The sequence below is a fragment of the Enterococcus sp. AZ128 genome, assembly GCF_051714485.1.
In the GTDB taxonomy this organism is placed as follows: Bacteria; Bacillota; Bacilli; order Lactobacillales; family Enterococcaceae; genus Enterococcus_A.
The window spans coordinates 1,741,838-1,799,508 of sequence record NZ_JBIORZ010000001.1 but is presented as its reverse complement, the minus strand read 5'-3'; the positions used below and the strand labels follow the sequence as shown (position 1 = coordinate 1,799,508).

At 39.9% G+C, this 57,671-nt stretch carries 49 protein-coding genes, 3 rRNA genes and 1 riboswitch (1 of these 53 cut by a window edge); of the genes, 32 read left to right on the top strand and 20 right to left on the bottom strand.

Translation table 11 applies throughout. The annotated features are described in order from the left end of the window. The first annotated feature begins 366 nt into the window (after positions 1 to 366). Complete coding sequence (locus tag IGI38_RS08830; RefSeq protein ID WP_016181535.1) at positions 367 to 609, top strand: GlsB/YeaQ/YmgE family stress response membrane protein; 243 nt, start codon at positions 367 to 369, stop codon at positions 607 to 609. 38 nt (positions 610 to 647) lie between these two features. On the opposite strand, the gene IGI38_RS08825 is transcribed toward IGI38_RS08830, so the two are convergent. Then, positions 648 to 1,589, bottom strand: a complete 942-nt coding sequence (locus tag IGI38_RS08825) for a 2-dehydropantoate 2-reductase (RefSeq protein WP_438728922.1) — start codon at positions 1,587 to 1,589, stop codon at positions 648 to 650. A gap of 219 nt (positions 1,590 to 1,808) precedes the next feature. On the opposite strand from IGI38_RS08825, the gene IGI38_RS08820 reads away from it, so the two are divergent. The 4 genes from IGI38_RS08820 (at position 1,809) to IGI38_RS08805 (ending at position 6,163) form a co-directional block, all read left to right on the top strand. Further along, positions 1,809 to 2,861 carry a DUF871 domain-containing protein gene (locus IGI38_RS08820; protein ID WP_438728920.1) on the top strand — a complete coding sequence of 351 codons (1,053 nt, stop codon included), beginning with the start codon at positions 1,809 to 1,811 and terminating at the stop codon, positions 2,859 to 2,861. Next, positions 2,861 to 3,751, top strand: coding sequence for an N-acetylmuramic acid 6-phosphate etherase (gene murQ, locus IGI38_RS08815; protein ID WP_438728918.1), 891 nt, complete (start codon positions 2,861 to 2,863; stop codon positions 3,749 to 3,751). Before IGI38_RS08820 ends, murQ begins: the two co-directional genes overlap by 1 nt. Before the next feature lie 12 nt (positions 3,752 to 3,763). Then, the gene (locus tag IGI38_RS08810) at positions 3,764 to 5,716 is read left to right on the top strand and encodes a glucose PTS transporter subunit IIA (RefSeq protein WP_438728916.1); all 1,953 of its coding nucleotides are present in this window, start codon (positions 3,764 to 3,766) and stop codon (positions 5,714 to 5,716) included. 129 nt (positions 5,717 to 5,845) lie between these two features. Beyond that, a complete protein-coding gene (locus IGI38_RS08805; protein ID WP_438728913.1) occupies positions 5,846 to 6,163 on the top strand; it encodes a DUF1905 domain-containing protein in 318 nt (105 codons plus the stop codon). 42 nt (positions 6,164 to 6,205) lie between these two features. On the opposite strand, the gene IGI38_RS08800 is transcribed toward IGI38_RS08805, so the two are convergent. Next, a complete protein-coding gene (locus IGI38_RS08800) occupies positions 6,206 to 7,057 on the bottom strand; it encodes a MurR/RpiR family transcriptional regulator (protein WP_438728911.1) in 852 nt (283 codons plus the stop codon). A gap of 142 nt (positions 7,058 to 7,199) precedes the next feature. Here IGI38_RS08800 and IGI38_RS08795 point away from each other — a divergent pair, with 142 nt between their 5' ends. Further along, positions 7,200 to 7,835, top strand: coding sequence for a VTT domain-containing protein (locus tag IGI38_RS08795; RefSeq protein WP_438728909.1), 636 nt, complete (start codon positions 7,200 to 7,202; stop codon positions 7,833 to 7,835). Between the two features lie 44 nt (positions 7,836 to 7,879). Here IGI38_RS08795 and IGI38_RS08790 read toward each other — a convergent pair whose 3' ends face one another. The 4 genes from IGI38_RS08790 to IGI38_RS08775 all read right to left on the bottom strand — a co-directional run bounded on the left by IGI38_RS08790 (position 7,880) and on the right by IGI38_RS08775 (position 12,733). Beyond that, a complete protein-coding gene (locus tag IGI38_RS08790; protein WP_438728907.1) occupies positions 7,880 to 8,674 on the bottom strand; it encodes a metallophosphoesterase in 795 nt (264 codons plus the stop codon). Between the two features lie 85 nt (positions 8,675 to 8,759). Further along, entirely contained in the window at positions 8,760 to 9,767 is a 1,008-nt protein-coding gene (locus tag IGI38_RS08785; RefSeq protein WP_438728905.1) for a LacI family DNA-binding transcriptional regulator, read from the bottom strand. A gap of 28 nt (positions 9,768 to 9,795) precedes the next feature. Next, positions 9,796 to 10,455 carry a beta-phosphoglucomutase gene (gene pgmB, locus IGI38_RS08780; RefSeq protein ID WP_438728903.1) on the bottom strand — a complete coding sequence of 220 codons (660 nt, stop codon included), beginning with the start codon at positions 10,453 to 10,455 and terminating at the stop codon, positions 9,796 to 9,798. Further along, on the bottom strand, positions 10,448 to 12,733 hold the full coding sequence (locus IGI38_RS08775) for a glycoside hydrolase family 65 protein (protein WP_438728901.1): 2,286 nt from the start codon (positions 12,731 to 12,733) through the stop codon (positions 10,448 to 10,450). Before IGI38_RS08775 ends, pgmB begins: the two co-directional genes overlap by 8 nt. Before the next feature lie 299 nt (positions 12,734 to 13,032). Between IGI38_RS08775 and IGI38_RS08770 the strand changes: the two genes are divergently transcribed. The 6 genes from IGI38_RS08770 to IGI38_RS08745 all read left to right on the top strand — a co-directional run bounded on the left by IGI38_RS08770 (position 13,033) and on the right by IGI38_RS08745 (position 22,394). Further along, the gene (locus IGI38_RS08770; RefSeq protein ID WP_438730382.1) at positions 13,033 to 15,207 is read left to right on the top strand and encodes a PTS transporter subunit IIBC; all 2,175 of its coding nucleotides are present in this window, start codon (positions 13,033 to 13,035) and stop codon (positions 15,205 to 15,207) included. Positions 15,208 to 15,255: 48 nt separating this feature from the next. Beyond that, a complete protein-coding gene (locus tag IGI38_RS08765) occupies positions 15,256 to 16,047 on the top strand; it encodes an endonuclease/exonuclease/phosphatase family protein (protein WP_438728899.1) in 792 nt (263 codons plus the stop codon). A gap of 424 nt (positions 16,048 to 16,471) precedes the next feature. Next, positions 16,472 to 18,030 (top strand): 16S ribosomal RNA (locus tag IGI38_RS08760). A 221-nt stretch (positions 18,031 to 18,251) separates the two neighbouring features. Next, positions 18,252 to 21,164: ribosomal RNA gene (locus IGI38_RS08755) — 23S ribosomal RNA — on the top strand. Positions 21,165 to 21,238: 74 nt separating this feature from the next. Then, positions 21,239 to 21,354: ribosomal RNA gene (gene rrf / locus IGI38_RS08750) — 5S ribosomal RNA — on the top strand. The 16S, 23S and 5S rRNA genes sit together here, the layout of an rRNA operon. 479 nt (positions 21,355 to 21,833) lie before the next feature. Then, complete coding sequence (locus tag IGI38_RS08745) at positions 21,834 to 22,394, top strand: histidine phosphatase family protein (RefSeq protein WP_438728896.1); 561 nt, start codon at positions 21,834 to 21,836, stop codon at positions 22,392 to 22,394. Between the two features lie 32 nt (positions 22,395 to 22,426). Here IGI38_RS08745 and IGI38_RS08740 read toward each other — a convergent pair whose 3' ends face one another. Beyond that, positions 22,427 to 23,332, bottom strand: coding sequence for a lactate/malate family dehydrogenase (locus IGI38_RS08740; protein WP_438728894.1), 906 nt, complete (start codon positions 23,330 to 23,332; stop codon positions 22,427 to 22,429). An 86-nt stretch (positions 23,333 to 23,418) separates the two neighbouring features. Further along, positions 23,419 to 23,868 carry a class Ib ribonucleoside-diphosphate reductase assembly flavoprotein NrdI gene (nrdI, locus tag IGI38_RS08735; RefSeq protein ID WP_438728892.1) on the bottom strand — a complete coding sequence of 150 codons (450 nt, stop codon included), beginning with the start codon at positions 23,866 to 23,868 and terminating at the stop codon, positions 23,419 to 23,421. Between the two features lie 153 nt (positions 23,869 to 24,021). Here nrdI and IGI38_RS08730 point away from each other — a divergent pair, with 153 nt between their 5' ends. Beyond that, positions 24,022 to 24,195, top strand: a complete 174-nt coding sequence (locus tag IGI38_RS08730; protein WP_438728890.1) for a hypothetical protein — start codon at positions 24,022 to 24,024, stop codon at positions 24,193 to 24,195. A gap of 148 nt (positions 24,196 to 24,343) precedes the next feature. Here IGI38_RS08730 and IGI38_RS08725 read toward each other — a convergent pair whose 3' ends face one another. Next, positions 24,344 to 25,495, bottom strand: a complete 1,152-nt coding sequence (locus IGI38_RS08725) for a hydroxymethylglutaryl-CoA synthase (protein ID WP_438728888.1) — start codon at positions 25,493 to 25,495, stop codon at positions 24,344 to 24,346. 137 nt (positions 25,496 to 25,632) lie between these two features. On the opposite strand from IGI38_RS08725, the gene IGI38_RS08720 reads away from it, so the two are divergent. The 3 genes from IGI38_RS08720 (at position 25,633) to mgtA (ending at position 31,934) form a co-directional block, all read left to right on the top strand. Next, entirely contained in the window at positions 25,633 to 28,050 is a 2,418-nt protein-coding gene (locus IGI38_RS08720) for a hydroxymethylglutaryl-CoA reductase, degradative (protein ID WP_438728886.1), read from the top strand. A gap of 261 nt (positions 28,051 to 28,311) precedes the next feature. After that, positions 28,312 to 28,481, top strand: a riboswitch (M-box (ykoK) riboswitch). A gap of 134 nt (positions 28,482 to 28,615) precedes the next feature. Continuing rightward, positions 28,616 to 29,089 carry a GNAT family N-acetyltransferase gene (locus tag IGI38_RS08715; RefSeq protein WP_438728884.1) on the top strand — a complete coding sequence of 158 codons (474 nt, stop codon included), beginning with the start codon at positions 28,616 to 28,618 and terminating at the stop codon, positions 29,087 to 29,089. 199 nt (positions 29,090 to 29,288) lie between these two features. Further along, a complete protein-coding gene (mgtA, locus tag IGI38_RS08710) occupies positions 29,289 to 31,934 on the top strand; it encodes a magnesium-translocating P-type ATPase (protein ID WP_438730379.1) in 2,646 nt (881 codons plus the stop codon). A gap of 47 nt (positions 31,935 to 31,981) precedes the next feature. On the opposite strand, the gene IGI38_RS08705 is transcribed toward mgtA, so the two are convergent. From IGI38_RS08705 to IGI38_RS08695, 3 genes are all read right to left on the bottom strand, one after another. Further along, a complete protein-coding gene (locus IGI38_RS08705) occupies positions 31,982 to 32,431 on the bottom strand; it encodes a GNAT family N-acetyltransferase (protein WP_438728882.1) in 450 nt (149 codons plus the stop codon). Next, positions 32,421 to 32,888: a GNAT family N-acetyltransferase gene (locus IGI38_RS08700; RefSeq protein WP_438728880.1), complete on the bottom strand. Its 468-nt coding sequence runs from the start codon at positions 32,886 to 32,888 to the stop codon at positions 32,421 to 32,423. The genes IGI38_RS08705 and IGI38_RS08700 overlap by 11 nt, the downstream gene beginning before the upstream one ends. A 306-nt stretch (positions 32,889 to 33,194) precedes the next feature. Continuing rightward, positions 33,195 to 34,265, bottom strand: coding sequence for a hydrolase (locus IGI38_RS08695; RefSeq protein ID WP_438728878.1), 1,071 nt, complete (start codon positions 34,263 to 34,265; stop codon positions 33,195 to 33,197). Between the two features lie 237 nt (positions 34,266 to 34,502). On the opposite strand from IGI38_RS08695, the gene IGI38_RS08690 reads away from it, so the two are divergent. Next, positions 34,503 to 35,084, top strand: a complete 582-nt coding sequence (locus IGI38_RS08690; RefSeq protein ID WP_438728876.1) for a GNAT family N-acetyltransferase — start codon at positions 34,503 to 34,505, stop codon at positions 35,082 to 35,084. Between the two features lie 126 nt (positions 35,085 to 35,210). Here IGI38_RS08690 and IGI38_RS08685 read toward each other — a convergent pair whose 3' ends face one another. Continuing rightward, entirely contained in the window at positions 35,211 to 35,732 is a 522-nt protein-coding gene (locus tag IGI38_RS08685; RefSeq protein ID WP_438728874.1) for an LURP-one-related/scramblase family protein, read from the bottom strand. A gap of 24 nt (positions 35,733 to 35,756) precedes the next feature. After that, positions 35,757 to 36,620, bottom strand: coding sequence for a Cof-type HAD-IIB family hydrolase (locus IGI38_RS08680; RefSeq protein ID WP_438728872.1), 864 nt, complete (start codon positions 36,618 to 36,620; stop codon positions 35,757 to 35,759). Positions 36,621 to 36,790: 170 nt separating this feature from the next. On the opposite strand from IGI38_RS08680, the gene IGI38_RS08675 reads away from it, so the two are divergent. The 4 genes from IGI38_RS08675 to IGI38_RS08660 all read left to right on the top strand — a co-directional run bounded on the left by IGI38_RS08675 (position 36,791) and on the right by IGI38_RS08660 (position 39,713). Further along, on the top strand, positions 36,791 to 37,471 hold the full coding sequence (locus tag IGI38_RS08675; RefSeq protein ID WP_438728870.1) for a uracil-DNA glycosylase: 681 nt from the start codon (positions 36,791 to 36,793) through the stop codon (positions 37,469 to 37,471). Positions 37,472 to 37,629: 158 nt separating this feature from the next. After that, positions 37,630 to 38,610 (top strand): phosphate acetyltransferase, encoded by a 981-nt coding sequence (gene pta, locus IGI38_RS08670; RefSeq protein WP_438728868.1) that lies wholly within the window; start codon positions 37,630 to 37,632, stop codon positions 38,608 to 38,610. 118 nt (positions 38,611 to 38,728) lie between these two features. Then, positions 38,729 to 39,199, top strand: a complete 471-nt coding sequence (gene tsaE / locus IGI38_RS08665; protein WP_438728866.1) for a tRNA (adenosine(37)-N6)-threonylcarbamoyltransferase complex ATPase subunit type 1 TsaE — start codon at positions 38,729 to 38,731, stop codon at positions 39,197 to 39,199. Beyond that, entirely contained in the window at positions 39,192 to 39,713 is a 522-nt protein-coding gene (locus IGI38_RS08660) for a GNAT family N-acetyltransferase (RefSeq protein ID WP_438728864.1), read from the top strand. The genes tsaE and IGI38_RS08660 overlap by 8 nt, the downstream gene beginning before the upstream one ends. Positions 39,714 to 39,737: 24 nt before the next feature. Here IGI38_RS08660 and IGI38_RS08655 read toward each other — a convergent pair whose 3' ends face one another. Beyond that, a complete protein-coding gene (locus tag IGI38_RS08655; protein ID WP_438728862.1) occupies positions 39,738 to 40,271 on the bottom strand; it encodes a 3'-5' exonuclease in 534 nt (177 codons plus the stop codon). A gap of 76 nt (positions 40,272 to 40,347) precedes the next feature. Then, complete coding sequence (locus IGI38_RS08650; protein ID WP_438728860.1) at positions 40,348 to 41,103, bottom strand: exodeoxyribonuclease III; 756 nt, start codon at positions 41,101 to 41,103, stop codon at positions 40,348 to 40,350. Positions 41,104 to 41,300: 197 nt separating this feature from the next. On the opposite strand from IGI38_RS08650, the gene IGI38_RS08645 reads away from it, so the two are divergent. Together IGI38_RS08645 and murB are read left to right on the top strand one after the other, a co-directional pair. Continuing rightward, positions 41,301 to 42,212, top strand: a complete 912-nt coding sequence (locus IGI38_RS08645) for a Gfo/Idh/MocA family protein (RefSeq protein ID WP_438728858.1) — start codon at positions 41,301 to 41,303, stop codon at positions 42,210 to 42,212. 86 nt (positions 42,213 to 42,298) lie between these two features. Next, positions 42,299 to 43,204 (top strand): UDP-N-acetylmuramate dehydrogenase, encoded by a 906-nt coding sequence (gene murB, locus IGI38_RS08640; protein WP_438728857.1) that lies wholly within the window; start codon positions 42,299 to 42,301, stop codon positions 43,202 to 43,204. A gap of 48 nt (positions 43,205 to 43,252) precedes the next feature. On the opposite strand, the gene IGI38_RS08635 is transcribed toward murB, so the two are convergent. From IGI38_RS08635 to IGI38_RS08620, 4 genes are read right to left on the bottom strand one after another with little or no spacing between them, the layout of a single operon-like run. Next, positions 43,253 to 43,876, bottom strand: a complete 624-nt coding sequence (locus IGI38_RS08635; protein ID WP_438728855.1) for an ECF transporter S component — start codon at positions 43,874 to 43,876, stop codon at positions 43,253 to 43,255. 3 nt (positions 43,877 to 43,879) lie between these two features. Next, positions 43,880 to 44,422 carry a phosphopantothenoylcysteine decarboxylase gene (gene coaC, locus IGI38_RS08630; protein WP_088932118.1) on the bottom strand — a complete coding sequence of 181 codons (543 nt, stop codon included), beginning with the start codon at positions 44,420 to 44,422 and terminating at the stop codon, positions 43,880 to 43,882. Beyond that, complete coding sequence (locus tag IGI38_RS08625; RefSeq protein WP_438728852.1) at positions 44,419 to 45,144, bottom strand: phosphopantothenate--cysteine ligase; 726 nt, start codon at positions 45,142 to 45,144, stop codon at positions 44,419 to 44,421. The genes coaC and IGI38_RS08625 overlap by 4 nt, the downstream gene beginning before the upstream one ends. Beyond that, positions 45,144 to 46,136, bottom strand: a complete 993-nt coding sequence (locus IGI38_RS08620; protein WP_438728850.1) for a YhdH/YhfP family quinone oxidoreductase — start codon at positions 46,134 to 46,136, stop codon at positions 45,144 to 45,146. Before IGI38_RS08620 ends, IGI38_RS08625 begins: the two co-directional genes overlap by 1 nt. Before the next feature lie 454 nt (positions 46,137 to 46,590). Between IGI38_RS08620 and IGI38_RS08615 the strand changes: the two genes are divergently transcribed. The 9 genes from IGI38_RS08615 to IGI38_RS08575 all read left to right on the top strand — a co-directional run. Further along, on the top strand, positions 46,591 to 47,133 hold the full coding sequence (locus IGI38_RS08615; protein WP_438728848.1) for a helix-turn-helix domain-containing protein: 543 nt from the start codon (positions 46,591 to 46,593) through the stop codon (positions 47,131 to 47,133). A gap of 17 nt (positions 47,134 to 47,150) precedes the next feature. Beyond that, the gene (locus IGI38_RS08610; protein ID WP_438728846.1) at positions 47,151 to 48,239 is read left to right on the top strand and encodes an ABC transporter ATP-binding protein; all 1,089 of its coding nucleotides are present in this window, start codon (positions 47,151 to 47,153) and stop codon (positions 48,237 to 48,239) included. Positions 48,240 to 48,253: 14 nt separating this feature from the next. Beyond that, complete coding sequence (locus tag IGI38_RS08605; protein ID WP_438728844.1) at positions 48,254 to 49,063, top strand: ABC transporter permease; 810 nt, start codon at positions 48,254 to 48,256, stop codon at positions 49,061 to 49,063. Further along, a complete protein-coding gene (locus IGI38_RS08600) occupies positions 49,060 to 49,905 on the top strand; it encodes an ABC transporter permease (protein ID WP_438728842.1) in 846 nt (281 codons plus the stop codon). The genes IGI38_RS08605 and IGI38_RS08600 overlap by 4 nt, the downstream gene beginning before the upstream one ends. After that, positions 49,902 to 50,972, top strand: a complete 1,071-nt coding sequence (locus IGI38_RS08595) for an ABC transporter substrate-binding protein (RefSeq protein WP_438728840.1) — start codon at positions 49,902 to 49,904, stop codon at positions 50,970 to 50,972. Before IGI38_RS08600 ends, IGI38_RS08595 begins: the two co-directional genes overlap by 4 nt. A gap of 449 nt (positions 50,973 to 51,421) precedes the next feature. Next, positions 51,422 to 53,596, top strand: a complete 2,175-nt coding sequence (locus IGI38_RS08590; RefSeq protein WP_438728838.1) for an LPXTG cell wall anchor domain-containing protein — start codon at positions 51,422 to 51,424, stop codon at positions 53,594 to 53,596. A gap of 117 nt (positions 53,597 to 53,713) precedes the next feature. Next, complete coding sequence (locus tag IGI38_RS08585) at positions 53,714 to 56,968, top strand: Mur ligase family protein (RefSeq protein ID WP_438728836.1); 3,255 nt, start codon at positions 53,714 to 53,716, stop codon at positions 56,966 to 56,968. A gap of 1 nt (position 56,969) precedes the next feature. Next, a complete protein-coding gene (locus IGI38_RS08580) occupies positions 56,970 to 57,248 on the top strand; it encodes a hypothetical protein (RefSeq protein WP_438728834.1) in 279 nt (92 codons plus the stop codon). A 50-nt stretch (positions 57,249 to 57,298) separates the two neighbouring features. Continuing rightward, on the top strand, positions 57,299 to 57,671 hold the 5' portion of the coding sequence (locus IGI38_RS08575) for a helix-turn-helix domain-containing protein (protein ID WP_438728832.1). The gene runs 1,139 nt beyond the window's last position; the window shows 373 of its 1,512 coding nt (coding positions 1-373); it begins with the start codon at positions 57,299 to 57,301; its stop codon lies beyond the right edge, outside the window.

Genomic DNA, 57,671 nt, shown 5'->3' with positions numbered 1-57,671 from the left:
CAATTCAATTGTGATGAAAAAAAATTCACCCATTTTTCATTCAACAGCTATAAGTCTTTAGGTTTAGCTTTTTTAAAAGATGATTTTTCCGTTTTCTGATAAAAAAAGAACCGAAAAGAAAACGTATTATTTATAAAAGAAAAAATCTGATTTTGCTAATAAATAGTCGTTTTTTTATTTCAAAAATTTCTTTATTCAGGAAATTTTTGAAGCAAACTATACATTGACCACAAATGCCTACATCATTGTGTTTTTGAACGTTAAACTTATAAATAGCTGCAATATTTGAGCAGAATAATAGGAAAAATGAGGGCTTATTTGTACCATAGTAATGTAATTATTATATATAGAAAGAGGGAGAGAAGAATGAGTTGGTTATGGACTTTAATCATTGGTGCTTTGATTGGTGTGATTGCGGGTGCAATTACTAAAAAAGGCGGTTCAATGGGCTGGATTGCAAATATTGTTGCTGGTTTAGTTGGTTCTGCGATTGGTCAAGCGTTACTTGGCTCATGGGGCCCTAGCTTAGCAGGCATGGCACTAGTTCCTTCTATTATTGGTGCCGTCATTGTTGTTGCAGTGGTTTCATTCTTTATTGGAAGAAAGTAGAAATTATTCCTAATAAAAAAAGCGCTTAGGCGCTTTTTTTATTTTGCTTGTAATAGTTCTTCTTTTCCATGAATCAACTGAGTCAAAAAGGCACAGTAGGGTGTATCGATTTGATACTTCTGCCCTTTTTGCCAAACGGCTCCATTGATATAATCAATCTCAGTTTTTCGATGATTACGAATAAGATCCTGATACATCGACGGGAAATGCAATCCTTGCGTTTTGATATCATAGGTGGCTTCAATAGCTTGAATCACTTGAGGTTGATCAAGTTCAATTCCCTCCACTTGGGCAACTGAAGCGAACTCTCCGACAATAGTTTCAATTATGTTTCTGGCAACTTTTAAGGATCCGAAATCAGTGATGTTACAATCTAGAATCGTACATAACCCGTTTAGTGTTCCATTTATACAGGCCTTTTTCCAAATAGAATAGCGGACATTGTTACTATAAATTGGATTTAGTCCAGCTTTTTGAAAAACGTCTAATACGTCCAGAGTGAAAGGTTTTCCTTTTGGATCTAAGTTCTCCATTTCGATACTGCCTGTCCCAACTAGTTTTGCATGACCTGGCCCAGCTAGTCCTGCTGTCCATGTAGTTGTGCCGAAGATAATATTTTCTTTTGGAATGAATTTTGCCAATGTTTCTTCGTGGCCCAAACCATTCAACAAACAGAAAACATATGTTTTTTCTCCAATGATTGGTTGGATGTCTTGAAACATCGCTTCAAGCTGCATGGATTTGGTCAATGCCACGATTAAATCGACATTTGCATGATCCTCAATAATTTCTTCTGGCGAATAGATAGGTAGATGAGCGACAACTTCATGGTCTTCGAACTCTCCAATCAATCCATTTTCACGTATAGCATTAATATGGTCCGGCCAGCGATCAATCAGAACAACTTCATTGCCTGCTTGATGAAGCATTAGTCCGATGCGACTCCCCATTGCACCCGCTCCAGCAATTGCGATTTTCATATTGATGATTCCTCCTTCAAGTTCCATTAAACAGTATACATAAAAAGCTAGAAAAAAGCGGATTTCCGGCTTGTCTAAGAAATTATATTTCATTATATATAAAGTAAATATGAAATATAGTTGTAATTATTTACGGGAGCGTTTATAATCATCTCGTAAAGTGAAATGGTTTTCATTTCGAATACAGATCGCTCTGCCAATTAATGAAGGAGGAAGTGTATGTTTGGTTTTTCAATTTTCTTAAACGAAGGTTTAACCAGTGAAACAAAAAAATATATAGAAGAAATGGCACATAGTGGATTTTCCGGTATTTTTACTTCCTTGCATATTCCAGAAGATGACGCAGCTCAATATCGTAAGCGCTTGACTGATCTTGGAGCTATTGCAAAAGCATATCATTTAGAGTTGATGGTAGATATTTCCGGGGAAGCCTTAAAACGAGCAGGATTCTCTTTTGATCGGGTAAGTCAACTTACTGAGATTGGTGTAACAAGCTTGCGAATGGATTACCACATAAGTAATCAACAAATTGCGAAGCTCTCACGAGAGCTGCCAATAGCTTTGAATGCTTCGACGATTACGGAAATAGATATCGAAGAATTACAAAAGGCAGAAGCAAACTTCGATCACTTAGAGGCTTGGCATAACTATTATCCCAGACCTGAAACCGCTTTAGATAAAGAATGGTATCGCCAAAAAAATCAATGGTTAAAATCAGTTGGATTTACGATCCAAGGATTTGTTCCAGGTGATGAAAAATTACGAGGGCCGTTATTCAAAGGCTTGCCAACTTTAGAAGAGCATCGCGGAATACATCCTTTAGCAGCAGCATTGGATCTATTAGCTGATACCGATAAGATTTATATCGGTGACAACGGCCTGTCGAAAAATGTGATGAGTCAATTTGCTTTCTATATTAAGGATGAAACGCTAAAACTAAGTGTAGAAGCATTTGACAAGCAGATTGAGTATGTTTTAGGCGACCATCTGAACCGACAAGATGAGGCTCGTGACGTTGTTCGCAGTGCGGAAGCGCGTTTCAAAGTGATCCCGGATATTGAACCATTGCCAGCGAAAGAGCGGAACGTTGGCGTTGTAACTATTGATAATGCGAATTACTTACGTTATATGGGAGAGATTCAAGTAATTAAGCAGTGTTTACCAGCGGATGAAAAAGTTAACGTCGTTGGACAGGTGATCGAAAAGGATCGGGCATTAATTGAACATATTAAAGCAGGGCAGAAATTTAGTTTAGAGAGTGTGGAAAAATAATGATTAACTTAGAAAACTTAACAACCGAACGTCGTAACGAGACAACTTTCGGCTTAGATGAAATGAGTGTCGCGGAAGCTGTCAAATTAATGAATAAAGAAGATCATAAAGTACCGGATGCAGTCGCGGAACAATTACCGCAAATTGAAAAAGTAGTTGAAGCAACGACCGCAGCCTTTAAAAATGGCGGACGATTGATTTATATGGGTGCTGGAACCAGCGGACGTTTAGGGGTGTTGGATGCAGCGGAATGCGTGCCGACTTTCGGTGTTGAACCTGAAATGGTAGTAGGGTTGATTGCAGGCGGCGAGCAAGCAATGACTGTAGCGGTAGAGGGTGCGGAAGATAATGCTGAGCTTGGCGCGCAAGATTTGAAAAATTTAAAACTAAACGAAAATGATATAGTCATCGGAATCGCAGCAAGCGGACGTACCCCGTATGTAATTGGTGGATTAGATTACGCTCGTTCGATCGGTGCCGCAACTGGAACAGTTTCTTGTAACAAAGGCGCAGAAATCAGCAATCATGCTGAATGGCCAATCGAAGTGGATTGCGGACCAGAATTTTTAACAGGTTCCACTCGATTGAAATCTGGAACAGCCCAAAAATTGATCTTAAACATGATCTCAACGATCAGCATGATTGGAATCGGAAAAGTTTACAACAACCTAATGGTAGATGTTAAAGCAACAAATGAAAAGCTTGTTGAACGTTCAAAGCGCATCATCATGCAGGCGACAGAAGCTGATTATGAAACTGCGGATCGCTTTTTTGAAGAAGCGGAACAAAATGTTAAATTAGCGATCGTAATGATTTTGACGAATAGTACTAAAGAAGAAGCAGAAGAGAAATTGATCCAAGCTGATGGATTTGTTAAAAAGACAATTTAGGAGGGGCGAACAATGGCGAAAGAAGAATTAACTTTGAATCAAATTGCCAAAGAAATCTATGAAGGTGCCGGCGGGATGGAGAACGTACAAAGCGTTGTACATTGCATGACACGTGTGAGAATGAGTGTACGTGACGATAGTAAAGTCGATCAGGCAAAATTGAAAAGTATCCCTGGAGTACTTGGGGTAGTGGATGATGAACAATTGCAAGTCATTATCGGACCTGGAAAAGTCAACAAAGTAGCTAAAGAGATGGTCGATATTGCCGGGGTTAGTCTTGGAGAAGAACTCCCCCATGATTCTGGCAAAGATAAAGTCAATGCAAAAGCTGCCGAAATGAAGGCTGCGCAAAAGGCTAAACAAAAAAGTTCACCGTTTAAAGCCATTTTAAAAGATATTTCTAATATTTTCGTACCAATGATTCCTGCTTTTGTCGGCTCAGGATTGATTGCTGGTGTGGCGGCAGTAATGGCAAACTTGATTACAGCGGGCACGATTGATGCGGCTACATGGCAACAATTTGTCGATATCCTGAATATTTTGAAAAACGGTATGTTTAGTTACCTAGTTATCTTCACAGGCGTTAATGCAGCCCAAGTTTTTGGGGCGAACCCTACTCTTGGCGGTGTAATCGGTGCGGTAGTGTTGTTGACAGGGATGAATCCTGAAGCACCTATTAAAAATTTATTCACTGGTGATGCATTAGCTGCTGGGCAAGGTGGGATTATTGGCGTCATCTTCGCTGTATGGCTATTGTCAATCGTTGAAAAAAAATTACATCAAATTATTCCGGACGCAGTGGATATCATCATTACCCCAATGCTCTCCTTATTAGTGATCGGTTTATTGGAGATCTTTTTGATTATGCCGTTAGCAGGATTCATTTCCAACGGTATGGTTGGCGGGATTAACTGGGTACTATCAGTCGGTGGCGCGTTTTCAGGATTTGTCCTAGGTGCCCTATTCTTGCCTATGGTTATGTTTGGGCTTCATCAAATCTTGACGCCAATTCATATTCAAATGATTGGCGAAACTGGAAAAACGTTATTATTACCAATCTTGGCAATGGCTGGTGCCGGGCAAGTTGGTGCTGCTTTTGCTCTATGGATCAAATTACGTAAGGACAAAGAATTGACTGAAATGATCAAAGGTGCATTACCTGTTGGTATTTTAGGTATTGGCGAGCCGTTGATTTATGGAGTGACATTGCCGCTGGGACGCCCGTTCATCACTGCCTGCATAGGCGGTGGTATCGGTGGCGCTGTAATTGGTGCAATCGGTGGAGTTGGAGCGATTGCAATCGGGCCTTCAGGTGCAGCGTTGATTCCATTGATTGCTAATGGTCGTTGGTGGGGTTACGTCCTTGGTTTGTTGGCAGCGTATATTGGTGGATTTATCGCTACTTATTTCTTTGGTATTCCAAAAGATAAATTAGCGGAACAAGAATTAGCGGAAGCTCCGATTTCGGAACCAACTGAAATAGTGAATACGTCAGTAGCGTCACATGTAACAAGTTCTTTTACAGCGGTGGCTAACGGTTCAGTGCATCCCCTAGAAGCAGCAGCAGATCCTGTTTTTGCTGAAAAAATGATGGGAGAAGGTTATTTTGTTGAACCAATCGATGGCGCAATATTTGCACCTGTTACCGGTAAAATTTCAACGATTTTCCCGACGAAACATGCGATAGGTATCACAACTGACAGCGGACTAGAAGTTTTACTCCACATGGGAATTAATACGGTGGAGTTAGACGGCAAGCCCTTTGACGTGCTAATAACAGAAGGGCAAAATGTTACTCCTGAAACCCAAGTAGCCGATGTTGACTTGACAGCGATCAAAGAAGCTGGCAAAGGTACGTCAATGATGGTGTTGATTACCAATATGAATGATGTAGAAACCCAAGTACTTGAGAAAATCGGAGCAGTCAACGCTTCAGAAGAAGTCTTTAAAGTGACTACCAAATAGAAGTAAAAGGGAGCGGTGCCGATTTGGCCCGCTCTTTGCTATTTTCGAGAAACAAAAAGAAAGTCAGCGTTTCATCGCTTTATCTGTGATACAATTTATTGAAAGTTAAGAAGGTGAGGAGGAAATTAGTTGGATAATGAGCGAATAAAATACGAATTTTCAGCTATAGTTTATCATCATTCTTCATCGCCTGAGATGACCGGCTGGACAATGGTTTCACTTCCTAAAGAACTTTCAACAGCGATTCGAGCTAGTTTTAAGTCTATGGAAGAAGGCTGGGGGAGAATGAAAGTCACAGCTGAAATCGGCAAGAGTAAATGGCAAACGGCTATTTGGTTTGATACGAAGCAAGATACACACTTGCTCCCGCTTAAGGCGGCAATTAGGAAAAAAGAAAAAATCATAACAGGTTCGAGCGTACGAATCATCATTTGGATAGAGTGCTAGTAAAAAGAAGAGCGGAAAGATGTCATTTCTTTCCGCTCTTCTTTAAAAGTATTTTTTTCGATATTCCTGGACGATCGCTCGTGTTGTGTAAATTTTTTCAGCATTTTCTTTGTTACGGCTGATATAGACATAAAATAATAAATCAATCGTAATGAACTGAGCTAAGATAGAATCTGTCGCGGCGCTACGATACGTTGCTTCGGTTGGCCTTGAAGTCTGCAAGGAAACATCGGATAGTTTTGACAAGGGGTTCTGACCAAATTGAGTCAAGGTAATGATTGGAATTCCAAGATCTTTTGCTGTTTCGGCTAGCGCAATCAATTCAGAGGTCAAACCAGAATTAGAAATTAACCAGATGACTGCTTCTTCTTGATGTAAAATCAGTTGCGGTAAAATCGTATTGTAATCTGGTTCACTGATGATATTTTTTCCTAAACGGCTCCATTTCTGGACGATATCAGTGGCCGCAAGGTTAGAAGCGCCGATACCTAAAACATAGCAAAATCTCTTTTCTTCTAACAGCTTACAAGCTTTTAGAAAGACCTCTTCATTAAATAAAGTGGTGGTTTCATCAATCGTATAACGTGCGTTACTCGCTAATTTGTTTTTTAGACTGTGGAATGTTTCGTCATGATCAACATCGCTGTAAGAACTATTATTACGACCTTGTATCGTTTCAGCAGAAAGCTCAATTTTAAGATCCGTGAGACTATTGTACCCCATTTTTTTTGAAAAGCGTACCACGGTAGGCGCACTCGCGCCGGAGGCTTCGGCAATTTCATTAGCTGTCATACCGGAGGCTTTTTCACTATTATCGCGAATGAAACTATATATTTTTTTTTCGGCTGCAGACATTTCCTTCTGCATGCTCTTCATATGAGAAAGAACGCTCATAAATTACTCCTTTTGTTCTTTTTCATTATTATACCATTTTCCGATTAAAATTTATTTTTTCTATAGAACAGGGAATCTTACTTTCCTTTTTCTTAGAAAGTCGTATGATAGGAAGGAAATCTTTTCAGAAGGAGTTTAGTATATGGCTTTAGTTGATTTTATTTTGCATATCGATGCTCACATGGTGTCGTTGGTTCATCAATATGGCTTGGGAATTTATCCGATTTTATTCGCAATTGTTTTTATTGAAACAGGGGTTGTCATTTTCCCCTTTCTGCCAGGGGATTCCTTTTTATTTGCGGCAGGGGCATTGACAGCTCTAGGGGGCAATGTTCTTTACTTGCCCTATGTGATTGGAATCTGTGTGATAGCGGCAATCTTAGGTGATATGATGAATTATTGGATTGGTCATACGATAGGTGTAAAAGCGCTGTATCATCAGCCGATTTCTCGTTTTATTAAAGAAGATAAAGTACGAGAGGCGGAAAATTTTTTCAATGAACGAGGGAAATGGACGATTTTTTTAGGTCGCTTTATGCCGTTTGTTCGGACGTTCATCCCATTTATTGCTGGTTCAAGTAAAATGAACTGGAGGATTTTTTCAAGTTTTAATATTTTTGGTGCAATCGTTTGGGGAACGCTTGTCAGTTTAGCGGGATATTTTTTGGGAAACATCCCAATAGTCAGCGAACATTTTTCATTGATTATGCTATTGATTGTTTTTGTTTCTTTAGTCCCAATTATGATTCCTTATATTAGCAAAAAGCTTCATGCGTAAAAAAAGTGTGAGAGTCCTCCTTCCTAGGATTCTCACACTTTTTTCTATAGATGGAAATACAAAATTTCAGGAGTAACCCTGAAGCGTAAGGGAGGCCCTGTCGTTCCTAAGCCAGTATTAACGACTAGACTGGTTTTGGGAGTCAAATTATATACGCCTTTATCATAGAGTTTTGAACCAAAATTTTTGTAAGGCAGCAAGGGGAAGCGGATCTGTCCACCGTGACTATGGCCGGATAAAATTAAGTCAAAACGCCCAAGCTCGGGCAGGTGTCTGATTTGATCAGGCTCATGTACCATTAAAATAGAAAAGCTGGCTTTTATAGGAAGTGTGTTGTAATCGGGCTGACCTTCTTGCCCATCGTCGATTCCCGTCAAATTTATCTGATCTACGAGCGTACTTTGATTATTCAGTAAAGTAAAACCTCCATCTGCTAACATCTGACTAACAGCTTCATGCCCGTTGGATCGATAATCATGGTTACCAAGAACAGCGAATTTCCCTTTTGAAGCTTTGATTCTAGCTAGTTGTTGACTGATAGTTTGGCAGTCTCGTGTTTGCCAATAGTGATAATTCTCGATCAAGTCACCAGTGAATAGGACGATATCTGGTTCTGTTTGATTCAATTTATTAACAATTTTATCGAACCGTTTTGGAGAATAAAATAACGAGAAGTGGCTGTCGCTAATTTGAGCGATTGTTAACCCTTTTTTTGCACCAGTTTTGATAGTAAGTTGTTCAGTTTTAGTAATTTGAAAATGCTTTTCGATCAATTGATAAGTTGAGTAACGACAATAGATCAGAAAAAGCACTAAGAGTAGACCAAAAATTAGAATCATCTATACCACTTTCTCTCTGATTTTTGGCTAGTATATACAAAATAACGACCTGCCACAAGTTGGACAGGTCGTATTTAATGATAATTTAAATCGTGCGAACCGTTTCTCTTTGAATCAAATGATGCGGTACGACTAATTGAACCCCGCTCGATTGTTTTTGATCAATTTGTTCCATTAATTTTTGGGTTCCCAAGCGTCCAAGATCAGAAATGTCAATATCGATCGTTGTCAAATAGGGATGAACCAAGGTCGCGAAGATCGAATTATTGAAGCTGATTACTGAAAGGTCATCAGGTACTTTGTATCCATGCAATGTTGCTAGTTGGATCATACGTAAGGCGAAAATATCATCGATTACAACTAACGCAGTCGCCTCGGTCTTTTCAATTACTTCCGGAAACTGAGTGTAATCTTCCGGCTGTAACATCGCTAACGGCGAATGAGTAGGGAAACCTTGCAGCATCATTGCTTCCTGATATCCAAAATAGCGCTCGAAAAAAATCACCTCTTGATTAACATTTGAGACGAACAAGATATTTTTATGTCCTTTATCAATCAAATGCTCGGTGGCCTGCTTACCAAGAAGCTGGTTATCATTATCGACATAAACGATATCAGCTTCCCTTTTTGGTGGACGCCCGATCAAGGTGAAGGGCACTTGGTTTTGATAAAGGTACTCTGCTATCGGATCGTCTTTTTCAGAATAGGCTAAGATGAATCCGTCGACTTGTTTTTGGCGATGCATTTGAATCACATTTTCTAGCAAAGTGTTGATGTTGTTAGCTGATGCAACAGCAGTGGTGATTTGGAAGTCTGCAGCAGTTTCGTTAACGGCATTCAGCAGTTCTAAATAGAACGGATTGCCTAAACGCTCACGAGAGTCAAGCGGAGGTAAAATCACACCGAAAGAATTCGCTCGTTGTTTCCCAAGGTTTCGAGCAGTGATATTTGGAAAATAGCCCATCTCATCCATAATTTTTCGAACCCGCTGTTTTGTCTCGGCGGAGATACTAGGGTGGTCATTGATCACACGGGAAACAGTAGAAGGAGAGACTTTCGCTTTCTTAGCTACGTCCTTGACTGTAGATACCATTTTTTTCGCTCTCCTTTCTCAATAATAATTACTTATCCCATTGTTTTTGTAAAAAATCCAAAGTGAGTTCGGCAGTTGAATCAACTAAAGCGATATCATCGCCTAGCTGTTCAACAGTTCCTACACCTATAGGTAGTGCGCCGCTAGCCTTAATAGCGGTTATTCCAGCTTTAGCATCCTCAATCCCGATGCATTTTTCAGGTGTTAATCCAACCATTTGCGCGGCTAAAAGAAAAATGTCAGGTGCTGGTTTACCAGCACTTACTGATGCAGGATCAGCGATGCCATCGAAATAGTCGGTTAGTTTCATTTGTTTCAATAGAAAGGGTCCGTTTTTACTAGCTGATGCTAGCGATATTTTTATCCCAGCATTCTTCAACGATTTTAGCAATTCTAAAATGCCTGGGTAGACGTCTTTGGGTGAAACGGCTTGAATCATTTCAACATAATTATCGTTTTTTGATTTTGCTAATTGATTAAATTCAACCTCAGAAAATTCTTTTTCACGATTGCCGTGTTCAAGGATCAACTGCAAAGAATCTTCGCGACTTACGCCTTTCAACTTCTCGTTAAACTGCCGATCGATTGATATTCCAAGACCATCTGCTAATTTTTTCCATGCTAAGTAATGATACTCAGCTGTATCGGTAATGACTCCATCTAGATCAAACAAAACACCTTTAAACATTTGATTCCTCCTGTTTCAATGGAACCGTTAATGAATCGCTTAAGGAAACTTCCTTCCCATAAAGCATCATAGCTAAGGATGGGCCATCTTTCAAGTCAATTTGAACTTCTTTCTGATTTACGCTAACTGCTAGTAGACGCCCTTGGTAATTAATATGGAAGGAATATTGCTCCCATTCTTTTGGCAACAATGGTGCGAAGCTTAATGTACCAATATTTGTTTTCATTTGAGCGAACCCTTGAACGATAGCCAGCCAACTGCCTGTCATAGAAGTGATGTGCAGGCCATCCTCAGTGTCGTTGTTGTAATTATCCAAGTCCAAACGAGCTGTTCGCTGATACATTTCCATTGATTTTTCTGTTAATCCTAGTTCAGCAGCTAGAATCGCATGAACAGATGCTGAGAGGGAAGATTCGTGAACGGTCATCGGTTCATAAAATTCAAAATTTTTCCGTTTTTCTTCGGCAGTAAACTGATCACCAAAGAAATAAATTCCTTGTAAAACATCTGCTTGTTTAATGAAACAAGAACGCAAGATCTTATCCCAAGACCAATTTTGATTTAATGGGCGATCTTTCGGATCTAGATCAGCTGTTGGCATTAAGTCTTTATCTAAGAAGGTATCATGTTGAACAAAAATGCCTAGTTCTTCATCAGTTGGGTAATACATATGGTCGATAATATCTTGCCATTTTGCTTGTTCGTCGGAAGATATAGAAACAGTCGTTTGATCTTGATATTTTTGATAGTTTTCTAAAGTATATGAAAGGACCCAAGTTGCCAAATAATTGGTGTACCAGTTATTGTTAATATTATTCTCATACTCATTTGGTCCCGTTACGCCGTGAATCATATATTTTTTCTGACGTTTTGAATAATGCACACGATCAGCCCAGAAACGTGCAATTTCAGTTAAGACTTCAAGTCCTTCTTTTTGGATGTAACTATTATCCCCTGTATAGGTTGTATAGTTGTAGATCGCATGGGCGACAGCACCATTCCGATGAATTTCTTCGAAGGTGATTTCCCATTCGTTATGACATTCAATACCAGTAAATGTCACCATTGGATACAGGGCACCTTGTAATCCTTGTTGACGAGCATTATGCTGCGCTTGCGGCAACTGATTATGTCGGTATTTTAATAGGTTTTTGGTAACACTCGGGTCAGAAATTCCTAAGTACATCGGAACTGCGTAGGCTTCCGTATCCCAATAAGTAGCGCCACCATATTTTTCACCTGTGAAGCCTTTTGGTCCAATGTTTAAGCGTTCGTCTTCACCATAATATGTAGAGAACAATTGGAAAATATTGAAACGAATGCCTTGTTGCGCTTCATCGTCTCCATCGATCAATACATCTGCTAAAGCCCAACGATTTGCCCAAGCTTCATTTTGCTCAGTTAATAGTTCTTCATATGACTCGCCATATTTTGTTAGTAAAGCAATGGCTTTTTCACCGTGCTCTGATTCAGGGATATCCCGGCTAGTCAGAATAATGACTCGTTTTTCTAATTGAATTGACTGTCCAGCTTTTAAGTCATAGGTAAAACTTTCAGCTACCTCTAAGGTATTATCTTGTTGAATACCAATGGAAGAACTAATATGTTTCATTGCGCCTGTCACCGAAAATTGTTCAATTCCAAAGTTATTTGGAATGGTTTGTGTTGTTAAAAAACTAATATCATCTCGGTGTCCGCGCTCTTTTTCTAACCAAAACATCTCTTCATAATTACTGTCCTCGTTGTGAACGTTACTATCCAATTTAGAGACTATTTTCAAATCTGCATCACCTGATAGGCTTTCAGCGGTAAGACGTATCACAGCAAGTTCCTGTTTTACGACACTCAAAAAACGCTCAAAAGTAAAGCGAATTTTGGCACTATTCACAGATATAACAAAAGAACGCGTAAGAACACCGTTCTGCATGTTCAATTCTAAATCGAAATCTTCGAATTGCGTAATAGCTAAATCAATCTCTTGATTATTCACGAATACTCTCATTTGGATGAAATCAAGAGCATTGATGACTTTACCGAAATACTCAGGATAGCCGTTTTTCCACCATCCAACTCGAGTTTTATCAGGGTACCAAATTCCTGCAAGGTATGTCCCTTGATGATGATCACCACTGTAGTTTTCCTCAAAATTACCGCGCATTCCCATATAGCCGTTTCCTATACTAGTTAAGGATTCTTGCAGGCGGCGATTTTCTTTATCTAAAGTAGTGGTCCGAATTTTCCAAGGGTCAATTTCAAAAAGACGTTGAGCATTTTTCATGATAGTCCTCCTTATGTTTTCTTAGCTCTATCATAAACGCAACCGGTTGCGCAAGTCAAGTGAAATTTATAATTGATTAAAGAATGGTTTGTCTGTTTGATATAAGAAAAATCAAAATATTTGTTCTGAAAGAGTTTACAAAGCAAGTGAATGAGTATATAATGCAATTTAACGAAACCGATTGCGTTATGTGAGCGCTATTTAGAAAATCTGATAGAATAAGTGCTTGAGACAATGATCGATTTTCCAATTATAAAGAATCAATGTTATAAAAATTAGGAGGAGCAAGAATGAAGGGAATCAAAAAGATTTTTAGTTTTGAATTTTGGCAAAAATTCGGAAAGGCCTTAATGGTGGTAATAGCAGTAATGCCAGCAGCGGGTTTGATGATAAGCATCGGAAAGTCGCTACCTTTAATCAACGAAAATCTCAGTTGGCTAGTAACGACTGGTGGGGTAGTTGAAAATATCGGTTGGGCTATCATTGGTAATCTACATCTGCTTTTTGCGTTGGCGATTGGTGGAAGTTGGGCTAAAGAAAGAGCTGGTGGGGCATTTGCTGCAGGGCTATCATTCATTTTAATTAATCGAATTACTGGTGCGATCTTTGGAATTTCTACAGAAATGTTAGCTGATCCTAGTGCTGTCACTCATACTTTGTTTGGACAAGAAATCATGGTCAATGGTTATTTCACGAGTGTCCTTGAGGCGCCAGCTCTAAACATGGGTGTATTTGTCGGTATCATTGCTGGGTTTGTCGGCGCCACAGCCTATAATAAGTATTACAATTTCCGGAAACTACCAGAAGTGCTGACTTTCTTTAATGGAAAACGTTTTGTACCTTTTGTAGTCATCTTACGTTCGGTTATCGTAGCTTTAGTGTTGGCCCTAGTATGGCCAATCATTCAAACTGGAATAAATGATTTTGGTAAATGGATCGCTAATTCTCAAGATACAGCACCCATATTAGCGCCCTTCCTTTATGGAACGTTGGAACGTTTGCTCTTACCGTTTGGATTGCATCATATGTTGACAATACCGATGAACTATACACAATTAGGCGGTACTTACGAAATTTTAACTGGCGCACAAGCGGGCAGCCAAGTGTTCGGTCAAGACCCACTGTGGTTGGCCTGGGCAACTGATTTAGTCAATTTGAAGAACGGCGGAGATTTATCTCAATATAAAGATGTGTTGACTCAATGGACGCCAGCACGTTTTAAAGTTGGTCAAATGATTGGTTCGTCAGGTATTTTGATGGGTTTAACTTTAGCCATGTATCGTAATGTTGACCCTGATAAGAAGAAAAAATATAAGTCAATGTTCCTTTCTGCTGCAGTTGCTGTATTTTTAACCGGTGTAACTGAACCACTGGAATTTATGTTTATGTTTGTCGCAGTACCATTGTATGCTTGTTACGCAGTGATTCAAGGAGCAGCCTTTGCAATGGCTGACTTAATCAATCTACGGGTTCATTCATTTGGAAATATTGAACTGCTTACTCGAGTGCCGATGGCTTTACGAGCTGGATTAGGGAATGATCTGCTTAATTTTGTATTGACCAGTATTGCATTTGGCGTATTTACCTACTTTTTTGCTAATTTCATGATCAAGAAATTCAATTATGCGACACCTGGAAGAAATGGGAACTACGAAGTTGATACTGATGAGACTTTAAACACAGTGGCAGATGGGACTGTATCGGTGGATTCGCAAATTGTGAAAATCATTAATTTATTGGGAGGCCCACAAAACATCACAGATGTCGACGCATGTATGACGCGTTTACGAGTAACAGTGGCGGATAAAAATGTTGTCAGTGGAGAAGAAGATTGGAAGAAAGCCGGAGCAATGGGACTCTTAGTCAAAGACAACGGTGTGCAAGCGGTTTACGGTCCAAAAGCAGACATCTTGAAATCAGATATTCAAGATTTGTTAGATTCAGGCATGGAGATACCTGTTGCTAATTTTCAAGAACCCTCACATGAATCAGAAAAGACGGCGATGAATTTCCAAGGTAAGCAGGCTGATTTTGTAGCACCAGCGAATGGTGAACTTATTCCCATCGATCAAGTGCAAGATGATGTATTTTCGCAAAAAATGATGGGTGAAGGATTTGCAGTTATACCAGAAAATGGTGAGATTGCTAGTCCAGTCGCTGGCACAATCGTTTCTGTCTTTCCAACGAAGCATGCTATTGGATTAAGAACAATCGATGGGATAGAAGTGTTGCTCCATATGGGAATTGATACAGTAGATTTAAAGGGAGAAGCTTTTGAAGTTAAGGTTCATGAAGGTGATAAGGTGAAAGCTGGCAAAATAATTGCCACAGCAGATCTAGCAAAAATTCAAAAAGCTGGAAAAATGACAACGATGATCGTAGTATTCACAAATGGTGACAAGATTGAAAATTACCATTATGTCAAAACAGGACTTGTTTCTCGTGGTGAAACGGTAGGAACGATTGATTATTAAAGTGAGGCGAGAACAATCAAAGCACTAACCTTGAATACTCATAGTTGGATGGAAGAGGATGATCAACAGCAAATTGAGGTTTTGGCACTCCGGATTGCTAAAGAAGAGTATGATTTGATTGGACTGCAAGAAGTTAATCAGCTTGTTGCAAGTCCCTTAGCGCATGTAGACAGTTATTTTCAACCAACAACAAAACAGCAAGCAATTCATAAAGATAATTTTTTATTCTGTCTAACTGAACGATTGAAAGAGCTGGGTTGTTATTATTATTGGAGTTGGACCTACAATCATATCGGGTATGATATTTATCATGAAGGGGTTGGGCTATTGTCGAAAACGCCGATAGAAGCGACAAGTTTATTGATATCTGCGACGTCTGATCCGATTGATTATCACACGAGAAGAGTTTTGATAGGAGAAACAGTGGTTAATAATCAGAGATTAATAGTAATAAGTGGTCATTTTTCTTGGTGGCAGACGAATGGAAAGTCTTTTGCCTACGAATGGGGAACGCTGGAAAAAGCGCTGTTAGAACGAGATGATGCGCTGATTATTATGGGAGATTTCAATAATGATGCAAGAAAAAAAAGTGAGGGCTATGATTTAGTTTTAGAAAGCTCGCTAGGACTGCAGGATGCTTTCGCTCTTGCAGAAAACAAACATGGGGAAAACACAGTTGAAGAATCCATTGATGGTTGGGATAAAAATACCGCAAAGCTTCGGATAGATTATGTTTTCACCTCAAAAAAATTTGGAATAAAAAAATATTGCATTGTTTTTAATGGGGAAAATGAGCATACAATTAGTGATCATTACGGGATAGAAGTGGCGATGGACTAGCTTTTTGCTAGTTCATTTTCATTTTTATAGAATCTTTTTTTGGAAAAAATGAAAAATGTTTGACATTATTTTTCAATATGATATTATCAATAACGTTGCTGAAACATATTGATTTGACAACAAATAATAACTGTTGACAAGCATTTTTTTGAATGTTATTATTTCGAAGTTGTCAATTGAGTTTCAAAGAAATTTTCAAAATTAATTGAAAAAAATCTTGACTTTCATTCAGCAAGCTGTTAAGATATAAAAGTTGCTGAAACAAAGCGATAAACGATGTAGACCTTTGAAAACTGAACGAATAAAACAAACCAAATGTGTAGGGCGTTTCTTTTATAATAGAAACAAACAACATAGCAAGCAATATGCTAGCAAGTCAATTATTACAATTGAGCTTAACAGTCGCAAGACTGTTTCAAACACTTTTTATGAGAGTTTGATCCTGGCTCAGGACGAACGCTGGCGGCGTGCCTAATACATGCAAGTCGAACGCTTTTTCTTTCACCGGAGCTTGCTCCACCGAAAGAAAAGGAGTGGCGAACGGGTGAGTAACACGTGGGTAACCTGCCCATCAGAAGGGGATAACACTTGGAAACAGGTGCTAATACCGTATAACAATAGAAACCGCATGGTTTCTATTTGAAAGGCGCTTTTGCGTCACTGATGGATGGACCCGCGGTGCATTAGCTAGTTGGTGAGGTAACGGCTCACCAAGGCAACGATGCATAGCCGACCTGAGAGGGTGATCGGCCACATTGGGACTGAGACACGGCCCAAACTCCTACGGGAGGCAGCAGTAGGGAATCTTCGGCAATGGACGAAAGTCTGACCGAGCAACGCCGCGTGAGTGAAGAAGGTTTTCGGATCGTAAAACTCTGTTGTTAGAGAAGAACAAGGATGAGAGTAGAATGTTCATCCCTTGACGGTATCTAACCAGAAAGCCACGGCTAACTACGTGCCAGCAGCCGCGGTAATACGTAGGTGGCAAGCGTTGTCCGGATTTATTGGGCGTAAAGCGAGCGCAGGCGGTTTCTTAAGTCTGATGTGAAAGCCCCCGGCTCAACCGGGGAGGGTCATTGGAAACTGGGAAACTTGAGTGCAGAAGAGGAGAGTGGAATTCCATGTGTAGCGGTGAAATGCGTAGATATATGGAGGAACACCAGTGGCGAAGGCGGCTCTCTGGTCTGTAACTGACGCTGAGGCTCGAAAGCGTGGGGAGCAAACAGGATTAGATACCCTGGTAGTCCACGCCGTAAACGATGAGTGCTAAGTGTTGGAGGGTTTCCGCCCTTCAGTGCTGCAGCTAACGCATTAAGCACTCCGCCTGGGGAGTACGACCGCAAGGTTGAAACTCAAAGGAATTGACGGGGGCCCGCACAAGCGGTGGAGCATGTGGTTTAATTCGAAGCAACGCGAAGAACCTTACCAGGTCTTGACATCCTTTGACCACTCTAGAGATAGAGCTTCCCCTTCGGGGGCAAAGTGACAGGTGGTGCATGGTTGTCGTCAGCTCGTGTCGTGAGATGTTGGGTTAAGTCCCGCAACGAGCGCAACCCTTATTGTTAGTTGCCATCATTTAGTTGGGCACTCTAGCGAGACTGCCGGTGACAAACCGGAGGAAGGTGGGGATGACGTCAAATCATCATGCCCCTTATGACCTGGGCTACACACGTGCTACAATGGGAAGTACAACGAGTCGCGAAGTCGCGAGGCTAAGCTAATCTCTTAAAGCTTCTCTCAGTTCGGATTGTAGGCTGCAACTCGCCTACATGAAGCCGGAATCGCTAGTAATCGCGGATCAGCACGCCGCGGTGAATACGTTCCCGGGCCTTGTACACACCGCCCGTCACACCACGAGAGTTTGTAACACCCGAAGTCGGTGAGGTAACCTTTTGGAGCCAGCCGCCTAAGGTGGGATAGATGATTGGGGTGAAGTCGTAACAAGGTAGCCGTATCGGAAGGTGCGGCTGGATCACCTCCTTTCTAAGGAATATTACGGAGACTACACAGGTTGCTTTATTCGTTCAGTTTTGAGAGGTCTACTCTCAAATCGTTCATTGAAAACTGGATACAGAAACAAATTTAAACAAACCGAGAACACCGCGTTGAATGAGTTTTTTAATAAGTTCAATTGCTTATTTTTTTATTACTAACGGAAATGATCGCTCATGAAAGTTAGTAAGACCCAACCGAAAGGTTGATAAGGTTAAGTGAATAAGGGCGCACGGTGGATGCCTTGGCACTAGGAGCCGATGAAGGACGGGACTAACACCGATATGCTTCGGGGAGCTGTAAGTAAGCTTTGATCCGGAGATTTCCGAATGGGGAAACCCAGCATCTTTTATAGGATGTTACTTTTCAGTGAATACATAGCTGATTAGAGGTAGACGCAGAGAACTGAAACATCTAAGTACCTGCAGGAAGAGAAAGAAAAATCGATTCCCTGAGTAGCGGCGAGCGAAACGGGAAAAGCCCAAACCAAGAGGCTTGCCTCTTGGGGTTGTAGGACTCCGATATGGTAGTCCAGTGAAATAGTCGAAGGACCTGGAAAGGTCTGCTAGAAAGGGTAAAAGCCCCGTAGACAAAATTTGACTGGCACCTAGGAGGATCCTGAGTACGGCGGAACACGAGGAATTCCGTCGGAATCCGGGAGGACCATCTCCCAAGGCTAAATACTCCCTAGTGACCGATAGTGAACCAGTACCGTGAGGGAAAGGTGAAAAGCACCCCGGAAGGGGAGTGAAATAGATCCTGAAACCGTGTGCCTACAACAAGTTAGAGCCCGTTAATGGGTGATAGCGTGCCTTTTGTAGAATGAACCGGCGAGTTACGATTACTTGCGAGGTTAAGTCGAAAAGACGGAGCCGCAGCGAAAGCGAGTCTGAATAGGGCGAATGAGTAAGTGGTCGTAGACCCGAAACCATGTGATCTACCCATGTCCAGGTTGAAGGTGCGGTAAAACGCACTGGAGGACCGAACCCACGTACGTTGAAAAGTGCGGGGATGAGGTGTGGGTAGCGGAGAAATTCCAAACGAACTTGGAGATAGCTGGTTCTCTCCGAAATAGCTTTAGGGCTAGCCTCAGAGTAAGAATGATGGAGGTAGAGCACTGTTTGGACTAGGGGCCCATCTCGGGTTACCGAATTCAGATAAACTCCGAATGCCATCCATTCATCTCTGGGAGTCAGACTGTGAGTGATAAGATCCATAGTCGAAAGGGAAACAGCCCAGACCACCAGCTAAGGTCCCCAAATAACTATTAAGTGGAAAAGGATGTGGGGTTGCACAGACAACTAGGATGTTGGCTTAGAAGCAGCCACCATTTAAAGAGTGCGTAATAGCTCACTAGTCGAGTGACCCTGCGCCGAAAATTTACCGGGGCTAAATAGTTTACCGAAGCTGTGGAGCACACCTAAAGGTGTGTTGGTAGGAGAGCGTTCTAAGGGCGTTGAAGGTAGATCGTGAGGACTGCTGGAGCGCTTAGAAGTGAGAATGCCGGTATGAGTAGCGAAAGACAGGTGAGAATCCTGTCCACCGAATGACTAAGGTTTCCTGGGGAAGGCTCGTCCGCCCAGGGTTAGTCGGGACCTAAGCTGAGGCCGAAAGGCGTAGGCGATGGATAACAGGTTGATATTCCTGTACCCGTTGTTTTTGTTTGAGCAATGGAGGGACGCAGGAGGCTAAGGAATCAGACGATTGGAAATGTCTGTCCAAGCAATGAGTCTTGATGTGAGTCAAATGCTTACATCTCTAAGGACAAGTTGTGATGGGGAGGGAAATAAAAGTACCGAAGTTCCCGATGTCACACTGCCGAGAAAAGCTTCTAGTTAGAAAACAACGGCCCGTACCGCAAACCGACACAGGTAGTCGAGGAGAGAATCCTAAGGTGAGCGAGAGAACTCTCGTTAAGGAACTCGGCAAAATGACCCCGTAACTTCGGGAGAAGGGGTGCTGATCTAACGATCAGCCGCAGTGAATAGGCCCAAGCGACTGTTTATCAAAAACACAGGTCTCTGCAAAATCGAAAGATGACGTATAGGGGCTGACGCCTGCCCGGTGCTGGAAGGTTAAGAGGAGTGCTTAGCGTAAGCGAAGGTACGAATTGAAGCCCCAGTAAACGGCGGCCGTAACTATAACGGTCCTAAGGTAGCGAAATTCCTTGTCGGGTAAGTTCCGACCCGCACGAAAGGCGTAACGATTTGGGCACTGTCTCAACGAGAGACTCGGTGAAATTTTAGTACCTGTGAAGATGCAGGTTACCCGCGACAGGACGGAAAGACCCCATGGAGCTTTACTGCAGTTTGATATTGAGTGTTTGTACCACATGTACAGGATAGGTAGGAGCCGTAGAAGTCGGGACGCTAGTTTCGACAGAGGCGCTGGTGGGATACTACCCCTGTGTTATGACCACTCTAACCCGCATCACTAATCGTGATGGGAGACAGTGTCAGATGGGCAGTTTGACTGGGGCGGTCGCCTCCTAAAGAGTAACGGAGGCGCCCAAAGGTTCCCTCAGAATGGTTGGAAATCATTCGCAGAGTGTAAAGGCACAAGGGAGCTTGACTGCGAGACCTACAAGTCGAGCAGGGACGAAAGTCGGGCTTAGTGATCCGGTGGTTCCGCATGGAAGGGCCATCGCTCAACGGATAAAAGCTACCCTGGGGATAACAGGCTTATCTCCCCCAAGAGTCCACATCGACGGGGAGGTTTGGCACCTCGATGTCGGCTCGTCGCATCCTGGGGCTGTAGTCGGTCCCAAGGGTTGGGCTGTTCGCCCATTAAAGCGGCACGCGAGCTGGGTTCAGAACGTCGTGAGACAGTTCGGTCCCTATCCGTCGCGGGCGTTGGAAATTTGAGAGGATCTGTCCTTAGTACGAGAGGACCGGGATGGACTTACCGCTGGTGTACCAGTTGTCTCGCCAGAGGCATCGCTGGGTAGCTATGTAGGGAAGGGATAAACGCTGAAAGCATCTAAGTGTGAAGCCCACCTCAAGATGAGATTTCCCATTTCTTTAAGAAAGTAAGATCCCTGAGAGAAGATCAGGTAGATAGGTCAGGAGTGGAAGTGCAGTGATGTACGGAGCGGACTGATACTAATCGATCGAGGACTTAACCAAAATAAAATTGATTCAAGGTAGTTTAAAGGTTTCTGATCCAGTTTTGAGTGAACGAAGTTTACTCAAACAACAAGTGTGGTGGCGATAGCGGGAAGGATACACCTGTTCCCATGTCGAACACAGAAGTTAAGCTTCTTAGCGCCGATTGTAGTGAGGGGTTGCCCCTTGTGAGATTAGGACGTCGCCACGCAATTGAGACTATTCATTTTATGGATAGTCTTTTTTATTTAGTAGTTACTATGATGTTGCTAAAACATTGCAGTAACTTTTTTATGACCTGATTTAGAATAATAGTGAATAGGTTGCATTTTCATACTAGTATTTTACAGCGTGAAATTATCGCAGCAGAAAAAAATAAAGATAGGATGAGTGTTTTAAAATACTTCAATTTAGACGGAGATAAATTTTTAGTCAGTTAAAGCAAAACATCGACAAAGTGGTTCATACTTTTGTATTCAAATGAAGATAGATGCTATATTACTAATCACTTAATCATATCCAGAGTTTACGAAATGAAAAATAAAAATATTTTCTGTAAAAAGTGGACGTCCTCTCATTCTAATGATAAAGTGATAAGGAAACTGGCTATTACCAGTTTTATTTAAAGAGATTAGGTTGGGAATCAAGTATTGAAGTTTCCAATTTTCATGATAGAGAGGATTGTTTTATTTGCTTTACGTAGCTAGACATGGGGAGACGGAATGGAATAAACGTGGGATTATATCGGGGAGAAGCGACATCGTTTTATCAAGTGTAGGATATGGACAAGCAGCATTATTGTCGGATGAAGTTGCTGATCTTGAAAAACCTATAACCAGAATCATTCATTCACCATTAGAAAGGGCTAGAGAAACAGCCAGAGTTGTAGCTGAAAAAAATCAGTTGCCGATGAGTGTAGATAATCGCCTGATCGAATTGGACTATGGAGACTACGACGGGACGAGTGATGAACAGAAAGAGTATCTAAAAATACGAACGCAATTTGCAGTACGTTATCCTAATGGCGAATCGTTGATGGATGTTTATGCTCGAATCGTTCCCTTGTTAGAAGAGCTAAAACAGGATGAAGAGCATACGTATTTATTAGTTTGTCATAATTCAGTGATACGCGCGATCAAAAACTATTTTGAACCATTAGAGAATGAACAAGTTTTTGACTACCGAACACCAAATGCGAAATTGATTGCATTTAAGTGGAATAAAATTGTATCGAACGTACAAAGTGCATAAAAAGACCGGACAACTGAATTGTCCGGTCTTTTCTATATTGTTGCGTGCATCGAATGGATTGTTTGAATCGTATATCTCCATTTTTCTTGTTCTGCATCTGAAAGCTTGAGTATAAAACTTTCATTGATACCATCCTGCGAAACCTTTGCAGGAGAGCCCACATAACAGTCTTCAGATGGATGATAATGACTAACAGGTACTACGAGATGGTTATTATTTAAAATAGCCTCAACGATCCGTGCAGCTTGAATTGCGATGCCGTAAGAAGTATAACCTTTGCCTCTAAAGGTGACCCAGCCGCCATCGCGAGCCGTCTCATCCAACGCTGCTAGTTGTTCCTCTGTCAATGAATCCGTTATAGGTATCCCACCTATTCGAACACTGGACCATGCAACAAACTGGCTCTCACCATGCTCGCCGACCACATATCCATCTATTGCTGAAGGATGTACATTTAGATTTTGACTGACTGCATGCTTCATTCGACCAGTATCTAAGGACGTCCCAGTCCCTAAAACACGCTCACGGGGTAAACCAGTTAACTCTTGCAGGTATTGTGTAATCACGTCGCAGGGATTAGTGATATTCAAAATAACCCCCTCGAAACCAGAATCCTTAATTTTGGGCGCCCATTCTTCAACGATCGTTTTAGTTAAGTTAAGTTCCGCAAAACGATCAGGATTTCCTTCAAAAATTGAAATATCACCCGCAGAAAAAATAATTACGTCGGTGTCTTTAAGTTCTGATAAATCAGGCCCAATCAATTTAACTTGGTGGTTTTGCTCCATTTGTCCATCCATCAGATCATTCAATTCAGCTTTTAGGATATTTTTCTTTGAATCAAAAAGTACTAACTCATCTACTATGTTTTTTGAAATCAAAGTGTAAGCTGTCGTACTTCCAACATGTCCTACACCGATAATTGCAACTTTTCTCACTTCTAACACGCCTCTCTCATAGAATTTCCTATTTTAAAAGAATGCCCCTAACATGAGAAAAAGTCAATAGAATAATTAGTAAATGATTAATTTGATGCTCTATCCTTTAAAATTTGATAGACGCGCTGGCAATCGGCTGCTGTTCCTCTCAATTCATAATCTGCTAAGAAGGGGATATCAAAAGCTTCACTATATTGTTTTGCGGTTAGACAGTATTGGTAGTTGAAATTTTTATTACCGCTTCCGATAACACCTAAACATTTTTTGTAATTGTTTTCATATTCTAAATATTCCCGCATAACTTCGGTTAAGATTTCTGTATCCCCATTATCAACACCGTTTCCTCCTTCCAAGTAAGTTGGAACGAATGTAAAGAAGTCCGATGACTCCGTATCAAAGGGACTATTCTCAGATATTTCTTTTGCTACAATCAATGGATTCTCTGAATTAATTTCGTGTTGTTCTTCAGCGTAAGATTCTAGACGTTTAACAAACGCCTTTGTATTTCCTGAGATCGATATATATAAGATATTCATACTCTAGTTCCTCCTGAGAAAATGATAATTGTATTTAGTATTTCGGTCTATCTTCAAAATTATAACACGAAAAAGAACGATCAGAAATATTGTAAACGTTTGCAAAATACCGTGAAATGTGGTATAAATATAAGTGTAAGGGGTAGGTCCCTAATGTTGTTAAATTGTACAACGGAAATGAACGGAGGCAGTGTTCATTTCAAAGTGAGTGCCGAAAAGGCAGAAAGGAAGCAGGGATTTGAAGTCTCCTTACCAAGTAGTTCTAATCTAGCGGGGAAGAGAAATGTAGACAGAGGAACCATTTCTCCACTTAATGGTGAGGCTTAAACGAAATTCAACCACAAAACCGTTTAAGACCTAGAAAAGGGTGTAAATATTCCAGAAACCTGGAATGAAGAAAAAACACTTAGCCATTAGACCTGCTAGATTTTTTTTTGCCTAAAAAAGCCAGCTGCTAAGCTGGCTTTTTCGACGTTTACTTATTGTAATAGCGGATATCGCCACTGATTTTATTGATTGCATATTCTGTTTCATCAGAAAAAGTGTATGTTTCACCATCAGTAGGCATTTTTTTGTTAAACATTTCTTCATATTCGTTAATTGTCAATTGCTGACGTCCTGCGAGTAATGATTGATTCTCTTCGATAGTCAAATATTTTTTATAATCCTCAATCAAAGTCATAGAGAAGAATTCGCTGACTGCCCCAGAGCCGTAGCTAAATAATCCGATTCGATCACCAGCTGACAAATCACCATTGTCCAACAACGACATCAATCCAAGATATAAAGAGCCAGTATACAGGTTACCGACTTGTCGGCTATAGACAACCGCTTCATCATAACGAGCTTCAAGTCGTTGCTGCTCAGATTCTGACATTTCCGAGAAGATTGCTCGAAGCGCTTTGCGTCCCATTTTCGTATAAGGTAAATGGAAGGTCAAGGCAGCATAATCAGTGCTGTCAGTTTGATTGATTTTTTTATTTTGCTCCCAGATACGAGTGAATGAGTCAATATAAATCTGATTTGACATATGACCGTCCACTAACGGGTAGTCATGTCCTGCTGGCCGCCAGAAATCGTAAACATCTTCTGAATAGAAGACACTATCGTTATTAAATGTTAGCAAATGCGGATTTTTAGTTACTAACATGGCAACTCCACCGCAACCTTGTGTTGGTTCACCGCCAGTGTTCAGTCCATATTTTGCAATATCAGCTGTGATAACTAAAACTTTACGATCTGGATGTAATGTGACATAGTCATTAGCTTGTTGTAAAGCGGCAGTGCCGCCATAGCATGCATGTTTTATTTCAAATGAACGAGCAAAAGGTTGAATATCTAACAGCCCATGAATAATTACCGACGCAGATTTTGAAAAGTCGGTACTAGATTCTGTGCCGACGATTACCATGTCAATGTCCTTTTTATCCTCATCTGTAAGAATTTTTGCAGCAGCACTTGCTCCTAAAGTAACGATGTCTTGTGTCTCAGGAATAATTGCCATCTGATCTTGTCCAAGACCAATGTGAAATTTGTTGGGGTCAGTTTCACGCGCATTTGCCAAGTCCGTCATATCAAGATAATAATTTGGTACGTGAAAACTGATTTTATCAATCCCTATATTCATATTGCTCCTCCTTTTCTTCCAAAGGTAAATATATCATAGAAAGGTCATAATTAGTTCAGTTTGAATCTTAAGAAATTATAAAACTATCTATGCTATACTTACATCTGATTTTTAATGAAAACATTGGAGGTGCACTCTTGGAAGAAGTAGTTATTTTAAGCGCTGTACGAACACCAATTGGCAGATATAAAGGCAAATTAGCAACCGTTTCAGCCGTCGAGCTCGGTGCAATCGCAGTAAAAGAAGCGGTCAAACGTGCGGAGCTTTCACCAGATCAAGTCGGTCAAGTATTTATGGGAAATGTGCTGCAAGCGGGAAATGGTCAAAATGTGGCGCGCCAATCATCAGTAAAAGCAGGTGTCCCTTATAGCGTACCAGCCACAACTATCAATGAAGTTTGCGGCTCAGGGATGAAATCAATCATCTTCGGAATGCAGCAGATTTTATTAGGTGATGCACAGATTGTTGTTGCCGGCGGTACGGAAAATATGTCTCAGGCGCCGAAAGTAACTAGTTTTGATTATGATGCACAAGAATGGAAAGAACCAAAATCAAGTATGATTTATGATGGCTTGACGGATGCATTCAGTGGAAAACATATGGGACTGACAGCGGAAAAGGTCGCTGAGGACTATCAAATTACTCGAGAGATGCAGGATCAGTATGCCTATGATTCACAAATGAAGGCGGCCAAAGCTAGTAAAGATGGAAAATTTGAATCAGAAATAGTGCCCGTAGCTCTATCTGATGGCAGTACGCTGTGGGAAGACGAAGGGATTCGTGCTGATTCAACGTTGGAAAAGATAAGCTCACTTAAGCCAGCTTTCAAAGAAGATGGCGTTGTTACTGCAGCTAATGCCTCAACCTTGAACGATGGTGCTTCGGCGGTAGTTTTAGCAGCAAAGTCATTCGCAATTGAGAATGGGTTGGATTATTTAGCTGTTATTAATGGCTATAGTGAAGTAGGGATCGATCCGAGTATCATGGGGATGGCACCTGTTTCAGCTATTAATAATTTATTAAGGAAAGTAAACAGAAGAATTGATGAGATCGATACATTCCAGATCAATGAAGCATTTGCAGCCGCTTCTGCAGCTGTTCAAAAAGAGTTACAGATACCAGATGAAAAGATCAATACGTATGGTGGAGCGATTGCTTTAGGGCATCCTATTGGAGCTAGTGGTACACGGATCGTTGCAACACTGATTTCAGAGTTAATTCAAGAAGACAAGCAGCGAGGAGTAGCAAGTCTTTGTATCGGTGGTGGTCTGGGATTAGCCTTGATGATCACGAAATCGGAGGATCAAGAGACCGCAAAAAAAAAATTCTACCAAATGACTCAGGCGGAACGCTTAGCTAAGTTGGTCAAGGAAAAAAAAATAACAGCTAAAGAAGCGGCTCAGTTAGCAACTGAAACAGTATTGCCAGAGAAGATAGCGAATAATTTGATTGAAAATCAAATCAGCGAATGTTCAATACCTTTGGGGCTAGCACAAAATTTTGTTATCAATGGGATAGAAAAAGTCATTCCAATGGCGACAGAGGAACCTTCGGTAATTGCAGCTGCCAGTAATGCAGGAAAAATTATTGCAAAGTCAGGTGGCATTTATACCCGAGTGATCAGTCAAAACATGATGGGGCAAGTCGTATTACGAAATGTTTCTGATTTTGATGTAATTAAGAAACTGATTGCTGAAAATGAACAGGCGTTATTTATAGCAGCCAAGAGAAGTTATCCTTCAATCTATCAACGTGGAGGCGGACTGCAGTCAATTGAAGTACGTACTTTCGAAGAAGGCTATCTCTCTATTGATTTAGAAGTGGATACTAAAGACGCGATGGGTGCCAATATACTGAACACTATGTTGGAGGCTGTTGCACAAGAAGTAAGGCAATTGATGCCTGAAGTGGATATTTTGTTTAGCATTTTAAGTAACTACGCGACACAATCGTTGATCGAAGCAAAATGTGAGATTTCTCTGGATCATCTTTCAACGGAACTAGCTGAAAAAATTGTTTCAGCCAGCGATTATAGTAAAATTGATCCTTATCGTGCAGCTACTCATAATAAAGGAATCATGAATGGAATTGATGCAGTCGTTTTAGCAACAGGAAATGATACACGTGCTGTGGCAGCTGCTTGCCATGCTTATACTGCTCGGAATGGTCACTATGAGGGGATGACTGATTGGTTTATTCGAGATGGAAAACTCGTTGGGAAATTGATTCTGCCAATGAAGCTCGGTGTAGTAGGCGGTGCGACAAAGGTTCTGCCAAAAGCACAGTTAAGCTTGAAGTTATTAGATGTTGCTTCGGCAGCTGAATTAGGTGAAGTCATCGTGGCAGTTGGGTTAGCGCAAAATTTGGCAGCTGTTCGTGCTTTAGTGACGGAGGGAATCCAAAAAGGGCATATGGCGATGCAAAGTCGTTCATTGGCTATTACGGCAGGTGCGACAACTAGTGAAATATCGCAAGTTTCTAGAAAATTAAGAAAAGCAGAACGAATGAATTTGGCAACGGCAGAGGAAATTATTAAAAATCTTCGTCTTGGTTAACAAAAAATAGAGTCTTAATGGCTCTATTTTTTTGATGTACAGCTAAAAAATACAGTTGTTATTCTATCGATGGGATATTGTTTTCTAAAATATTTTCATGTTTTAAAAAATATTTTTCGAAAATAAATTTTAATCTAAAAATCTTTATATATCAAGGTTTATTTACGGCTGATCTTCATATTGACCTAATGAAGTGTCTATCATTTTCAAAAAACTGTTTGACAGTTGATTAATTACTTGTTATATTGTGTTCGAAAATAAAATATGATTTGTTAGGTGAGGCTCCTATACAAACATAGGCTACTGCCCAAAAATGTCGAGAGACGCCAATGGGTAGAACAGGAACTGTCGAATACAAGGCTTTTCTTAAGGTAGCTAAGATGTTTGTCTTTACGTTGTATAGTGCCAAAACTCAACGATTAGATCGACTATACGACTTTGTCTATTTAGGATGAATTTTTGGTAAGGCTTTTCGCTGAGTTTTTTGAGCGGAAAGTCTTTTTTTGCATAACGATCATTGCTATTTTCAAAATAGAGAAAAGGAGGAAACAACCATGGTAAAACAGTGTTCACATTAACTAAGTGGAACAGCACGCTGTATTGTGAAGCGTTGACACTTAGAAACAAAGAGCTGAAGGCAAGTTCTGGAAAGCAATTTTTATTGAAAGCACCGAGAGATGAGAGAAATGATCTCCATTTGATTGTTAAGCAGGAAGGTTGTGTAGTAGGAACTTTATTGTTGCACCCGATTTCTGAAAAATGTGTACAGATTAAACAGGTAGCAGTAGATTCTTTATATCAAGGAGAAGGGTTAGGGAAGAACCTACTAATTTATGCGGAACAGGTCGCTAGAAGATTTGGTTTTCACTTTGTATTTCTTACAGGGAGACATCAAGCCTGGGGATTTTATGAAAAGCTTGGATATCAGCCAATAACGGATGATTACGTAGAAGGTCAGTTAATCATGCGTGTCTACAAAAAGGACCTTCAATCACCACTAGAACGAGTGGAAAAAAGGGAGATGAAAACAAATGGATGACAGTAGTTCAATAATTTCGGGTTTGTGGCAGAAAAAAGGAAACAGGAGGACACTATTGTCTATTTGTTTTTAACACTCGCTTTCTCCATAAGCCCGTTTGCAGGAGGAGACACTCATGAATACGATAAAAGACATCATTCTATATCTATTTATTGGAATAGGATTATGGCGTATTTTTTTCGGGGAAAAGGAGAAGAACATGAAACAAAAAACAATCAAAACAAATTACAGTTTGTTTGCTAAAAAGACAACACGAAGCTTATTTGAGACATTCAAGACTTCATCTTTGGGGTTATCTACAGATCAGGTTGAAGAGGCAAGAGAAACATTTGGAGAAAATAAACTTCCACATAAGAAGTCTACACCATTCTTTGTGGAAGTTTTAAAAGCATTTATCACACCGTTTACTTTGGTGCTAATTGGTTTGGGAATCATTTCTTTTATTACAGAAGGAATTTTGCCAGAACCGGGAGATAAAGATTTCTTCGGTAGCAGCATTATTCTAGTTATGGTATTAGTTAGCGGAACGATGACACTGGTACAATCTGTACGCTCAAATAAAGCTGCTGAAAAATTGAAATCACTCGTAAAAGTAACCGCAGCAATTCGCAGAGACAATCAATATAAAGAAATTCCTATGGAAGAGATTGTTTGCGGAGATTTAGTAAAACTTTCGGCGGGAGATATGATTCCAGCGGATATTCGTTTGATTTCTGCAAAGGACTTATTTATTTCACAATCGGCATTGACAGGTGAAAGTTATCCTGTTGAAAAATGTGCTGACAAGATAGATGGACAAAAGGAATCTGAGACAAGTTATGATAATTTGGTGTTCATGGGAAGCAATGTAATCAGTGGGAGTGCAGAAGGAGTCGTGATCGCAACTGGAGGAAGTACTTTGTTCGGTGATGTGGCTAAATCTTTGTCTGCCGCACCGATTCAAACAAGTTTTGAATTAGGTATTCGCAAAACATCATTTCTATTTATCAAGTTTATGGCATTGATGGCTCCCACGGTTATCGTAATCAATGGCTTTACCAAAGGGGATTGGATGGAAGCATTCTTATTTGGCTTATCTGTTGCAGTAGGTTTGACTCCAGAAATGCTGCCGATGATCGTTACCACGAATTTGGTCAAAGGTGCTACAGGAATGGCTAAAAATGGTACGATCATTAAAAACTTAAATGCGATCCAAAATTTTGGTGCTATTGATGTTTTGTGTACAGATAAAACGGGAACGCTAACGCAAGATAAGATTATTCTTGAGTACCATCTGGATTGTGATGGAGAAGAAGACCATCGTGTTCTGAAACATGCGTACCTGAACAGCTATTATCAAACAGGTCTGAAAAATCTGATTGATGTGGCTATTATTGATTCAACAGAACAGGAGTTAGATACAAGTAAGATTCGTTACAAAAAAGTAGATGAGATCCCATTTGATTTTCAGCGCCGTAGAATGAGCGTTGTTGTAGAGGATCAATATGGTAAAACCCAAATGATTACAAAGGGTGCAATTGAAGAAATGCTTGCGATTTCTTCCTTCGTTGATTTCAAAGGAAAAGTAACAAAATTAACAGATGAAGTAAAAAAACAAGTTTTAAGGAAAGTTCATGAATTAAACGAAGATGGATTACGAGTGATCGGTGTTGCTCAGAAAACAAATCCAAGTGTTGTCGGAGAATTTTCAACTGCAGATGAGTCAGAAATGGTATTGATTGGTTACTTGGCATTTTTAGATCCACCTAAGGAAACGACGAAGCAGGCCTTGAAAGCTTTGAAGGAAAATGGTGTGGATGTAAAAGTCTTAACAGGTGACAATGCGCTAGTGACTAAATCTGTCTGCAAGCAAGTTGGGTTAGGCGCAGAAACAATCATTCACGGTGAAGATTTGATCCATTTAAGCGACGAAGAATTAACGGAAGTTGCGGAAAGTTATAATGTCTTTGTAAAATTAAATCCGCAACAAAAACAAAAAATCACCAGCCTACTTAGAGAAAATGAACATACTGTCGGTTTTCTTGGAGACGGAATCAACGATGCGCCCGCGATGAAGGCTGCTGATGTCGGAATTTCTGTTGATACAGCTGTTGATATTGCCAAGGAATCTGCCGATGTGATCTTGTTAGAAAAAGATTTGATGATCTTGGAACGGGGGATTCTTTCAGGGAGAGAAACCTTTGGGAATATTATGAAATATATCAAAGCAACCGCAAGTTCAAATTTTGGGAATATGTTTTCCGTGTTGGTCGCGAGTTCTTTCTTGCCGTTTTTACCAATGCTGCCATTGCAAATTTTGTTTTTGAATCTGATTTACGATATTTCGTGTATTTCAATTCCGTGGGATCGAATGGATAAAGAGTACTTAGAGAAGCCAAAAAAATGGACCGCATCCAGTATTGGCAAATTTATGATTTGGTTAGGGCCAACGAGCTCAGTTTTTGATATCACAACCTATTTATTGATGTACTTTGTTATTTGTCCGGCAGTAATCGGCGGAGATTTCCATTCTTTATCTACCGAACAACAAGCAGCGTTTATCGCCATTTTCCATGCTGGCTGGTTTGTTGAATCACTTTGGTCACAAACACTTGTCTTGCATGCCTTACGAACACCGCAAATTCCATTTATCCAAAGCAGAGGATCCTTCATCATGACAGTGATTACTACTTTAGGAATTGTTATTGGAACACTGTTGCCATTTACAAACTTTGGGCAAAACTTAGGCTTGGGAATTCTGCCAAATCAATATTGGTTGTGGTTAGTGGTTACGATTTTTGCTTATCTGCTGCTGGTAACGTTAGTCAAAAAGATTTATATCCAACGGTATCAAGAGTTATTGTAAGATAATATTAAGCGCCCCTGAGGAATCAGGGGCGCTTGCTTTTAGAGTTATTTTTTTGTATCGGCTCGCAAATAAACCATATCAATCAATTGAACACCTTGATCAATAATGGGTTCGTCGTAGTTATCGGTGAAGAAATTTTTCACGCGATGTGATTCACGAAACCCGCAACTTTTATAGAAGTTCAATATGCCAGGAACATCGCCAGTCCCTACATACATTGTTTGATAACGACTTAAAAATTCATCAAATAGAAACTGAATCATCGCTTTGCCATAACCTTTGCTTTGTTCATTTGGCATAGTAGCAATATTTTTCAATTCACATTCCAGACTATTTAGTTCTGTTACGACGGCCTCACATTTTAAATCATCATCGTACAAAACAAACATATGGCCATTATCAAGGTAACGATCAATCATATCTTCTTGCTCGTCTGCCAAACGAAGCAACTCTAAAAATTCTTTCTTATTAGAAACAATTTCTTTAAATTCCATTTGGAGCCTCCTCGGTTGCCTTCATTTCTAAATGTAGAATAGGAAAAGCATTTCCTTGATCATCTAATTCAGATCGACCAATCACGTGGAAATTCATATGCTTATAAAAGCCTAGCCCTTTTTCATTCTGTTCGTTCACATCAACATATTTGATATTGAATACATCAATCGCATACTGAAGTAATTTTTTTCCAATCCCTTGGCCTCTCATTTTTCCATCAACAAAAAGCATCTCTACTTTTTTGTTTTCAAATCCGATAAAACCTATGATTTTTTGATCATAATAACCGTAAAGCTGCTCAATCATTAGTAAACCCTTTTTAACTTCAGGCTTCAAAGCATCAATATCGTCTGGCGTCAAAAAAGTGTGAGTAGCCCTTACTGAGGATTCCCAAATCGCCATCATAGCTTCAATTTCATTTTTATCATTTTGATTAACTTGTTTAATCATCAACATTCTATTTTCCTCCAATTTTTACTATGAAGAAATGTTTTTAGCCACAATAAATAAAGAGCATCAAATGCTACTCTTAAAAACAAGGCGATGAAACAGATCTTATAGTTACTTCAAACAATGTTTCATCTACAGTAGTTTTCTTGTTTGAAGTTTAGCAATAGTGCGTATATTGAAGACAAAATTCCACATTGTTGACAGTCCTTTCAGTATCTGGATTCATTTTAACAAGGAGAGTCAGAAATTGCAATTTGTCATATTGGAGATAAGAAAAGACAAAGACTTATCAATCAAAGTCTTTGTCTGTTTTTATTCGTTCAAACTGAAATCTAGATAGACCGGATTATGGTCGGAATATTCAAATTGCATATCTTTAACGTGAACGTCTTTCACATTAATATTATCTGAAATAAGAAATCCATCAATTAGTGTAGTATAGGTTTTCCCTTTTTTGTAAGGCTCACTCAATGCACGGGCTGAAGGAACTTTTTCATCTGCTAGTTTGCCGGTTGGTAAATGAAAGCCAGCAGGCAGTTGATCTTTGGGAAATGGGTGAGTCCAGGTTTCACGTTTTTTACTGGTGCCAAAGACATCAGGACTATTACCTAGGACATCGTGATTATAATCTCCTGCGACCATTACATAGTTTCCTTTTTTATACTCACTTTCCATCACATCAAAAATCTTTTTCAACTGAGAAGCTTGAATGGAGCGATCTTTTGTAAACGCGGATAAATGTGTATTGATCGCTATTAATTCATGATTTCCTTTAACAGGAATACGGCTAACTGTGAAAGCACGATCTAAGTCAAAAAATTTATTAAAATTCGTTTCAATCGGCAGAGAATAGCGTCGGCTGCTGGTAATTTCAGCTTGGCTTAAAGTGACAAGACCGGATTTTGCTTGGCCAATCGGATCAGTAAAAGGATAGAAAAGATAAGACGAATCATAATTTTGTCCATAAAGACTATTATAGTTTGATAAATGATCTTGCAGCCAAGCAACTTCGTCTACATGTTGCGAGCGATCACCATTTTGATCGACCTCTTGATAAAAAGCTAAAGTTGGTTCAAGTTCTTTTGTAGTCTTAACAATTCCTTGCATGTTTTCTTTGACCGTTTCTTTATCATACGCACGGGAGTACTTTCCGCCATCCATAAAAAAGCTGTAGCTTGGCGGATAGGCACCATAACCAATATTATGACTCATCGCGCGATAGGTCTTATTTGTTTCAAGTGTTTGAGTATGCTGATTGTCTGGTTTTAGGGCTGTATTGTCGGGTAGACGATCATAGCTGGCAAATAAATAAATCAAGTAGCCGCCTAAAAGAAGAACGATTGCCGCAACGATTCCTACCAAAATTTTTAGAACTTTTTTCATTAATACTCCTCCTAAGCAGTAATAAATCTTCATTTTTTTAAACCCAAAGATCTTATTTCTATTAGATTTATCATTTGATAAACGTCACTAAATTAGAAAACGCAGTTAGCAAATGAAGATGCAAATTTATCATAGCAGATTTTTAGTTGATCACAAAGTATCTCCACTTTCGAAAATAGCGTCCTCATGTTACACTGGATAAGAAGTATCAAACGTTATTAAAAGAGAGGTTTTAGAATGATTCGATTTGCAAAAAAAGAAGATGGTGCGGCCGTTGCTAAACTGATACTGGTTATTTTAAAAGATATGGAACTAGATTTTCTAGAGGATTTTGGTGAAGAAAAGGCATTGGAAGTGATTGCGGCCTGTTTTGAAGACCCCACATATCGCTTTGGCTATGCGCGTGGTCTTGTTGAAGAGGTTGAGGGAGAGATTGCGGGTGCTGTATTCGGTTATCCGGCAAGTAAAGAACCAATCATTGATTTGCCCTTAGAGGAATATTTGAAGAGTCAAGGCATCGAAGACGATATCCAAATGTTTATCGATCCTGAAGCTTTCCCCAATGAATGGTATTTAGACTCAATCGCGGTCGATGAAAGATTCCGCGGACAAGGAATCGGGTCAAAATTATTGACAGCGGTGGACCGTTTGGCTACTCATGAAGGTGAAAAAGTGATTGGCTTGAATGTTGATAAAGCAAATCCTAATGCGAAACGTTTATATCTGCGAGATGGATTCAAAGACGTTGGTGAAATGGTTATTAGTGGACACCTGTATGACCATATGCAACGAAATGTGAAGAGTTTTGATAGAAGCTAATGGATAGTAATCAAAAGCGACTTTAGATTATTTTTATGTCAGACGAAATCATTTAGAGCGGCGTTTCTTTACGTAAGTTAGAACTGTAGCAAGCAAAAGAGCTATGACAAAAAAATGTCATAGCTCTTAATTTTGAGAAAAAGTAACTTCAAAGGTTGTTTCAGGTTCTTTCTGTTTATTTCGATTGTAAAGCCAATAATCCATGATGGCTGCGACGCAGATGCAGACAGGCGCGTCTGCTGGATCGGTGACATCTAAGACATAATAGTCTCCAGTCAACAGAGTGGCTTTATCCATCGTCATAATTGATTGGTTAAAGTGATTAATTTTGTATTTATGATTATAAATATCTCCATAGACTGCCCAATGAAGTTGTTGAATGTAATAAAAGTCGCCGGGCCAATGAAAGATTTTATGAAGTACGCCAACTTTTGTGTGGTCACAGTAGATTTCAAATTTGCGCCCAAAAATGACGCTGGCTTGTTTAATATAGGCAACGATTTGACCGTCCATTGCGTAGAGTGAGAGGACATTTCCTTTGCGCCCCCAATGACCTACCATTAAGTATAAAGGAACACCTTTATTGTCCTTGACGATCGTTCGTGTCATGGAACTCAATTGTTTTTCTTGAATAAAAAATTCAGTCATGTTACTCACACCTTTTGATTTTTATTATTCAGAAAGGATTCGATCGATTGCCGTTGCTACTCCGTTTTCTTCATTCGTGTCAGTTACATCCTTAGCAATTTTTTTAATGGCTGGAGCAGCATTGCCCATCGCAAAACTTGTCCCTGCATAAGTCAACATGCTGACATCATTAAAATTATCGCCAAGTGCCATAACTTGATCAGCGGTAAAACCACGTTCCTCTGCAAATTGTTTTAAAGCGATTCCTTTTTGTGCATTAACGTGATTGATCTCAATGTTGGTCAATTCAGATGCAGCAATAGCAAGGTCGCCCATATTTTCTAATTCTTTGGTTACTTTTTTAAGCTGTTCCGGCCCATTCTTGTCAAAGGCAATAATTTTTAAGACTTCTTCGTCTTTCTCAATCAATGTCTTACGCATATCTTTTACAAAAGTAATAGGCGTTAGAGATAAATGTCGAGAAGAAGCCGCAATGGCCATTTTTTTAGAAATTCCCGGGACTTTATCTAAAATATGTTCAGAGAAAAATTCGATTCGCATCGGCTGATTTGAAGAGTATACATGTTCAGCAGTGAAAATCTCGTAATAAAGTCCAGCTTTTTCAATAGCGTCCATGACTTCAAAGGTTTTTTCCTTACCAATTGGAATGGTAAAGATAGTTTCTCGGTCAGCGTTTACGACATGAGCGCCGTTTAATAAAATCATCGGTACACGAATGTTTGCCTCATCTAAAGAGATTTTAGCGTGACTCATTCCTCGTCCGGTTGCTGTAATAAATTCAATGCCTTGTGCTTGAGCTTTCTGAATGGCTTCGATATTTGCTGTTGGAACTTGCATTTGGTCGTTCAACAGTGTACCGTCCATATCAGAAGCAATAAGTTTTATCAAAATTATTCACCTAGCTTTCCTATCATACAACGATAGTGTACCATAATCCCAAAGAGGATAACCATGTCGACTTTATTCTTTAAAAAGAATTATTTGAACAGGTAAGAGTTCAGCTTAACCGCCACACTAATTTACACATTAAATAATTATTGAATCAGGAGTGAGTGAGAGTGAAAGAAATTATCCATAATGATTGGCAAAATGTTTTAGCAGATCAATTTCAAGCATCCTATTATTTGAAATTGCGAGAATTTTTGAAACAAGAGTATAGTACGCAGAGAATTCATCCAGATATGTACCATATTTTTGAAGCGTTAGAATTAACGCCCTATGACAAAGTAAAAGTTGTGATTTTAGGTCAAGATCCTTATCATGGGGTAGACCAAGCTCATGGACTTTCGTTTTCTGTACAGCCAGGGGTGAAAATTCCTCCTTCATTGCGCAATATCTATAAAGAAATGCAAAGCGACTTAGGAATTCCACCAGTGCAGCACGGAAATCTTGTAAATTGGGCAAAACAGGGTGTGCTTCTACTTAATACGGTGCTGACAGTACGAGAAGGACAAGCATATTCACATCGCGGACAAGGGTGGGAACAATTAACAGATGCGATTATTGAACGATTGAATGAGCGGGAAAAACCAATTGTCTTTATTTTATGGGGAAAGCCAGCACAAGAAAAAATCAAGATGATTGATACCAATAAACACGCAATCATAAAATCGGTCCATCCATCGCCGCTATCGGCTCATCGTGGATTCTTTGGTTCGAAACCATTTTCAAAAACGAATCAAATATTGATGGAATGGGGCGAATCACCAATTGATTGGCAGTTGTCTGAAACAGTGTAGTATGACAACGGTTTCTGTTATAGGGACAGTTTGTGAAAATGGTATTAATTCATATTTACTAGATTTTAATTAGTAGTACAGGTAATCTATTCTGTCCTTTTCTTTTCATGTGAAGTATTGTATGATAAATAAGAAATAAATATCTGGAGGGTTTTATCGTGGATCTATTTGATAGTTTAAAATTTAAGATTATTCGTCGCAACATTCAAGTTGCATTCCCAGAAGCAACTGACGCACGTATTTTAGGTGCGGCCTCTCGTTTAAAAGCAGAAGAATTAATTGAACCAATCTTGATTGGTAATATGGCTGAAATTGAAAAAGCTGCGAATGCTCGTGGAATCGCTTTAAGCAACTTCACAATTATTGACCCTGATCATTTTGATCGTTGGGATGAGATGGTGGAAGCTTTTGTTGAACGCCGTAAAGGTAAAATCAGCAAGGAAGATGCTGAAAAAATTCTTAAAGATGAAAATTACTTTGGTACAATGTTAACTTATATGGGGATTACAGACGGTATGGTTTCCGGAGCGATTCATTCGACTGGTGATACTGTTCGTCCTGCTTTACAAATCATCAAAACCAAACCAGGTGTTAGCCGTACAAGCGGTGCTTTCTTGATGGTTCGCGGACGTGATCAAGAAAAGTATTTGTTCTCAGATTGCGCGATCAATGTGAACCCAAATGCGCAAGAATTAGCTGAAATCGCTGTAGAATCAGCAAAAACGGCTGAATTATTCGATATCGAACCAAAAGTTGCGATGATGAGTTTCTCAACAAAGGGTTCTGCAAAAGCACCAGAAGTAGAGAAAGTCGCTGAAGCAACGAAAATCGCTCAAGAATTAGCACCTGACTATTTGATTGATGGTGAATTACAATTTGATGCTGCTTACATCCCAGGCGTCGCTCAATTAAAGGCGCCAGATTCAAAGGTAGCTGGACAAGCAACTGTCTTTGTCTTCCCAGAATTACAATCAGGAAACATCGGCTACAAGATCGCTCAACGTTTCGGCGGATTTGAAGCTATTGGACCGATTTTACAAGGTCTGAACAAACCAGTTTCTGACCTTTCACGCGGTTGTAATGAAGAAGATGTTTACAAGCTATCAATCATCACAGCAGCACAATCTTTAATGAACTAAGAACTTAAGTGAGTATATTGAAGTATGCGATGCAGATTTTGTATCGCATACTTTTTTACTTTTCTCCAAGTGATTAAATCGTTATACTAAGTTGGTAATAGAAGAGAGGGGAAAAAGCGTGATAACGTTACTAGATACAGCAGCAACTGAAAAATTGGGAAGAATTATTGGTGCATCGGCTGAACCCAGCGACAACTTGGTACTGACGGGGGATCTCGGAGCTGGAAAAACAACTTTAACAAAAGGGATCGCTTTAGGGTTGGGGATTGATCAAATGATCAAAAGTCCGACTTACACGATTATTCGCGAATATCAACAGGGCAGCTTGCCTCTTTATCATATGGATGTTTATCGTATAGAATCTGGCGCAGATGACTTGGGATTAGACGATTATTTTGAAGGGGATGGTCTTTCTGTGATTGAGTGGGGTCAGCAATTAGGGGAGTTTATGCCGGAGGATTATTTAGAATTGATTTTGTCGAAGGATGATCAGGATGAAAATCTGCGTCGAGTGGAATTGATTGCAAATGGAGATCAGGCGCAAGCTTTTAAAGCTCGGATCGTAAAAGCGTGGGAAACCAATGAGTGAGGTTGAGATTACGATCCGAGAAGCGATCCCAGATGACGCCGGGAACCTATTATCTGTTAGTCGGCAGATCGCTGAGGAGACCGACTTTTTAATCATGGATGAAGTTGGTTTAGGTTTGAATGAAGAAATGCTGAGTCTTCAATTGGCCGATTTATATGAAAGTGAGAACAATATTTTACTATTAGCTTTAGCCGATAAAAAAATTATTGGTATGGCTTCGGTGAAATCAGCGCCAGAATTTACAGTAACACATATTGGCGAGATCGGTATTAGTGTGATAAAAGAATTTTGGGGAATTGGATTAGGCAGTGCACTTCTAGATGAAGTAATCTACTGGAGTGAACACGTTTCTTCTTTACGCCGTCTGGAATTGACTGTTCAAAAAAGAAATGAACGAGCTATCCATTTATATCAAAAATTTGGGTTTAACACAGAAGCAACGATGGAACGTGGAGCACGAGATGTGCAAGGCGCATTTCTGGATGTGCTGTTAATGAGTAAAATGATCAATTAAAAAAAGCGAAGCAGGACGCTTCGCTTACATGGGCAAGACTAATTTTTTTAGCGGATCTACACCAAAATGATCCTCTTGGTAGAGTAAGATTTTTGCACAGGCTCGGCTGTCTTCTAAAGCATCGTGGTGATGCTCTAATGGAATAGCAAGTTCTTCGCAGACCGAATTTAGTCGGTGATTTTGCATCTCTGGAAATAATCGCCGACTGGTTCTTACTGTACAGAGTGAAAGATAAGATGGCTGATCGATATGGTAATAATCAAGGCAACCGGCTAAAACTTTTGTATCAAAGCTGGCATTGTGAGCAACGATCAGGCGATTATTCTGAAAGTAGTGTTGGATTTCTTGCCAAACTTCAGGGAACTTTGGCGCGTCTTCAACATCTTCTGGATGAATCCCGTGGATTTGGATATTTTTCCAGAAAAATTCGGTCTCAGGTTTGATCAACGAATAATACTCGCCGACTATCTGACTGTTTTTTACCATTACGAGTGCTAACGAACAAGCGCTATGAGTTTGGTAATTAGCTGTTTCAAAGTCCATTGCGATAAAATTCAACGGGTTCACCTCTTCGCCATTGTTTTACCATATTTTTTTCAGCGGCGAAAGACTTGCAGTAAAAGCTTCAAACTTTTTAAAGATTGATGTCCAATTCTACCGGGCAATGGTCGCTGCCGAAAATTTCAGTATGGATTTTGGCGTCTTGTAATTTTTCTTTTAAATCATCAGAAACGACAAAGTAATCGATCCGCCATCCAGCATTGTTTTTACGGGCATTGAAGCGGTAGCTCCACCAAGAATAGATGCCTTCTTGGTCGGGATAAAAATGACGGAAAGTGTCAATATAGCCGTTCTCTAATAAGATACTAAATTTTTCTCGTTCTTGTAGTGTAAAGCCGGCATTTTTTTGATTTGTTTTCCAATTTTTCAAATCAATATTTTTATGTGCGACGTTCAAGTCACCGCAGAAAATGACCGGTTTCTTTTCTTTTAGTCCATTTAGATAGTTTAAAAAAGCTTCTTCCCAGGTCATGCGATAATCTAAACGTTTCAATTCGTTTTGCGAGTTAGGGGTGTAGCAGGTAATCACGTAATACTCAGGGTATTCCAGTGTGATAACACGGCCCTCCTGATCATGTTCTTCTACGTCGAGACCATAAGTCACAGCTATCGGTTCATGCTTAGTGAAAATCGCAGTTCCTGAATAGCCTTTTTTCTCTGCATAATTCCAATATTCATAATAACCTGGCAAATCCATTTCAATTTGTCCAGCTTGCAATTTGGTTTCTTGCAGGCAGAAAAAATCGGCGTCTAATTCATTAAAAATATCCATAAAATTCTTTTTCATCACGGCACGCAGCCCGTTGACATTCCAAGAAATTAATTTCACAGTGCATTCCTCCATACAATCAATGATGAGTTAATTGTAACGAAAAAAGGAAAGAATGCAAAGAAGCCAGTCTAACTTTTTCCAGTTTTCTACAGGAAAAAGAAAAACAGGAAATTCCTGTTAGGGACAGATAAATCTCTAGTTGGTTGATAGGCAGATTGAAAATGAATACATTAAAATAAAAAGGGGACCTACTTATGAAAATCGGAGTTATTGGTATTGGTGGTATCGCTCAAAAAGCTTACTTGCCAACATATGCAAAAATGCGTAAGGAAGCGACATTCATTTTTGCGACCCGTACCGAGGAAACACGAAAAAAAATTGCGGAGGACTATAATTTTTCTGATACAGTGGCAACGATTGATGAGTTATTAGCAGAAGATATTGATGCATGTTTCGTCCACGTAGCAACGAAAGTTCATTTTGAGATTGCTAAAAAATGTTTGGAGGCAGGCGTTGCAGTCTTCATTGATAAACCTGTTAGTGAAAATTTGTTGGAAGTACAGGAGCTGCAAAAATTGGCTAAAGAAAAAGATCGCTTATTCATGGTGGGCTTCAATCGTCGTTTTGCCCCCATGGTTGAGCAGCTAAAGCAGGTTCAAAGGAAACATATTATTCATTTGCAAAAAAATGAACCAGACCATGCGATGGATACACAATATGGTATCTATGATTTATTTATACATTTGGTGGATACTGCGGTGTATCTGTTGGATGATGAGATCATGAGTGTTCATTCTAAAATTCGTGAGGAAAAGGGTCAGATGGTATATGCGCAAATGCAGCTTTCGACAGCAACGACAGAATGTATCTTATCAATGGATTTAATGAGCGGCGGAAAGATGGAGCGTTATCAGGTCAGTTCGCCTAAACAAACAATGATCCTGGATCAGTTAACTGAATTAACGATCAAACAAGGACGGACAGAGGCGATTCACCGATTTGGCGACTGGACAACGACGCTGGAAAAACGCGGTTTTGAACAATTGGTGCTCACTTTCATTGCGGCATTAAAAGGTGAAGAGACTGATTTGCACCAAGAAAATGTATTGTTAAGCCATGAATTATGCGAACAAATGCTTCGTCAACACACTCGTCATGAACTATAAAGGGTGGTAAGTTTTTTTACCGCATGCTAAAATAGCAAGGATGTTTGAAAAAATTTACCCGTAGTGAACGAGAAAGGCTTATTAAAGTGAAAAAAACAGATTTAGCGAACGCGTTACCCAACTTGAAAATCCTTCTGGATGAACCCTTAATGAATTATACTTTTACAAAAACCGGCGGTCCTGTGGACGCTCTAGCATTTCCGAAAGACAATGAAGAGGTAAAGGCTCTAGTCGACTATTGTCGTATGAATGGTATTCCTTGGATTGTTTTAGGCAATGCCAGCAATTTAATTGTCAAAGATGGCGGAATTCGCGGTGTAGTAATCATGCTGACTGACATGACAACGGTTCGTGTGGAAGGTCACGCGATCACTGCTCAAGCTGGAGCAAAATTAGTTGATACGACGTATGTAGCGTTAGACCACTCATTATCTGGCTTTGAATTTGCTTGCGGCATTCCGGGAAGTATCGGCGGAGCGGTCTTTATGAATGCGGGCGCCTATGACGGGCAATTAGAAGATGTCTTTGAATCCGTCGACGTATTATTAGCTGATGGCACATTTGAAACTTGGCATAAAGATCAAATGAATTTTTCTTACCGTCATTCTGCGATCCAAGATCAACCTGCGATTGTATTAAGTGCTAACTTTAAGTTGATACCAGGTGATCATGCTCAAATCGAAAAACGGATGGCTGAACTAACTGAATTGCGTGAGTTGAAACAGCCGTTGGAGTATCCTTCATGTGGAAGTGTCTTCAAACGCCCAGTTGGACATTTTACTGGGAAATTGATCCAAGATGCTGGATTACAAGGATTGATTTGGGGCGGCGCGCAAATCTCTGAAAAGCATGCCGGGTTTATCGTTAATATCAACAATGCGACGGCTACTGATTATATCGAATTAATTGCCCATATCCAAAAAACAATCAAAGAAAAATTTGATGTGACCTTGGAAACGGAAGTTCGAATTCTTGGTGAAGAACCTAAATAATAAAAAATGCTAGATAGAAATCAACTTTGATTTCTATCTAGCATTTTTTTATTTCTTCATCAATCGCAATAAAACTGCACAAACTCCTGCAGTTGCTACCCCGGCTACGATAGCTTCGACTAAGCCGCTGCCAAAAATAATTCCTAAAATGACACCATAGACCGCGTCTGCAGTAACTTGTAAAACATTTGCATAACTGTCTCTAAAGAAGAAAAAGATCAAATTCATCACTAAAATAGTATTTGTCATTGATCCTGCTAAGCCAGCGATGAACAGACTAACCGGCAACGCTTTTTGTTTCATTAAACGGTGAATTCCTTTATAAACAAAATAGGGAACGACACCAATCAAAATACGGGGAATAATTGCTACAATTATAGCGCGCCAATCACCCTGATTCGTCAATGGATTTGCAATAAAAGGCGAAAAGACAAACGACATCGGTGTGATAATAACGGTTGCTCTGGCTAGGCTGATCACTCCAAAAATCGCTCCTAATCCAGCACCAATACGAGGCCCCAGTACGATAGATGCGATGATGACTGGAATATGCATCGTTGTCGCATTAATTGGACCAATTGGGATAAAACCAAGTGGGGTGACCGCTAAAATAATCATGATTGCTAAAAACATTGCGGTCAGTGTGAAGCTTCTTACATTTTTCTCTTTCATTAGTTACTCCTTCAGTGTCGAATTTACAATATGCACGATTTCAGAAATATCCGCTAAGGCACCACGGCCGTAATCGCCGCAAGCCAGTAAAGCTTCTCTTGGTTCAATCTCTTGATAGCCGACTTCTTTCAAAGTTGCTAAATTTCGTTGAACGATAGGGTTTTGATACATATAAGTATTCATTGCTGGAGCGATAATTTTTGGTGTATCGGGCAACAATGCCAAAGCTACAGTTGATAATAGATCATCCGCGATACCATTCGCCAATTTTCCGATGATATTTGCAGAGGCAGGAGCAACTAGGAATAGATCGGCTGCTTTTGCTAATGCGATATGATTGATTAACGCTGCATCTGGTTCCTCCATTACATCAAGATGGACAAGGCGATGAGACAATGACTGAATCGTCAATGGTGTGATGAATTCGGTACTGCTTTTTGTCATCACAACATCTAAGTTATAGCCAAGCTTTGTTAATTGGTTGGTGATATCGGCTGCTTTATAGGCAGAAATACTGCCGCTGACACCTAACAAGATGTTTTTCATTTTGCTTCCTCCAGTTTCGTGACTTCGTTTTTAATTAGTTCAGCGATTTCTGTTTTCGTGTGGGCTTCCTTGACTTCTTGCTGCTTGTTGATGAGATAACCATGGTGCTTTTCCCCACGTATTTCAGCTAGATCGTTGGCTAAGATAAAGTCGGCTTGGTTCTTTTTAAGACTCTCTTTTGCTACATTCAGTAATTCGATCATCGGTACGTCAACCAATAGTTTAAACCCAACAAGAATTGTTTTGGGCTGTAATTTTTTGATCAAAGAAATAATTTTCGGGTTTTTCTTTAATACGATTACTAAATGGTCAGTGTTTGACGAGATTTTTTTTTCTGTTCGTTCATTAGCAATATCAACCAAAGCTTTCGGCAGGTCAACAGGGTGAGTCGCCGTCGCTGCTTCTAAATCTTCGAGAGTAACTGAGCTTTCAGGGGTGAAATCACTAACTGCCATACTGTGGATGACCACATCATACGTATTAACCGACATTAATTCTCTCAAGACTTTTTCTAAATCAGCTGTTGATTCAATGTAATGTGAATGAATCATTTTTCCTTCTGGTTTGACAGCGTGGCGCGTAGTAATCATATCGATTACTACGTCATCCTCGGCAAACGCTTCAGCGATCGCCTTACCTAATTTTCCGCTGGAATGATTAGTAATTGCGCGTACATCGTCGATTTTCTCGGAGGTACCGCCTGAAGTAATTAGAATCCTCACTAATTTTTTCCTCCTAAAGCAACTACTGTACGTCCCACGTGTTTTCCGGCTAAAAGACTATCTGCGGTTTCCTGCACTTGCTCTAACTCAATTTGTTCAACTTGAAAATTCGTTGGCAGAGACCATTCGTTAGCCATTTTATTCCAAAGTTTTTGACGTTGTTCCATTGAGGCTTCAACAGAGTCGATGCCTAATAAATTAACACCACGTAGGATAAAAGGCAGGACAGTTGTGTTCAATTTGATTCCGCCGGCATTTCCGCAAAGAGCTAAGCTGCCGCAGTAATTAACAAATGGAATGACTTGAGCAATTGTATCGCCGCCAACAGTATCTACTACGAAATCGAAGAGCTGTTTATTTAATGGACGATTCTTTTCTGGGAACAACTCAGCAGGCGATAGAACAGAGGTCGCACCTAATTGTTTCAAATAGTCCGCTTGGTTCTCTTTTCGACTTAAAGCCACGATTTCTTTACAGCCGATTTGTTTTAGAAAATGCAAAGCAAACCCGCCAACGCCGCCTGTAGCTCCTGTAACGAGCACGCGACTATCTTTACCGAGCCCGTGTTTTTCCAAAGCATCTACAGATAACGCCGCCGTAAAACCAGCTGTTCCAAAGGTCATGGCTTGTTTAGCAGATAAATTTTTAGGAAGTTTAACAACCCATGAAGCAGGTACGACTTGCAGATCGCTTAAGCCGCCATCTTGTTTAACTCCTAATCCATAGCCAGTCACTAAGACTTCCTCATCAATAGTAAAGTGTGGATCTTTTGTATCAATGATTCTTCCTGCTAAGTCGATTCCAGGTGTCATCGGATAATCGCGTAGGACACCAGTGTTCGCCTTGGTAGCCAAGGCATCTTTGTAGTTGATACTAGAATAATTTACTTCAATCAGTACTTCGTTGTCTTCGATTTCCGGTTTGGAAAAAGTTTCAATCTCAGTGTGAAGGTTTTCATCATTAATTACACGTAATCGGCAATACTTAGTCATGGTCCATCCTCCTAGTTCTCTTTCAATGCTTTGCTTTTTTGATTGGGAAAAGCCCCATAGTTGCTGGAAATAATGAAAATACTAAACTGTTTTAGGGTAATTAAACTCGCAGCTAACTCACAAGTAAGGAAAGTATTTTTCAAAAAGTGCGAAAAATACTAAGTACTTCGCTGCGCATACGATCCAACTAGACGTACATCAATAAAAACTGTAAAAAGTTGGACTCGCAAATTCGGTTACTATTATCTTAGCGGAAATGAAGGAAAAAGCAAATTTCTTTTCTCTTTTATTTCCATAAAACTCTCCTAAGAAAATGGTTTTAAATGCTTGATTTTTAGCAAAAAGTTCGTATACTTGAATGGTGCTACTAAACAAGAAGTTTACTTTTAGCAAACAAGAAGGATCGCATATGATATAAATAATAATTTCAAGCATAGGAATAGGGAGTGAGACCATGGATATTGGTGAGAAGCTGCGCAATTTACGGATTCAAAAAAATTTAACACAAGAGGAGCTGGGGGAACGAACCGATTTATCCAAGGGGTACATCTCTCAATTAGAGCGCGATCTAAGTTCTCCTTCTATGGAGACTTTTTTTGATATTTTAGAAGTTCTAGGTGTGACACCGGCTGATTTTTTTAAGCAAAAGACCGGTGATCAAAAAATCGTTTATAAAGATGAAGACACAACTTTTTACAGTGATGAAGAACATGGCTACCATATTAAGTGGTTGATTCCTGAATCGAACGAAAAAGAAATGGAGCCCATTTTATTGACGCTAGACAAAAAAGGTCAGTATAAACAGTTCACTCCGTCACTCTCTGAAACATTTATTTATGTATTGGAGGGAAAGGTTGCGCTGCAATTTGGCGAGACCCTATATGAGGCAGAGAAGGGCGAAAGTATCTATTATGAAGCGAGTAAACCTCATCGATTGCAAAATCAGGCGGCAGGTATCAGTAAAGTTTTGATCGTCGCTACGGAATCTTATTTATAGAAGAAGGACGTGAAGTCATGGCAAATACTATTATTTCTTTTAAGGATATTATTAAACAATACAACGATGATGATCCCGTATTGAAAAAAATAAACTTTGATATTGAAGAGGGTCGTTTTTATACCTTGTTAGGACCATCTGGTTGTGGGAAAACGACTATTTTACGGATTATCGCCGGTTTTACAGATGTGAGCGAGGGCGATATTTATTTTGAAGGAAAACGAATGAATGATATTCCGGCTAACAAACGGCAAGTCAATACGGTCTTCCAAGACTATGCATTGTTTCCACATATGAATGTCTTTGACAACGTTGCTTTTGGTCTGAAGATCAAAAAAAAGTCGAAAAAAGAGATTGAAAAAAAAGTCTTAGAAGCATTAAAACTTGTTCAATTACCTGGTTATGAGAACCGGGAAATTACTGAAATGTCAGGTGGACAGCGCCAACGAGTAGCTATTGCACGGGCTATTGTTAATGAACCGAAAATCTTATTATTGGACGAGCCATTGTCCGCTCTGGATCTAAAATTACGGACAGATATGCAGTATGAATTACGTGCGCTGCAAAAACGTTTAGGTATTACATTTATCTTTGTGACGCATGATCAAGAGGAAGCTTTGGCTATGAGTGATGAAATTTTTGTCATGAACAAAGGTAAAATCGTGCAAAGTGGCACCCCTGTGGATATCTATGATGAACCAATCAATCATTTTGTCGCGGACTTTGTAGGTGAAAGTAATATTGTTGCTGGTGAAATGGTGGAAGACAACTTGGTCAAATTTGTCGGAAAGACATTTGAATGTGTTGATGGAGGTATGCGTCCCCATGAACCGGTTGAAGTTGTCTTGCGCCCTGAAGATCTAACATTGACAACTCCTGAAAATGGGAAATTAGTCGTTACGGTTGATACACAGTTATTCCGCGGTGTTCATTATGAAATGAATTGTATTGACTCCGACGGGAATGAATGGATGGTCCACTCCACTAAGAAGGCCAAGAAAGGCAGCAAGGTTGGACTGTATTTTGAACCAGAAGATATTCATGTTATGCGTTTCAATGAAAGTGAAGAAGACTTCGAAGCGCGCTTAGATAGCTACGAGGATTAGGGGGGGATCAAACAATGAAAAATATCCGGCGTTTTTATTCAATCCCTTATTTTTTTTGGCTGTTGTTTTTTGTTATCGCGCCTGTAATTTTAATTGTGTATCAATCGTTTTTTGATATGCATGGGAATTTTACGTTAAGCAACTATCATACGTATTTAACCTCTAAAACGTACTTGATGATGACGGTCAATTCCGTGTTGTTTGCTTTTTTGATTACCTTGATGACCTTGCTGATCAGTTATCCAACGGCATACTTCTTATCAAAATTGAAGCATCGTCAGTTACTACTGCTGCTTGTCGTTTTGCCGACTTGGATCAATTTGCTGTTGAAGGCATATGCGTTTATTGGAATATTTAGTGCAAATGGTTCGGTCAATGATTTCTTAAGTTTTATTGGGATCGGTCAGAAGCAGCTGTTGTTTACCGATTTTAGTTTCATGTTTGTAGCAGCCTATATTGAACTGCCATTTATGATCATGCCGATTTTTAATGCGTTGGAAGAAATCAATCCTTCCTTGATCAGTGCGAGTCGTGATCTGGGAGCGAATAATATTGATACTTTTCGTCGTGTGATTTTCCCGCTTTCCTTAAACGGCGTGAAAAGTGGTGTGCAAGCCGTCTTTATTCCGTCATTGTCACTCTTCATGTTGACACGTTTGATTGGCGGCAATCGAGTGATCACATTGGGAACAGCAATTGAAGAACATTTCTTAGTTACTCAAAACTGGGGAATGGGGTCGACGATCGGAGTTATTTTGATTGTTGCGATGTTCATCGTCATGATGTTGACGGGTGAAAAACGTAAAGGAGGTCGGGTGAAGTGAGAAGAAGAACATTTTCTTGGTCAACGGTCTATTTAATTTTTGTATTTATTTTGCTGTACATCCCGATCTTTTATTTAATCTTTTATTCCTTTAATCAAGGTGGAAATATGAGTACCTTTACCGGTTTTACTTGGGAACATTATCAAAGTCTTTTTTCAGATAAACGGTTGATCAGTATTGTTGTTCAAACCTTCGTACTGGCTTTTTTGTCAGCCTTACTTGCGACGATGATCGGAACCTTTGGTGCGATGGGGATTTATTATACGAGAAAACGGAATTCACGAAATGTTCTGTTAGGATTAAACAATATTTTAATGGTGTCGCCAGATGTTATCATTGGTGCCAGCTTTTTGATCTTGTTTACTATGCTTGGCGGTGTCTTGAAAAATTTCCAACTCGGGTTTTTCAGTGTATTGCTTTCCCATATCGCTTTTAGTATTCCTATCGTAGTTTTGATGGTACTGCCGAAATTAAAGGAGATGAATGATTCTATGATAGATGCGGCTCGCGATTTGGGAGCCAATAATTTTCAAGTCTTATCAAACATTATTCTACCGTTTTTAACGCCGGGAATTATTGCGGGCTATTTCATGGCCTTCACTTATTCACTTGATGATTTTGCAGTAACGTTCTTTGTTACAGGAAATGGGTTTACGACTCTTTCAGTGGAAATCTATTCTCGCGCGCGCCAAGGGATTAGTTTAGAGATCAATGCCTTATCTACACTTGTTTTCATTTTCTCGCTTTTGTTAGTAGTTGGTTACTACTTTATTAGTCGCGACACCTCAAAAAAAGCTCGAAAACGCAAACGTGATTTTGAGGAGGTGGCCGTACTAAAATGAGAAAATTACAGTCGCTTTTTATTGGTGTTATTGCCATTATTCTTTTGCTAACTTTTTTGGTTATTCGTTTGAATCATTCGTCTAATGCCAGCTCCAAAGTATTGAATATTTACAATTGGGGCGATTACATTGATCCTGATTTGATTAAAGAGTTTGAAAAAGAATACGGCTATAAAGTTAATTATGAAACCTTTGATTCAAATGAAGCAATGGAGGCAAAAATCAAACAGGGCGGTACAGCTTATGACATTGCGATTCCTAGTGAATATATGATTCAAAAGATGAAAAAAGAAAAACTATTGCTGCCATTGGATCATTCAAAGATTCAGGGGTTAGACAATATCGATCCGCGCTTTTTAGATTTGGATTTCGATAAGGACAATAAATATTCAATTCCATATTTTTGGGGAACATTAGGGATTGTCTATAACGATAAATTTGTATCTGGGGATAAGATTCAACATTGGGATGATCTGTGGCGTCCAGAGCTGAAAAATAATATCATGCTGATTGATGGAGCTCGTGAGGTTATGGGCTTATCACTAACGACACTGGGCTATTCAATCAACAGTAAAGATAGCACGCAATTAAATCAAGCCATCAAAAAATTGAGCAGTCTAACGCCTAATGTCAAAGCAATCGTTGCAGATGAGATTAAAATGTACATGGCGAACGAAGAAAGTGCGGTTGCGGTGACTTTTTCTGGTGAAGCAGCAGATATGATGTCTGAAAATAAACATCTTCATTACGTTATTCCGCCAGAGGGATCGAATCTTTGGTTTGATAATATCGTGATTCCTAAAACATCGAAGAATCAAGAGGGAGCTTATGATTTCATCAATTTTATGCTGAAACCAGAATCAGCGAAACAAAATGCAGAATATATCGGCTATTCTACACCGAATAAAAAAGCATTGGCAATGCTGCCCAAAAGTGTTTCCGGTGACAAACAGTTTTATCCAGATGATGAGACAATCAGTCATTTAGAGGTTTATAAGGATTTAGGTCCGAAATATTTAGGAATCTACAATGATCTATATCTGGAATTTAAGATGTATCGGAAATAAGATTATAGTAAGAAGGTACAGATTTGTTTAGTATTAATTAGTGACAGAGCAACATGATAAACTTATTTCGAGTCAAATAGATTATAAAGGCAACCACTTTAGCAACTACGCTAAAGCGGTTGTCTTATTTTTTTCTTATTAACCACATGGTTTATTCCCTAAAAAAAGGTTTTTTTGATGTAAATAAACTCGAAAATAATTTTATTTTAAAAATGATACTTGGAAAGGATGAAAAAGAGAGTTTTTTTAACTTAATATTAACTTATCATAAAAATAAATGTAAAGTCGTATGGCTGGTTGAATGGGAAAATAACAACGAATTATTGGCTATTTGTAAAAATATCTTTTTTAGATACTTATTTGCAAGTAATTAATCACAATTATGCCTGTCATGATGCAGCTCACATTTTAGCTAATAAAATTTGGAAAATTAAATAGGGGGTATATGAATGAAGAGAAAAAATTATCGAGAAATGATCCAAGCTAGAGCAAAACAAAAAAAACGGGCCAAAATGGTACTGTACAGTACTATGTTAGCGGCGCCATTAATGGCAATGAATCCTAGTTCGGTTTCAGCGAATACAGAGGTTTCTGTTTACGGTGTAAATGTCGAACAAGGAGGATATGTGGTATTGGATGGAGAAACAATTCCAGTGCCTGCTGGATCAGTGGTGACTTTCACCGGTGGAACTGGAAAACGTCAAATTGTAATCAATGGTCAAAATTATAGTTTGGAAAATGCCAAGAACATTGAAGTGAATAATGTTTCGGTTTCTGGAACGGCGAACTTCAGCTATCTGGATAATGTTGAATCAATGAAGGTAACGAATAGTACGTTTAATGATGGATGCGATTTTACACATAATGATAAATTGACTTCCTTATTAGTCGAAGGATGTGAATTTAATCGAATTGCTGATGTTAAATTTAATAAGTTATTAGCAGAAGCAACTTTCAATGACTGCGATTTTGTGAATCGCGATAATAGAACAGAGTATGCGGTTCATGCGAATTCAAATGCGAAGGGGTTCGACTTGTATTTGAATGACTGTCGATATGCTGGAAGTAATGTTCCTCATAAAAACAGCACGATTCATAACTGGCAAGGCACAACACACTTTGGACAAGATAAAGTACCGTCAAATGTTGGTCCAGATGCTTTTGTTGAAAAAGGATTGATCAAAATCAATGGTGTGAGTTACACCGTATCAGGTCCTATAAGAATTTCCAGTAGCGGAACAAAAATAGTTATCACTGACAGTACTAACCAAGTTATTACAGTTGATAATCCAGAGAGTCTTTATTTGGATGGTGTGGATATTAATGGAAATCTTGCGTTAAACGGATTCAAATCATTAAAGATTATCGATATCAGGGGATCAAGAGTAAAAGGATATTTAGCTGCAGGATCAGGTTCTCTTGTTGAATGCAATGTCAAAAACACGTCCTTTGGCGGATATTTCCACGTTCGTTGGAACCCAGCGTTAAAAACGATAGCTCTTGATAAGGTGTCTACTGGAGAATATATTACGATCAATGACAATGGTTTTGCGGACACCAATATCTCAATTAATAATACACATGCTAATGGTTATATTGATTTAGCTTTGGGAAATGGAAAATTCTCAATAAAAAATTCATCTACGGATAGTTATTTAGTCTATAACCATGATGGTGATTCAAATGTTATCGACATTCCTGATACTGATGCCGACGCTGACGCTGACGCCGACGCTGACGCCGATGCTGACGCCGATGCTGACGCCGATGCTGACGCCGATGCTGACGCTGATGCCGATGCTGACGCTGATGCCGACGCTGATGCTGATGCTGACGCCGATGCCGACGCTGATGCTGACGCCGATGCCGATGCCGACGCTGATGCTGATGCCGACGCTGATGCCGACGCCGATGCCGATGCTGACGCCGACGCGGATGCTGATGCTGACGCCGATGCCGATGCCGATGCTGACGCCGATGCTGATGCCGATGCCGATGCCGACGCTGATGCCGACGCTGATGCCGACGCCGATGCTGACGCCGATGCCGATGCCGACGCAGATGCTGACGCCGACGCAGATGCCGATGCCGACGCTGACGCTGACGCCGATGCCGATGCTGACGCTGATGCTGATGCCGACGCCGATGCCGACGCCGATGCCGACGCAGATGCTGACGCCGACGCGGATGCCGATGCTGACGCCGATGCCGATGCTGACGCCGATGCCGACGCCGATGCTGACGCTGACGCTGATGCAGATGCCGATGCCGATGCCGACGCGGATGCCGACGCTGACGCGGATGCCGATGCTGACGCTGACGCTGATGCTGACGCCGATGCTGACGCCGATGCTGATGCTGACGCGGATGCCGACGCTGATGCCGACGCGGATGCCGACGCTGACGCGGATGCCGACGCTGACGTTGAGGGTCCAAAACAATCCTCAAACAGTACTAATAAATCAAATGTATCAAGTTCGAATGGAACTGTAGGACATTCAACAAATCAGAAAAACCTGCCTCAAACAGGAGCTGTCGCTGATCCTTCTATGGCAGTTGCAGGTGTTGGTGCATTGTTAACGAGCCTAGGGTTATATAAAAAACGTAATAAAAAGAAAAAATAGACTCGCTTCTAAAGCATATGGAAAGGTGATCGGCTTGTTGGAGCTATCACCTTTTCTTTTTTAGAAAGGCATAAAACTTTTTTTAAATTGATGTTGAAGTAGAGGAGTGAGCGGGTCATGGTTCAAACAAAAAGAGAAATATTGGACGACGCAAGACAATTTTTAGAAAAGGAGCATGTGGAAGGTGAAGAGATCATCATCTACGTATCAACTTGCAACTCGTTAAAGCGAGGAGAAGTTTGGCGAACAAGCGGAACAAGTTTTAACAAAGCTTGGAATAAAGTTGATCGTTACTTGAATAAGTTTCTGTATCTACCTAAATGGATTAAAATCGAAATCCAAGTAAATAATGAAAATGTAGTGGTTTCAGAGGGCATTCGCAGATTTGCACGAACCAAACGAAACAATTATTTCTCTAAAGGAATCGCATTTAAAAAAGATGGAAGCTGCAGTTTCTTAGCAGATGAAATTAGTGGAAATGCGCTACTCACCCCAGTCCAAGGTCATAAAGTGGGAAGCAACTCGGCTCAACTTGAGTTAAATATCAATAATATAAAGGGATATATCAAACGACGATTTCATCGTATTGTTCCCGATCCCCTTTCTTATTTTGATGCCGAATGGACGTTGTTTGAAACAGTAGGCATTTTTATCGAGGAGGGGAAATGGTATCCTTTAGAAACCAATTTTTTTGGAAGAGGAATGCGAGAAATCACCCTAACCAATCAGGTTCCAATGCTTGAGAGTGTGATTGAGAAGGGAAGCTATTTTCTTTTTGATCAGATGACTGAAGAGGGAAAATTTACATATGGCTATTATCCAGCGTACGATCATTTAATTCCCGGATACAATAGTGTGCGACATTTTTCCAGTCTATATGCATTATTGGAAACCATTGAATATTCTAAATTCACTGATTCAAGCTTTAAAGACGAACTGTTAATTGAAAAGATCGAAAATGGCTTAGATTGGGGATTAAAAAACCTGTGTCTCAATATCAATGAGACACTATTTGTTGGAGAGAAAACTAAAAACGGTTATGAGTTGAAGTTGGGCGCGCAAGCGCTAGCAGTTTTGGCTATCTCAAAGTACGAGACACTCACCGGAAATGAGCATTATCATCAAATTATATTGAATTTATTACAAGGAATCACTTCATTTATTACTGATGATGGGAGAACATTACATGTATTAAACGAAGATTTAACTGTTAAAGAAGAATTTAGAATCATTTATTATGACGGGGAAGCGCTATTCGCGATTATGCAGGCGTATCCTTTGGTTGGTGAGGACTATTGGCTTAGTTTAGCGGAATCATTGATGGATCAGTACGTAGCTAATGGTTATGAAACTTATCATGATCACTGGCTTAGCTATTCGGTGAATGAATTAACCAAGTATTTACCCAAGCGAGAATATTTCGAATTTGGAGTGAAAAATGCTCTGGAAAATTTATTATTTATGGAAAAACGAGATACCGCTTACCCGACCTTTTTGGAACTGCTTTGTGCAGCAATCAAAATGTTTTATCGTATTGAGAAATCTGAATATGCTGGACAATTATTTAGTAACCAGAATTTTCAGAGGTTATTGGAAGTGGCAGAGAAACGTGCATTTCACGAAATGCGTACAGGAGTAATGTGGCCCGAATACGCTTTGTACTTTGCAAATCCGCAGGCAATCGTTTCTGGTTTTTATGCTCGTCATGATCGAACGCGTATGCGTATTGATGACGCGGAACACTTTTTATCGGGGCTAATCAACTATCGATACTTGTTCGACGAAAAAGAAGCAGAGTCTGAAAGCATATTAGCGGATGCTATACCGTCCGGGGAACAACATCAATTAAGTAGTGTGGACAATGAACTAACTCGACATTCAAAGAAGCAATACTTAGGAACGGAAGATTTTTATGCTTTTAGTGGTTGGTTCTTGGACGAGGAAGTTGCTGAAAATCTAGTGATTCAAGATTTTGAATACTACCCGGCAAATGTTCCTTTGAATGAAGACAAAAGCTTGGCATTTATTGATTTGTCTGATGAGAAAATTAGTGAGATTATCGGAAAATCAGCGAATTGGCCAAGTCGGAAGCATTTTATTCAAACGTCATATCAGCATTTTGGTCTTCTGGTGACAGATCGTCCAATGTATGAACTGAAGGATACTGTTCCACAATTTATAGTACCAGATGTATGGGAGTTCATGCATGAAGTCTCTTCTTTTTTACGGAGGAGATTTGACAGGCCTGTCGTAGCAATCACGGGTTCAGTCGGTAAAAGTTCTGTGCGGTTGATGTTGGAGCACGTGTTGACCAATGATTTTTCTCTGATGTGTAACCGCGGCAACCACAATACTCGGTTGGCTATTCCGTTGTATATGAACAAATTGGTTCAAGACCCCGATATAGCGCTGTTAGAAATGTCTTTGAATGCTCTGAATAGTCGTGACAGAGGGACACAGTCACGATTAGTCGAACCTACGATAGCGCTGTTGACTTCTATTGATTTTGCACATATGAGAGGAACAAAGGATTTATCTGTGATTGCCAAAGTCAAAAGCCGTATTTTCGAGGGGTTAACAACAAAAGGAATAGCTATTATTAATCATGATATGGATAATCAGGCCTTTGAGATTGCTATGGAGGCGGCAATCTCAAAAAGAAGTAAGATTATGACTTATAGTATGAAAGGCTCTGAGAATGCGGACCTTCGAGTGATCCAATTGAAAATGATAAAAAGTCTAACCGAAGTAACGGTAGAGTATCAAAATCGTTTTTATACGTATCATCTAACTATTTCTAGTGAAGGAATGGCGGAGAACTCGTTAGCGGTTTTCTTGACTATAGTTGCTCTTGGCTTGAAGGTGGAAGATTATTTATCTCGATTGATGGATTTTCGCAGTCTTCCAAAGGTAATGGCGTTACATTCAGGGAGATTGCAGGGAAAAGAGGTGGTCATCATTGATGATACTCATAACGCGGCTATCCCATCTATGATCAACGGGATTCGTACTTTTTCTCAGAAGGCTGAATATTTCAGTGGAAAGAAAATTTTGGCATTGGGCCAGGTAGCGGATTTAGGAGACCATACAGAAAAGCTGCATCGCCAATTGATCCCGTTCATCAATCATGCTGGTGCCGATATATTCTTAGCCTATGGTGAAGGAATGAGAGAAATTGTAGCTGAAGTAGATATACCTGCTCTATATTTCGATGAGATGAATGGCTATGTAAGTAAAATTTTAGAGGAAATTACGGATCAAAGTCTTGTTTTGCTAAAAGGATCTGTATCGGGCAGCGATTATCATAAAGTAAGTGACTGTTTAGTAGGAATGTTGAAGACCGAAATGGTGAATGAAAAGGAGAGAATGTAGAATGCTAGACTTAATGAGGTTTATCGGTAAGTCGTTAGTTTCTGTGCGGCTTCACTATGTGGCTATTACCCTTTTTCTATTGATTACCTCAGTTGGCTTTATTATTCAGAGACTTAGACATCGTAAACGCGAAGATAAGGAGGATCTTTCTCAATATCAGAAAAACGAGGATGGCTTTTATCCTTGGGAAGTAGACATAGACGATTCACCGGACCGAATTGAGAAAGACGCCAGTCGTTATGTGAATAAGCATCAGCCGCGAAGAGGACGTTGGAATTAAACATTGGCTTGAGACCACTATGGAAAATAGGGATGTGAAAATGAAGCAGCATGTCAGATTTAATTAATGCATTGGAAAAAGACACCAGGTTAAAGCTGTATATCTTAACTGAACTGTACGAGAGAAGATGCCAATGGGTAACTTCCGAAGAAATAGCTGAAAAATTGGGACTCAATAACCAGCAAATAAAGAAGATGATTGCAAAATTAAGAGATGACATCGTTGCTTTTGACGAGACAGACATTCGATTACAAGTAAGCAAGGGAAGAGGGGCACTACTGACATTAGACGAAGGTGCAATTGGTTTGTCAAAATTGAAGGAACATTTGATAACAGAAAGTACCACTTATAAAATCTTCAATCAGATTGCACTCGGCAGAAATGTCACCATGAAGACCTTAATAGCCATGTCCTTCTTAAGCG

Coding starts and splice junctions, on each gene's coding strand:
- IGI38_RS08635 (WP_438728855.1), bottom strand. CDS start 43,876: ATGAAAGAGAAAAATGTAAGAAGCTTCACACTGACCGCAATGTTTTTA.
- IGI38_RS08730 (WP_438728890.1), top strand. CDS start 24,022: ATGTTGTTAAATTGTACAACGGAAATGAACGGAGGCAGTGTTCATTTC.
- IGI38_RS08810 (WP_438728916.1), top strand. CDS start 3,764: ATGGCGAAAGAAGAATTAACTTTGAATCAAATTGCCAAAGAAATCTAT.
- IGI38_RS08695 (WP_438728878.1), bottom strand. CDS start 34,265: ATGAAAAAAGTTCTAAAAATTTTGGTAGGAATCGTTGCGGCAATCGTT.
- IGI38_RS08690 (WP_438728876.1), top strand. CDS start 34,503: ATGATTCGATTTGCAAAAAAAGAAGATGGTGCGGCCGTTGCTAAACTG.
- IGI38_RS08795 (WP_438728909.1), top strand. CDS start 7,200: ATGGCTTTAGTTGATTTTATTTTGCATATCGATGCTCACATGGTGTCG.
- murQ (WP_438728918.1), top strand. CDS start 2,861: ATGATTAACTTAGAAAACTTAACAACCGAACGTCGTAACGAGACAACT.
- IGI38_RS08820 (WP_438728920.1), top strand. CDS start 1,809: ATGTTTGGTTTTTCAATTTTCTTAAACGAAGGTTTAACCAGTGAAACA.
- IGI38_RS08800 (WP_438728911.1), bottom strand. CDS start 7,057: ATGAGCGTTCTTTCTCATATGAAGAGCATGCAGAAGGAAATGTCTGCA.
- IGI38_RS08700 (WP_438728880.1), bottom strand. CDS start 32,888: ATGTTGATGATTAAACAAGTTAATCAAAATGATAAAAATGAAATTGAA.
- IGI38_RS08775 (WP_438728901.1), bottom strand. CDS start 12,733: ATGAAAAATGCTCAACGTCTTTTTGAAATTGACCCTTGGAAAATTCGG.
- IGI38_RS08645 (WP_438728858.1), top strand. CDS start 41,301: ATGAAAATCGGAGTTATTGGTATTGGTGGTATCGCTCAAAAAGCTTAC.
- mgtA (WP_438730379.1), top strand. CDS start 29,289: ATGAAACAAAAAACAATCAAAACAAATTACAGTTTGTTTGCTAAAAAG.
- IGI38_RS08790 (WP_438728907.1), bottom strand. CDS start 8,674: ATGATTCTAATTTTTGGTCTACTCTTAGTGCTTTTTCTGATCTATTGT.
- IGI38_RS08615 (WP_438728848.1), top strand. CDS start 46,591: ATGGATATTGGTGAGAAGCTGCGCAATTTACGGATTCAAAAAAATTTA.
- IGI38_RS08610 (WP_438728846.1), top strand. CDS start 47,151: ATGGCAAATACTATTATTTCTTTTAAGGATATTATTAAACAATACAAC.
- IGI38_RS08590 (WP_438728838.1), top strand. CDS start 51,422: ATGAAGAGAAAAAATTATCGAGAAATGATCCAAGCTAGAGCAAAACAA.
- IGI38_RS08825 (WP_438728922.1), bottom strand. CDS start 1,589: ATGAAAATCGCAATTGCTGGAGCGGGTGCAATGGGGAGTCGCATCGGA.
- IGI38_RS08830 (WP_016181535.1), top strand. CDS start 367: ATGAGTTGGTTATGGACTTTAATCATTGGTGCTTTGATTGGTGTGATT.
- IGI38_RS08595 (WP_438728840.1), top strand. CDS start 49,902: ATGAGAAAATTACAGTCGCTTTTTATTGGTGTTATTGCCATTATTCTT.
- nrdI (WP_438728892.1), bottom strand. CDS start 23,868: ATGAATATCTTATATATATCGATCTCAGGAAATACAAAGGCGTTTGTT.
- IGI38_RS08620 (WP_438728850.1), bottom strand. CDS start 46,136: ATGACTAAGTATTGCCGATTACGTGTAATTAATGATGAAAACCTTCAC.
- IGI38_RS08705 (WP_438728882.1), bottom strand. CDS start 32,431: ATGGAATTTAAAGAAATTGTTTCTAATAAGAAAGAATTTTTAGAGTTG.
- IGI38_RS08685 (WP_438728874.1), bottom strand. CDS start 35,732: ATGACTGAATTTTTTATTCAAGAAAAACAATTGAGTTCCATGACACGA.
- coaC (WP_088932118.1), bottom strand. CDS start 44,422: ATGAAAAACATCTTGTTAGGTGTCAGCGGCAGTATTTCTGCCTATAAA.
- IGI38_RS08765 (WP_438728899.1), top strand. CDS start 15,256: ATGGAAGAGGATGATCAACAGCAAATTGAGGTTTTGGCACTCCGGATT.
- IGI38_RS08725 (WP_438728888.1), bottom strand. CDS start 25,495: ATGAATATAGGGATTGATAAAATCAGTTTTCACGTACCAAATTATTAT.
- IGI38_RS08580 (WP_438728834.1), top strand. CDS start 56,970: ATGCTAGACTTAATGAGGTTTATCGGTAAGTCGTTAGTTTCTGTGCGG.
- IGI38_RS08785 (WP_438728905.1), bottom strand. CDS start 9,767: ATGGTATCTACAGTCAAGGACGTAGCTAAGAAAGCGAAAGTCTCTCCT.
- IGI38_RS08660 (WP_438728864.1), top strand. CDS start 39,192: ATGAGTGAGGTTGAGATTACGATCCGAGAAGCGATCCCAGATGACGCC.
- pgmB (WP_438728903.1), bottom strand. CDS start 10,455: ATGTTTAAAGGTGTTTTGTTTGATCTAGATGGAGTCATTACCGATACA.
- IGI38_RS08585 (WP_438728836.1), top strand. CDS start 53,714: ATGGTTCAAACAAAAAGAGAAATATTGGACGACGCAAGACAATTTTTA.
- IGI38_RS08605 (WP_438728844.1), top strand. CDS start 48,254: ATGAAAAATATCCGGCGTTTTTATTCAATCCCTTATTTTTTTTGGCTG.